This is a genomic window from Antrihabitans cavernicola, assembly GCF_008297975.1.
Lineage (GTDB): Bacteria > Actinomycetota > Actinomycetes > Mycobacteriales > Mycobacteriaceae > Antrihabitans > Antrihabitans cavernicola.
This window is the reverse complement of the sequence record NZ_VLNY01000001.1, coordinates 400,087-455,857: the sequence shown is the minus strand read 5'-3', so window position 1 is coordinate 455,857 and position 55,771 is coordinate 400,087. Positions and strand designations below refer to the sequence as shown.

Below are 55,771 nucleotides of genomic sequence, written 5' to 3'. Positions count from 1 at the left end.
GAGATGGCAAAGCGGTTCGACCTCGTCTTGCTGCGAAGCCAGCTCGCAGTACTGAACGATTCCGAAAGTCTGGCCAGATACCGATCCAAGATTCGAGAGATCGCCGACGGGCTTCTGGAACAGTTGACGATTCCCAAGGTGCGAGAGAAAGAGAATTTGCTACGCGAGGTCGCGAGCGAAGAGTGGTGGCAGGACGTGACGTTACCGATGTTGGAGCAGGCTCGACGCGAATTGCGTTCGATCGCAGGGCTTCTGGAACGACGCAGGCGTGCGGTGATCTACACGGATTTCGAGGACACGCTGGGCGAGGTCGAAGAGGTCGACATGCCGTTGATCCAGACCGGCACGGACGTCGAACGGTTCACCTCGAAGGTCCGGGACTACCTGCGTCGCCAACCGGACAACCTCGCTCTGCAAAAGGTGAAAACCGGAAAGCCCCTGGCGCCAGGAGATTTGGAATCGCTAGAAGCGTTGCTGGCCGAGAGTGGCGCGGGCAAGCCAGAAGACCTGCAGAAGGCCGTCGAGAATGCGCGCGGCCTAGCGAGATTCATTCGATCGTTGGTGGGACTGGATCGACATGCCGCCAACGAGGCCTTCGCAGAATTTCTCGACGGCAAGACGGCGTCCGCCAACCAGATCGACTTCGTGGAGATGATCATCGGGCACCTGACCCGCCACGGTGAGATGGATCCGAGTCTGCTGTTCGAACCACCGTTCACCGACAACGCCCCAGCAGGGCCGACCGGTCTGTTCGACGACACACAGGTGCGGCAACTTGTCGACGTCATCGAACGAATCAACAACACCGTCGAGCCGGCGAGCGCTTAGCTGCCAGTCAGGAGGGGTCGGGGGCCTCTTCTACTGGTCGACCTTGTCGCCCACGACCTGCGGCCGCGCGATCGCCCAGCCACCGAAGGCCAGGGCGATCGCCAGCATGACCAGGCCGACCCACAGGTTGGCGCTGGTTCCGACACTCATGTCGACGACGTTGTTGGACGGCGACGAGTGCGTCTTGTTGCCGAAGATCGACGGGAACAGGCCGGCAAGGGTCAGCAGGATTCCGTAGATTCCCAGCAGTGCGCCGATGACGGACCTGATGTCGAACAGTCTCGCTGCGAGCCCCGGAGTCTTTTGGGGAGTTGTCATGACAGTTCCTTAGCTCAGTGGAACACGATGTTCAGGATGATGACGAGACCTAATGCGAAGCCCGCCAACGGAACCGGGCGCCGATACCACGGGTTGGTGGCATCTTCCGGATCGGTGAACAGCTCGCGCGGCGTTTCGGAATAGACGAACCCGACGAGTTCCTTCGCCGGCTTGGGTTGCGTCACCATGCTGACGCCGACGCTGACCGCGATATCGATGACGAAGGCCGCCGATGCCGCGACGAACGGCATGCCCTGACCTGGTAGGTCGATCACACCTACCTTCGACAGCACGAATACCAGTACAGCAGAGGCGGTTCCGGAAACCAGGCCGATCCAGCCTGCCGCCGGGGTCATGCGCTTCCAGAACATGCCGAGAATGAACGTCGCGAACAGGGGAGCGTTGAAGAACCCGAACAACGTCTGCAGATAGTCCATCAAGTTCGAGTAGCCCGACGCAATGAGTGCTGTGAAAATCGCCAGCAACGTCGCGACCACGGTAGCGATTCGGCCGACGCGAATGTAATAGCCGTCCTCGCGATCCTTGACGATGTACTGCTCCCACAGGTCGTAGGTGAAGACCGTGTTGAACGCGGAGATGTTGGCTGCCATGCCCGCCATGAACGCCGCCATCAGGCCGGCGACGGCGACGCCGAGCAAGCCGTTCGGCAAGATGTCGCGCATCATCAACAGCATCGCGTCGTTGTAGGTGATGTCGCCGCTGCCGGTCTTCTTGAGGTTGATCATGTCGCCGATGGCCGCGGCGGCGATCATGCCGGGAACCACAACGACAAAGGGCACCAACATCTTCGGGATCGCACCGATGATCGGGGCGCGTCGCGCAGCCGACATCGAACTCGACGCCATCGCTCGTTGAACTTCGACGAAGTTGGTGGTCCAGTAGCCGAACGACAGCACGAAGCCGAGTCCGAACACGATGCCGATCACCGACAGGACGGGAGATTCGAAGCCGCTGAGTGCTTGGCCTGGCCAGGACGTGAGTTGCTCGCCCGTCGACGCCGTCACGGACCCGTCGGTGACGGTCGGGACCACCTTGTCTTTGAGGCCGGACCAGCCGCCGACTTTCACCAGTCCGATGATCGTCAACGGAACGAGTGCGGCGAGGATGACGAAGAACTGCAGAACCTCGTTGTAGATGGCCGCGGACAATCCGCCGAGCACGGTGTAGGTCAGCACGATAGCGGCCGCAACGATCAGCGACACCCAAAGCGACCAGCCCAGTAGGACTTTGACGACGGTCGCAAGCAGGAACAGGTTGACGCCAGCGATCAGGATCTGCGCCACGGCGAAGCTGATCGCGTTGACAAGGTGCGCTTTGGTGTCGAAGCGTTTGCGCATGAATTCCGGAACGCTACGAACCGTCGAGCCGTAGTAGAACGGCATCATCACGATGCCCAGGAACAGCATTGCCGGGATCGCGCCGATCCAGTAGTAGTGCATGGTGGCGAGTCCGAGCTGCGCCCCGTTCGCGGACATACCCATGATCTCGACGGCGCCCAGGTTCGCGGAGACGAAGGCGATGCCGGTGACCCATGCGGGTAGTCGGCGCCCGGAGAGGAAGAAGTCGAGGCTGGTCGACAGCTGTCGACGCGCCACGTATCCGATCCCGAGAACGAACACGAAATACACAGCGATGATTACGTAGTCCAGCGCGTTCGTGTTGAACGAGAGCACGCCTTCGGCCGCAAGGTTCGACGTCACGCGCCAACCTCCCTGTTGAGTGATTCAGCTCACTAGTCAGAGCAATGTGAACATAAAGTAACAGACTCGAACAGATACGTACATAGATTCACATGTTTTCAGACGTGAATGTTTGATAATGTGCGATCCATGCTTCCTGCTGAACGCCACGCCAAGATCGTGGATGCCCTACGCAGCGACGGTGCGGTCAAGGTGGTCGAGCTGGCCGAACTGCTCGGAGTCTCCGAGATGACCATCAGGCGGGACCTCGATGTCCTCGACGAGCAAGAGGTGCTCCGCAAGGTGCACGGCGGCGCGATCGAACGCGGAAAGCGCGGCGTCGAACCGCCGTCGACAGCCAAGGCGGCCCGCCAGCGTGCAGAGAAAGTCGCCATCGGGCGCGCGGCGTTGGCAGCGGTTGACGACGGCATGACGATTGCCATCAGTGCAGGCACCACCACCCTCGAACTCGCTCGGCTGCTTCGAGGACGAGGGGCGATCACCGTTGTCACGAACTCGATTTCGATCTTTCAGGAACTGACCGGGCACGCATCAGAGCCCAACCCCACCGTCTACCTCACCGGTGGTTCGCGGACCCCGTCGGACGCGCTGGTCGGTCCGGTAGCGAACGCCGCACTGGATGGGTTTCGCGTCGACTCGGTGTTTCTCGGTGTCCACGGTTTCGACATCGAGTCGGGGCTGACGACGCCGAATATCGCTGAGGCAGAAACCAATCGCCGCCTGATCGCGACCGGCCGACGGCTGTTCGTGCTCGCCGACAACACGAAATATCGCGAGGTGGGCACCAACGTCTTCGCTCCGATATCGGCAATCGACACGCTTGTCGTCGACGACGGACTCGACGTCTCGGATCGTGACGATCTAGCTGGGCACGTGAAGAACATCCTGGTAGCAGACACGGAGAAGTTATGACGGACACCCCGACTCCGGTTCGCAGCGAGCTCGCTGACGGGCGAGAGATCTTGTTCTTTCCGTTGCCGGGCAACGTATCTCGCCCCGTGCAGGATGTGCGGCCGTTGGGACCGCGTCCGCAGTCTGCTCAGTCCGAGATTCGGTACGACGTGCAGACCGGGGACTGGGTCGCGATCGCCGCGCACCGGCAGGATCGGACGTACAAGCCACCCGCCGATCAATGCCCACTCTGCCCGTCACCGCAAGGGGATTCGAGTGAAGTGCCCGCAGCCGACTACGACGTCGTGGTGTTCGAGAACAGGTTTCCGAGCCTGTCGCACGCCGGTGCCGATGCGACCACATTACCTGCCGGCGTGCTGTCGGCCCCCGGGGTCGGACGATGCGAGGTCATCTGCTTCTCCAGCGACCACACCACTTCCTTTGCGGAACTGAGTCATCAGCAAGCGCGACTCGTCGTCGACGTGTGGCGGGAGCGTACCGAGGCGCTGCTCGGGATGTCCGGCGTGGAGCAGGTGTTCTGCTTCGAGAACCGAGGCGAAGAAATCGGGGTCACGCTCTCGCACCCGCACGGTCAGATCTACGGCTACCCGTATCTGACTCCGCGAACGACGTCGATGCTGCGACAGGCGCGCTCGTTCGCCGACGAGCACGACGGTGCAAATCTGTTCGCGGACTTGCTTGCTCGCGAGATCGATGCCGGGGTTCGGATAGTCGCGACCAACGAGCACTGCACGGCCTTCGTACCGTTCGCAGCGCGCTGGCCCGTCGAGGTGCACATCTATCCGAACCGGCAGGTGCACAATCTCATCGAACTGTCCGATGCCGAACTCGACAGCCTCACCGCCATCTATCTCGACGTGCTCGAGCGCTTCGATCGGATGTATCCAACTGCACTGCCCTATATTTCGGCTCTTCACCAGTATCGGCCGGACCGCGGGCAAGAGTTGGGCTACTTTCACATCGAGCTGATGTCGGTGCGGCGATCGGCAACCAAGCTGAAGTTCCTTGCAGGCTCGGAGTCGGGTATGGACGCATTCGTCACCGACGTCACGCCCGAGAAGATGGCTGCGCGGTTGAAGGTGCTGGGGTCATGAATACTGTTGTGGCGCAAGCGCCAGGCCGCATCAATCTGATCGGCGAACACACTGACTACAACCAGGGCTACGCGATGCCGATCGCACTGGAAGAGCGCACGACGGTGCGATTCGAACCTGACGGATCGGACACAGTCAGGCTGACGAGTGAGCAGGACGGTGTCGACGCTGCGTTCGCATTGCCCGTGCGGCCAGGCGAGGTCGATGGCTGGGCCGCCTACCCCGCCGGCGTGCTCTGGGCGCTGGCTGCTGCCGGGCACCGAGTGGTCGGTGGAACGATCCGGGTGACCAGCGACGTGCCGATCGGAGCCGGCCTGTCATCGTCTGCGGCGTTGGAATGCGCTGTGCTGCTTGCGATGAACGCGGCTGCCGGGACTGAATTGGAGCTACTGGAAGTCGCTCGGATTGCGCAGCGCGGCGAGAACGACTTCGTCGGTGCGCCGACGGGTTTGATGGATCAGTTGGCGTCGCTGCACGGAGCCGTCGACCGAGCATTGCTGATCGACTTCGACGATCTCTCGGTGCAGCCTGTCGTTTTCGACCTCGAACTGAACGGCTTGCGCTTGTTGGTGATCAACTCCAATGCGGCGCATCATCATTCGTCCGGAGAGTACGCGTCGCGTAGGGAGTCGTGCGCGCGGGTGGCGCTCGCTTTGGGAGTCGAATCGCTGCGGCAAGTTCAAGGAGTCGACGGTGTGTTGGACCGCATCGATGACGAGGTGGATCGTCGCCGCGCGCGGCACATCCTGGGTGAGAATCAGAGAGTTCTGGACTGTGCAGAGGCTCTCGGTGCGTCGGACTTCAGACGAGTGGGCGAATTGATGAACCAATCGCATGCGTCGATGCGCGACGACTTCGAAATCACCACTCCGCACATCGATCTCATCGCCGACTCGGCGGTTCGGCATGGGGCGCTCGGGGCGCGCATGACCGGCGGCGGATTCGGTGGCTGCGTCATTGCGCTGGTGCCGGAGGGCGAGTTGGGTCGGATCGGCGAGGCGATCGAGGCGGACATCGCGGAAGGCGGATTTCCTGCCCCGACGCTATTTGTAGCGCGAGCGGGTCAGGGTGCGTCGATCGTTTCCGTCGGAGCTACTTTCGTCGGCGATGGGGGGGATCCTCGAATACTCCGGTAAAGCGCAAGTCTTCTTCTTCCTCGTGATGACTTGCGCTTGTTGGCCTGCGCGGAGTCTGTATCGCCCTTTGGATTGTCTCGATGGCGTCCGCGATCCGCGGATCGGACCTGAATTCGGTGACAGTCTCGTGAATTGCTGTCAACGCGTAGTCGTGAGCCTCTCCGATCAGGGCCAGCAGAATACTTGCCAACTGGTCACCACTCGTTTGCATTGCCTGATCGTCGATGGTGATCGAAACAACGCGCCCATTGCCGTTGACTTCGACTGTGACTGCACCCGTCGCAGTTTGGGCCTTCCCTCGCTGGTGGACGATCGAGGAATTGAGCCGACCGACCATAGCGCTGATCGGGTCGATGTCATCGTGAACCGGCATGGATCCTTCCATCGCTAGATTGTTTGCAATAGTCGATCTCTACAGCACAATCGCCGACAATGATCGTTCAGTGGGCGAAGGTCTAGGCCCATCTACGTCCTGACGTTGAGACCGGTAAGTTGGTCGTCGTTAATAATCGTGCTGTCTGGGGGGACTGCAATGCCTGAGGATCTGAAAATCGATCCAGGACGTGTGCGCGGTCTCGTTGCCGGCTTGAAACAGGCCGGGACAGCGATCGGGGCAATCAAGACTGACACATCGTCCCCGGCGGTAGTTGCTGGGCTAGCTTCGTCAAAAGTGGGGGCCGCATGCAGTAATGCTGGCCAACTCGCGGCGACTGCGGTGAAAGATCTAGGCGTGCGGTACGGCAGTCTAGCTGCTGGTTCGGTCTCAGCGCTGGAGCAGATCGAGGGTACGGACGCAACTAGTCGGGACCGGCTTACCGACATCAAGAAGAGGCTCTGATGGCTCGCCCAACAGTGAGTCAAGCGCGATCGTGGAAACCAGATGCACTCACAGCGCAGGCAACGGAGTGGTCAACCGGATCAAAAGATCTTAACGGGAAGATCAATGTCGTTGTCAGGAGTATCGACGGGTCGCACGACTACTGGACCGGGACATCTGGTGACTCGATGCGACGCAGCGCAGACGAGATCCACGGCGATGCGCGGAAGGTAGCCGCTGCCCTAGAGCAGGGGGCGACGGCGGCTACCAACGGCGCTGCTTCGATCGGATCGGCGAAAGAGGCTGCAATCAAGTTGATCGATGCTGCTATTGATGACGGCTTCAAGGTCAATGACGACGGTTCGGTCGTAGCGCCGCAGGTATTCAGTTGGCTCGCCTTGTATGGCATCGACGTTCTGGCAGCTCAAGCCGCACGCGATGAGATGGCCAAATCTCTTTCTGTGTTGATATGTAGCGCGCTCGATGCGATCGGCCGCGAAGACGACGCGGCCGGAAAGGCGATTGCTGACGCATTCTCGACACTGCCCACCGCAGGCAAGCCTGGCGAAACGGAAGTATTCATCGGAAGTCCGCCGGGCGGCGGTGACAACGCTGAACGGACGAATGCTGCTTCTACCGCATTCGAGAAGGTATTTGGGCGAGCACCTGCGTCTCCGACGGATTGGCAGACTGCTTCGGCCTTGAATCCGAACAGTTATCTCGATAAGAATCAGGGCGTCCCGCCCGAGATCGTTGTGAGCCGCATCAAGCCAGTACCAGGACAGGGAGTCGTGCGAGCCGGGTTGTTCATTCCTGCGGCTGAGGTCTTCAACATTCCGCATGATGACCTTGGCGACAATCGCGATGAGAATCCGCACTTCGACCCCGAAAGCAGCCGGGTATCGATGCTTGTGGACTACGAGAACGGGCTGGTTATCGCGCGCCAAAATCCTTCCGTCGGTGACACCGGCGCTGTGAACGTCGAAGCACCAGATGTCGACGTCACCCAGCTGGACGACGGAACCGTGCGGTTGCAATACCACGCAGTAAATGCGCTGCCCCCGTTTAAGTCTGAGTATGTTCCGGAGGTCCTGCCCAACAGCTTGGCGGAGGTTTCGGGTGCAACGGTGAACGGTGATTTGATACTCACACCCGGTGACAAGGGGGTCGTGGCGGCGGGGAACATCGGAAACTATCCGTCATTGGAGGTCTATCAAGATGATCCGTCAGGTTCAACCCGAACGGTTTTGCAAGATGCCGCCAATAGCGGAAGCCCGGTCGGACCAATGATGAATCTGCCCTTTCACCATATCGTCGGTGACTACACGAAGTCTCTGGAAGATTTTCAATTCTATGACCCATACCTCGGGAAGCCGCTCGATATCTGGCAATCGACGCCATTGGGCAGCGTAGACAACCCGCCGGTTGCGAGGAGGTACTGATGCGAACTGTTGATGATGGAGGATCGGAATCTCGAGCCGAATTCTGGAAGGCCGCCTCGTGGACGGTCTCCTATTCCCTGGCTGTGGGGATCGGACTTGTGGCTTGCATTGCCGCAGTGATCGCGTCTCGCGACTATTATGCGAGTCCGTCGTTGCGGGTTATCGGTCCCGTGGTTGCACTGCTGATGGCTGGAGTCGCGGCCCTATTATCGTGCGCCGAATCAGCCCCGAAGCGGGGAATTTCGCTGGGCCTTGCGGTCTCTGCGATCCTGCTAGGTGTGGGTAGCATCGTGTTCGCCCTGGAGCACTGATGTCGAGCGAACTGCATCAGACTCCGACGAGGGCCAGCGCCTACGGACCAGAAACATTTCTCGCGGCTATCTGTAGCCTCGTCTTGCAAGGGCTCGCAACAATGGATTTGGTGCCGATTGGACTCGGCGCGTTCATACTTCCGCTCGTCGTCGGCCTTGTTCTGGTGGCGATAGCGGGAAGAAGCAGACGAATCGGTGCTGGTCTGCTCGTTTCGTTGATCACATTGCCGTTCGCAGTGATTGGCGTTTTGATCAGCGGAGGACTCTTTACGCTGATCCATGGGAACTGAGAATCTCACGCAATTGCGTTGTCCGGTCCGATCATCCTCGGTGTGGGGCGTGCGCCATCCCCAAATAAGCAGCACCTGAATACTTCGGCGAGCCAGCAAGATAGAACCTGTCGAGCTCCGCAATCTCGAAGCCCGCATCACGAACCAGCTTGTCGATCTTGCGATTCACATGACATCCGCCGAATAGCGTTTTCTGCACCGGATTCAACCGGTGCTGCCAACTCTGCACACCGGCATCCGGTGCCAGGCCGTGCTCCAGGAAGTGAAAAGTGCCGCCCGGCTTCAAGACTCGTCGTACCTCGGTCAATGCTGCAGCGACGTCGGGAATCGTGCACAGCGTCCACGTCGACAATGCGGAGTCGAAGCTGTTGTCCTCGAAAGGAAGTCGCTGGCCGTCGAGGCCGGACTGAATTACTTCGACCGAGGACGCGGCCAGGCGCTCGCGCGCCAACTTCCACCCCAGCGAGGCCGGCTCGACGGCACTGACGGAAACCAGGTCGGTCGGATAGAACGGGACGTTGAGCCCCGACCCGAACCCGATCTCCACGACGCGACCGGTCAAGCCTGCACACGTGCGATCCCGCAACGGTTCGATCTCCTGTAAACCGCAGGCGACATTGACGATTCGCGGTAGCACATGGTCCCGATAGATACCCATGGTCGTCCTCCATGCTCGTGCGCCCTCTTATCGACAGAAAGCGCACGAGCGGCGGAGCTACTTAGCGCGGTGCCATCCGGAGAGCGCCGTCCATGCGGATGGTCTCGCCGTTGAGGTAGTCGTGCTCGACGATCGTCTGCGCAAGCTGCGCGTACTCGTCGGGACGGCCAAGGCGAGCGGGGAACGGCACGCCTGCCTCGAGGGTCTTCTGGAACTCGGGGGTGATGCCGGCGAGCATCGGGGTCTCGATAACGCCGGGGGCGATCGTGACGACGCGGATGCCGAACTGCGCGAGGTCCCGTGCTGCCGAAATCGTCATCGCGTGCACGCCACCCTTGGATGCTGCGTACGCGATCTGGCCGACCTGGCCCTCGAAGGCCGCGACGGATGCGGTGTTGATGACGACGCCGCGCTGGCCTGCCTCGTCGACGGTCTCGGACTTCGCCATCACGTCGGCGGCCAGACGCATCACATTGAACGTGCCGAGCAGGTTGATGGTGATGACCTTGCGGAACAGCTCCAGATCGTGTGGGCCGTTCTTCGACAGGATGCGGCTGGCCCAGCCGACGCCCGCACAGTTGACGACGATGCGCAGCGGCACGCCCGACTCGCCGATGGTCGCGAGCGCGGCCTTGACCTCGTCCTCGCTGGTCACGTCGGTAGCGATCAGGGTGAGGCCTGCGGGGACCTTGTCGCCAGCGCGCTCGATCGAATCTGCCAGATCGAGGCCGAAGACGGTGGCGCCTGCGTCGATCAGGCGCTTAGCGGTCGCAGCGCCGAGTCCGGATGCAGCACCGGTGACGAGTGCCGCGGTTCCCGAGATTTCCACAGTTGTAACCCCTGTTCCGGCGGCCACCGTCGGCCGCGCAAGTTGGTGCCTGCACCATAACTTCCGAAGCTGGACGTCAGGTACCAGAGCAGACCAACCGAACTCGGGCTTTACGCGGTCAACTGCAGCGGAGCGCGAACCGGCGGTTCCGCCGTCAGCGCCGCGCGACCGATGTTGGCCCGCAGCTGCGCGATCGGCAACGCGCCCGAGGCAAGTGCGCGACGCATCCGTGCGACACCACGCAGGTCAGCGAGTGCGGTCGCAACGATGTCGACACTGCTGTCCGGATCGTCGACCCAGTCCACCGGCACTTCGTGGATCCGCAGGCCGGACCGCTCGGCGAGCACCAGCAACTCGGTGTCGAAAAACCAGGCGGTGTCCTCGACCAGCGGCAACAGGTGCCGCGCGACATCGGTGCGCATCGCCTTGAAGCCGCACTGCGCGTCGGAGAACTTGGCGTGCATCGTGGTTCGCAGGATCAGGTTGTAGCTGCGGGAGATGAACTCGCGCTTGGGACCGCGGACCACCCGCGACGCACGCTGCAGTCGCGAACCGATCGCCACATCCGAATGGCCGGACACCAGTGGTGCGATCAAGGGCAGCAGCCCGTTGAGGTCGGTGGACAGGTCGACGTCCATGTACGCGACGACGGCAGCGTCGGAGGCGCTCCACACCGATCGCAGCGCGCGGCCACGGCCCTTCTGGTCGAGGTGGACAACGCGGACGTCGTCGAACTCGGCGGTGAGACGATGTGCAACCGCGAGAGTGGAGTCGGTACTTGCGTTGTCCGCGATGGTGATTCGGCTCGAAAACGGGATCTCGCTGTGCAGATGGGCGCGGAGGCGACGGACGCACCGATCCAGCGCGGCTTCCTCGTTGTAGACGGGGATGACGACGTCGATGGTGGGGGCGGAGACGGTCGTGTCACGGCCGACTCGGGAATTCGCGAGGACGGTGATGTTCATGAGGCAATGCTCGAACTCGTCGCTGTGGCGGCGCTGCCGGAAAGCTGTGAACCCGCCATGAGCGCGATCTTCAGACAATCTGCATGAATTGCTCAGGGCGGCCTCACAATCGATTCGTACCTTCATCGGCATGAGCGAAAACCACCCCACCGAGCAGTACCCGATCCAGCCGCAGCCTGCTCCCAAACCTGCGTTGTACAAGCGCAAGGCAGTTCTGATTCCGGCGGTAGTCGTGGCGTTGGCCGCGATCGGCGGCGTCACCTGGGCCGCGACCAGCTCCTCGACCGACGGCAGTCCGACCCCGGTCGCAGCCGGCTCGACATCGGTCAGCTCGGAGCCCTCGAACCCAGCGACCTCGAACCCGGCGACCTCGCCCGCGAACCCAGCGCCTGCCAAGCCAGGCCACGGCGGCAAACACGGCGTCGTCGGAACGATCGCGTCGGAGAACGGCGACACCTGGACGATCACGACGCGAAACGGTGCCACCGACACCGTCACCATCACCCCGACCACCGAATTCGGGACGAAGAAGACGCCTCAGCAGCAGTCGCAATTTGCGGTCGGTGATGCCGTGGTGGTCCGCGGCACGACGTCGAACGGAACCACGACGGCCACCGCGATCGCGGAACGGCCGAAGGCAAAGGAAGCCCAGACCGGCTGATTGCTCAGCGTTCCCGTTTCGCGAAGTTGGCCGCACACCTAACATTGGTGCGTAGTCCACACGTCCAGAGAGCGGGAGACACGGTTGAACGCCGCAATTCTGGTTGCCTTGATACTGAACCTTGTGCTGGTCGGCGGGGTATTGCTGCTGGTGCGGCGCATCCACCGGCACAGTACGGCGCTGTCGGAGAAGGTTTCCTCGACGACGGCGCTGGTCGGGATACCTCCGCAGGTCGACTCGGGGTTCAGCGCAGGCAAACCTCGGTTGATCACTGTCGAGATCCTGAATCCGCTGGAACTCGCGGCAACCCAGAACCGATTCGCCGGGATTGCCGGAGCGGTTGCACCGGAGCGAATCCGCAAGATCGTCTACGAGCGCGCTGCCCTGCAGATGACCGAACAGTTGATCGAGCAGGGGATCGACGTGGACGTGCAGGTCCACGTCGGTGCGTGATCTGGTGGCCGTACTCGAGCTGCTGGTGGCGATCGTGTCCATCGCGGGCACGATCACGGCTGCGCTCTGGCTGCACCGGACCGGCCTCCAGCTCAAAGCGACCGGGCTGGCAACTCAGCGGCTGGGCCACATCGCCGAGGAACGGCAACGTCGGATCGAGCGCGCGCGAGAGATAGCTCAAGCCGTCGGCAACACGTCGTCGGCGGTAGGTCTCGGCACCGACGTGGTGCAGGCGAGCCATTCCGCCATCGCGTCGATCCCGTTCGACGTCTTGGAATCGTTCCCCGCAACACGAGCGACCAGTCGGGTGATCCGCGGGATTCACGACGAGACGACTGCCGGCGTGTACCGCGCCATCAACGGTGTGAACAAGGCGATAGGCGACGCGTTCCGCGCACAGAGCCAGCGCGCGCAAGCGCAACTCTCGCCGGAGCCCACTCGCTCCGTCGAGTCGGAGCGGGTGTCCGAAGAACCGCGAAAACCGCACATCGAGCCTGCCCAACCGCTGGCGATCGAGGCCGCCGAGGACGATCCGCGTGGTTGAGCCAACCGAGAACTTCGACGTCATCGACCACGTGGACGACATGGTGGAGGCGCCGGAAGACACAGCGTTGCCACGACGTAATCCGACGTTGGCGCTGCAGCAGCTGGAGTCCGCACTCGTCCGCGCGGACCTCGAGCATCCGGAAGTGTTGACCCGCCAGGAGTTTCGACGTCTGCGCTACCTGTTGACGTTCGCACGAATCACCGACTTCGAGCCCGGTGCTGCCGGTCCCGGCGGTGTGCGCGGACGTGGTGACGTCTCGGTCGGCGAAGAACTCGATGCATTTCGCGCCCTCGTGCTCGACGCACTGCACGATCCGCTGCGTCGAACCACGGATACTCGCACCCGACTGACGCTGTCGAAAGCTGCGCTGACCGAGCTGACCGAACCGCTGGAACTCGAGCGGGAACAGTTGGCGCAGCGCCACTCCGACGATTTCTCGCTCGCCGAACTCGACGCCGAGGTCTGCTACAAGTCGCTGGTGTGCGTGCTGGGCGGCGGTGGTGGAGCCGGCTACGTATATCTCGGCGCAATGGAGCGCCTCATCGAAGAGGACATGCAGCCGTCCTACATGCTGACCGCGTCCTTCGGTGCGATCGTCGGCAGCGTGGTTGCGCGCACCTTGCCCGTCCCGATTCGCGAGTACGTCGATTGGGCGAAGACCGTGAATTTCCGCGGCGTGCTCGGGCCGGAACAACTCCGCCGCAGGCACGGGCTGACCGGGCTGTTCACCCTCCGCTTCGACACCTTCGCCGACGCGTTGTTCCGTCGCGAAGACGGTGAACGAATGCGGTTGAAAGACTTGGCAATTCCGTACGAGACGGTGGTCGCCGGGGTGCGCCGCCAATCGTTCGACCGGCTGCCCGGCAGGTTCCGGCGCTCCGAACTGTCCGCGCTGGGGTTGCGCGCGCTCCCGCTGACCAAGTTCGGCACCGGCCCGGTACTTGCCGCGCGGATGTGGCAGGCGGCGGCGTTCATCGACTCACGGGTGGTCAAGCCGATCGTCCTCGGTGGCGACGACCTGACGGCCGACCTGAACGTAGTCGATGCCGCGAGCTTCTCTTCCGCTATTCCCGGTGTGCTGCATCACGAGTCGCACGATCCGGCGATGGCACCGCTGCTCGATCAACTGATGCTCGACAAGGACATCGCCGCGATCGTCGACGGTGGCGCCGCAAGCAACGTGCCCGTCGAGCTCGCCTGGAAGCGGATTCAGGACGGCAAGCTCGGCACCCGCAACGCGTGCTACTTCGCATGGGATTGCTTTCACCCGCAATGGAATCCGCGGCATCTGTGGTTGCAGCCGATCACGCAGGCTGTGCAACTGCAGATGGTGCGCAACGCGCCGTATGCGGACCGGATCGTACGGTTCAGCCCCACCTTGTCGCCGATCAACCTGGCCCCACCGACGCGGTCGATCGACGACGCCATCGAATGGGGCCGGGCGTCTGTCGAGGCGTCGTTGCCCACGATGCGACACCTGCTCGAGCCGATCTGGTGGGACGGCGACGGTCCGCCCGCGGTCGGCGAACCGGCACCGAAGACGACGTTTGTCATTCCGCAGTCGATGGGTTCGGTGATCGCTGCGGCGCGGGCGGCCGCCGAGCGTGCGACGGGCTGGCAGCGGGTGACCGAACGCCTGCGCAAGTAGTGCGGGGGTCCCTTTTCCGGCCGCTACGCCCATGTCGGAAACTGGTGGAATGCCACAGCAGCCGCTAGCACTCGACGAGCTCGAGAACGGCGCGATAGACGACCCGGATCTGGACGGCGACATCGTCGAAGCCCCCGAGGACGTCGGCCTCACGCATCGAAATCCGCCCCTCGCTCTGCAGCACATGGAGGCCGCGCTCACCCGCGCCGACGTGGAGTATCCCGGAATTCTCGACCGCCAGGAGTTTCGCAGGCTGCGCTACCTGATCGCATTCGCCCGCCTGGACACCTTCGAGCCGGGCGCAGCGGGACCGGGTGGCACTCGCGGGCGCGGCGACGTGTCCGTCGGCGACGAGTTGGTCGAATTTCGCGACCGTGTGCTGAAGACACTGCACGATCCGTTGCGCGCCGAACCCGACCTACGCAAGCGCCTACGCGCGGCGAAAGCTGCCCTCGTCGAACTGATCGAGCCGCTGGAAACCGCTCGACGCCAACTCGCCGAACACCACGCCGACACGTTCTCGCTCGCCGAGTTGGACGCCGAGGTTGGCTACAAATCGCTGGTCTGCGTACTGGGCGGCGGTGGCGGATCCGGGTACGTGTTCTTCGGGGCGATGGATCGAATGGTGGAATCGGGGCTCACGCCGTCGTACATGCTGGGTGCGTCGTTCGGCTCGGTGGTCGGCAGCGTGACCGCCAGGACCCGTCCGGTACCCACCGCCGACTACATCGACTGGGCCAAGACGGTGACGTGGCGCGGCACCATCAGCGCCGGCTGGCAGCCGCGTCGCCACGGCCTGACCGGGCTCGGTTCGCTGACGTTCGACACCTTCGCCGACGACATGTTCCGCCGCACCGATGGCGCGCCGATGCGGATGAAGGATCTCGAAATCCCGTACGAGACTGTGGTTGCCGGTGTCCGTCGCCAGTCGTTCGATCGGCTGCCCGGCCGTTTTCGGCGATCGGAACTGTCGTCGCTCGGTCTGCGGCAGCTGCCGTTCGTGCGCTACGGCGGCAGCGCGATGATGGCCAGTCGCATGTGGCAAGCCGCGGCGTTCATCGACTCCCGCGTGGTCAAGCCGATCGTGCTCGGCGGCGACGAGCTCACCGAGAATCTGAACGTCGTCGACGCCGTCAGCTACTCGGCCGCCATTCCGACGGTGTTGCAGCACGAGTCGAAGGATCCGGCGATGTTCCCGATCCTCGACGAGTTGCTGAAGCAGAAGGACGTCGGCGCGCTTGTCGACGGTGGCGCTGCCAGCAACGTGCCGGTCGAATTGGCGTGGAAGCGAATTCAGGACGGCAAGCTGGGCACTCGCAACGCCTGCTACGTGGCGTGGGACAGCTTCCATCCGCAGTGGAACCCGTCGAATCTGTGGCTGCAGCCCGTCGCGCATGCGCTTCAGGTACAGATGGTGCGCAACGCGCCGTACGCGGACCGCATCGTTCGGTTTCGACCGACCCTGTCGCCGGTATCGCTTGCACCACCCAGCCGGGCCGTCGATCGCGCTGCGGGGTGGGGACGGGCGACCGTCGATGCGTCGCTGCCGATGGTCGAGCACCTGATGGAACCGGTGTGGTGGGACGGCGAGGGGCCGCCGAAGCCGCCACGGTCGCGGAAGAAGGCGAAACCGTCGGTGGCGCGACCTGTCGAAGAGGTGTTGGCCAAGCGCGCCAAGGATGGATCGGGTCTGTTGGCGCGGTTCGCACGCCGGGGCACCAAGCACTCGTAAAACCGCCACCAACCGCTGGTCAATGTAGTTTGACGGGCTCACTATCCGCGTCGGATAGTGAGCGGGTGAGTACTGCAGTGGCAGCCGACGGCAGGTCTCGATCGGCCTCGTCGGCAGCACTGCCGACCGAGGGTCGACGCCCGTGGGTGCCCATTGCGCTCATCGTGATCATGGCGGTGGCCGCGGCGTCGTACTCATGGGGAATCGCGTCGCAGACGCCCGAGCTGTACTACGCGGCAGCTGTGCGGTCGATGTCGATGAGTTGGCACAACTTCTTCTTCGCCGCCTTCGATCCCGCCGCCACCGTGTCGATCGACAAACTGCCCGGCGCGTTCTGGTTGCAGGCGCTATCGGTCAAGCTGTTCGGCGCGCATTTCTGGGCCTTGATCCTGCCGCAGGTGATCGAGGGTGTGCTGACGATCTTCCTGCTGTTTCGGGTGGTTCGTCGGTTGTCGGGTACGACGACGGCGGTGCTCGCCGCAGCGGTCGCAGCCTGCATGCCTGCGACGGTGGCGCTGAATCGCGGCAACATCTCCGACACCCTGCTGATTCTGCTGTTGGTGTTGGCAGTCGACCTCGCGGCGTCGGCAGCGATAGACGACAAGCCCCGCAATCTGATGTTCGCGGGATTCGTTGTGGGCGTGGCATTCCAGGCCAAGATGGTGCAAGCGTGGCTGTTGCTGCCCATCTTGGCGCTGATGTGGCTGTGCACCACACCCAAAGGGGCACTGCGGATTCGGCTTGCCTGGACCGCGGGAATGGGCGCGATTGCCGCAGTGGTATCACTGAGCTGGTTGGCGGTGGTTACCGTCGTTCCCGTCGCGAACCGACCGTACGTCGATGGCAGCCAGCACAATTCGCTGTTCGAACAAGTCTTTCAGTACAACGCATCGAGTCGCGGTGCCGGCGCGTTCGATGTGGGCGCCGCCAACATCGACGTCGGGAACGGGCGCACTCTGCGCGATCTCCTGGTGCTCGGACCTGACAGCCGGTTCGACCACGTGCTCGGCGGTGGTGGCGGGCGGATGATCGGCTGGCTGGTCCCGTTGGCACTGATCTGCCTGGTGTGGCTGTCTGTCATCGCATGGCGGCAGGGGCGGCGAGACGGTCGGGTTGTCGCACTGGTCGCGTGGGGTTCGTGGCTGTCGATCCATTTGATCGTGTTCTTGGCCGTCGGCACCGTGAACGGGTATTACCTAGCGGCACTGACGCCGCCGATCGCGGCCCTGATAGCAATGGGCGCAGTGGAGTTGGGCCGCGTCACCGATCGTCGGGTGCTCGCGATCGGCGCTGGGTTGGCGTTGGCCACCGTCGTCTACGGCTGGTGGCTCCTCGATTCCGCGCCCAGCGCGATCCGCTGGATAACCGCAGCCGTCGGTGTCGTGTTGTGTACGGCCGCTGTGCTGTTGCGCGGTCCTCGATCGGCGGGCCTACTGTTGCTCGGCGCCTTGGTCGCACCGGCAGTCGCATCGGCGTCGGTGGTGTGGGACAACTTCGGTCCGCTCGATACACCCTTCGAATCCAGTGCCGCCCGCGACGTCACGCAGAAGTTCCTCGGCGACGCATCGCGTTCTGCCGCACCGCTTGTGGACAAGATGCAAAGCAGCCAAGGGCCTGGCGTTTACCCATTCGCGACCTACTCGTCGACCATTGCGTCGCCGTTCATCTTCGCGACCGGCGCCGAGATCCTGCCGATCGGTGGCTTCACCGGGACGGTGCCGTCACCGACGGTGGATCAGCTCACCCGCATCGTCGCCGCGGGCCGAGTGCACCTGGTGCTGGTCACCGCGACCACGGACGATCGCGTTGCCTGGGTGCGCGCTAACTGCAAGGCACTCGATCCCGCCGATTCCGTTGCCGGTGTTCTGCCGTACTACTGCGGCAAGCCGACGCCACAGAAGTAGCGTCAGCCGGAGGAGATGTCGGACGGGTGTTTCGCCAACGCGGTGACCCGAATGTCCATGTAGGGGAACAGCGGTAGTCCGGACAGCACCGTGTGCAGCTCGTCGTTGTCGGCGACGTCGAAGATCGAGAAGTTGGAGTACTCGCCGACGATGCGCCAGATGTGCGGCCACTTGCCTGCGCGCTGTAACTCCTGCGAGTACGCCTTCTCCCGCGCGACGATCTCGGACCGAGTGTCCGGGGCGAGATCGTGCGGGATGTTCACATCCATCCGAACATGGAAGAGCATGATCAGCTCTGCGCCGGGTCGAGGACGAAGTCGTAGCGCATGGTGAAGCCGCCGTCGGGATTTGTCTGCGGGTCCAGCACCAGATCCGGCTTCACGGCGTCGGCGACGTCGTCGTCGTTGTGCGGGTCACCAGGGAAATACAGCTGCGCAGTGAGCAATTCGTGGCCGGGAGCCGACACCTTCACGTGAATGTGGGCCGGGCGCCACGGGTGCCAGCCCGCCGCGTCGATCAGCTTGCCGCAGGAGCCATCGGTCGGAATCTGGTACGGGGCAGGACGAATCGTGGTGATGGTGAAGGAGCCGTCGTCGTTCGTGGTGACGCTGCCACGCAGGTTCCACTCCGGGATGCCGGGCGCGAACTGTGAGTAGAAACCATCGGCGTCGGCGTGCCACAACTCGACTTTGCCTGCCAGCGGTGTCCCGTCGGTCGAGGTGATCTGCCCGTTCCACACCAGCGGGTCACCGCTCTCGCCGTCGCGCATGGGAACGGTTGCTGTGGAACCTAATTCGGGTGCATCGGGAACGTAGTACGGGCCCTCGATGCTGCCCTTGTTGCCCTTGCGGTGCGCGGTGTTGACGTCTTCGACCACGTGCTCCACCCACACGTCGAGGAACAGCGGCCATTCGCCGTCCTTGCCGACCTGGATCAGCCATGCTTTGAGGGCGTTGTACTCGTCGTACGTGACGTGATTGCGGCGCACCACGTCGTGAATTCCGCTGAGCAGCTCGCGGGCGAGGGTGTCGACACGCTCCTTCGGGGTGTCCTTGACCGCCGCGAACGGCGACTTGTCGTGCTCGAAGCGTTCGGTGGCCGACGCGCCCGATGCGGCGGCACTTGCTGCAGTGCTTGGGTTTTCGATGGTGGTCATGTCGATCTCCTTGTGTGTTGCGTTCCTTCTTCGCAGGGCTGTGCGAAGCGAAATGATTCAGTGGTCCGTGCGGTAGCGGGACAGTTTGTCGGGGTCGATCGCGACGCCGAGTCCGGTGCCTGGCAGCCGATGCAGGCACCCGTCGGTGATCTGCAACGGAGTGGTCAGCAGGTCGTCGGTCATGTCGAGGAAGTTGGACAGCTCGCCCGCCTGCCGCGAGGTTCGGGCGTATGCGGCGCCGAACGCGAGCGTTGCCGCGGTGCCCACCTGGCCGTCGATCTGGTTGCCCATCACCACATCCAGACCGAGCCCCTCGGCAAGGTGATGGACGCGCTGCGAAACGGTGAAGCCGGTCCTGGCGGTCTTGATACTGATCGCGGTGGCCGCGCCTGCGAGCACCTCACGGGTGACGTCGGCCGGTGTCGGCACGGATTCGTCTGCAATGAAAGGGATATCGAGCTGCTGCACCAGCCAGCGCCTGCCGAGTACGTCGTCGGCCGGGCACAGCTCCTCGGCGTAGAGCAGGCCCAGGTCGGCCATCTGACGCATCGCGCGAGCGGATTCGGCCGCGGTCCAGCCGCGATTGCCGTCGATGTAGAGGTCGATGTCGGCACCGAAACTCTCGCGCAAGGCGCGGACGACGGCGATGTCGAGATCGACGGGCCGGCGCCCGACCTTCACCTTGAAGGTGCTGATGCCGTAGCTTTCGCGCATGCGCTCGGCTTCGGCGACCATCTCGGCGGGGCCTGCGAATCCGAGCATGTGGGAGACCCGCATCCGATCGGTGTAGCCACCGAGCAACTCTGTCACCGAGAAGCCGAGCGTCTGACCCAGCGCATCCCAGATGGCCATGTCGACAGCCGATTTGGCGGTCGGGTTGCCCACGGTCCGGTCCAGTCGTGCGTGGACGACTTCACGCTCGAGCAGGGTGAGGCCGACGATCTGCGGTGTGAACACCTCGTCGATCACGGCGACGATGCCTCTTTGCGTCTCGCCGTAGGTGAAGGGACGCGGCGGCGCCTCGGCGACGCCGATGATGCCGTCGTCGGTGTGGACTCGGACCAGCACGTGCTCTGCGACACGGACCTCGCCCGACGCAAATTTCAGGGGTTTGCGGTAGGGGATGGCGAACGGAATAGCGTCGATCTGGGTGATCTTCATCGGATGCCTTCAGAGGTCAGTGGCGTGAACGCGGTCTTGACGAGGTGCGTGACCGCGTCGACCAGTGGGTTGTCGGTGCCATTGCGCCAGGCGAGGGCGAGTTCGACGTCGCCGGCATCGGGCAATTCGCGGATCACCAAGCCGTCGAGCGGCAGCGAGCGAACCGATCCGGGCACTACGGCGACGCCGAGGCCGGCGGCCACCAGAGCCAACAGCACCGCTGTGCCCGGTGCCTCGTGCTCGCGCTGCGGCGCGAAACCGGCGTGCCTGCATCCGCGCAGTACCGCGGAGTTCACCGCAGAATCACGATTGCTGTACATGACGAAAGGTTCGTTGCGGAGATCGGCAAGGGAGACAACAGGTTCGGCGGCGAGGCGATGATCGACCGACACGGCCAACACCAGCGGCTCGCGGTCGATCGTGAACAACGAGATGTCGTCACCGACGGCAGGTGGTCGCAGTAGACCGAGCTCCAGCGTGCCCTCGCGTAGGCCCGCGCACTGATCGGGTGTGAGCATGTCGGCCTGGATCTGCAGCGCCACGTCGGGCAGCTCCTGCTTGATCAGCCGCGCGATGCGTGGCAGGTGCGAAAACGCGGCAGTGCCGGTGAGTCCGAGCCGGACCAGTCCACGTTGACCCTGCCCGATCCGACGGACGCCCTCGACAGCGTCGTCCACCGACATCAGAATTCGGTCGACCTCGGCGCGGAGGTACTCGCCTGCGACGGTCAACGTCACCTGGCGGGTGGTTCGTGTGAACAGCGAGACGTCGAGTTCGGCTTCGAGTTGGCGAATGGCATACGACAGTGCAGGTTGCGCGACGTGCAATCGCTGCGCGGCCCGGCCGAAATGGCAGGTGTCGGCAACGGCCGCGAAGTACCTGAGGTGTCGAAGTTCCATCTGCTTCTCTCGTTCTCGAATGTGACGGCTGCCACTGACGACCACGTTACGACGCAGATAAATCGAGGGCAAGAACTCGTTTTGCAGTTATTGAGAAGGACTGTTTATCAATAACTGCTGGCGCGACCTTAGGGTTTTACCTGGTGTGACGGAAACCACTCACTGGCACTCTCCAAGTATCAGCTCATCTGGAGGGACCACCATGACCACCTCTCTTCCCACCACGCCGCTCCCCACGCACCTGGGACATGTCGCGTCGGTGCTCAGCGACGCCGTCGTCGACGACCACGATGCCGGCGTGTTCCGCGCGAACCGCCGCATCTTCACCGACAGCGAGATCTTCGAACTCGAGATGAAGCACATCTTCGAGGGCAACTGGCTTTACCTGGCGCACGAGAGCCAGCTGGAGAAGCCGGGCGACTACTTCACCACCTACATGGGACGGCAACCGGTCGTGATCACCCGCGACAAAGACGGCGACTTGCACTGCCTGATCAACGCCTGCGCACACCGCGGCGCGATGATCTGCCGCCGTAAAACCGACAACCGCACCACGCTCACCTGCCCCTTCCACGGCTGGACGTTCCGCAACGACGGCACGTTGCTGAAGGTGAAGGACCCGGAGGGAGCCGGCTACCCGCAGACGTTCGACAAGAACGGCTCGCACAACATGACGAAGGTCGCGAAGTTCGACAGCTACCGCGGCTTCTTGTTCGCCAGCCTCAACCCCGACGTCGTGGATCTGACGGAGCATCTGGGTGACACCACCAAGGTGATCGACATGCTGGTCGACCAGTCACCCGATGGACTCGAGGTCCTGCGCGGCGCCTCCACCTACACCTACGACGGCAACTGGAAGGTGCAGGCGGAGAACGGAGCCGACGGCTACCACGTCACCGCCACCCACTGGAACTACGCCGCAACCACCTCCCGCCGCAACACCGGCGAATCGAAGAACGAGACCAAGGCGCTCGACGCGGGCGGCTGGGGCAAGTCGGGTGGCGGCTACTGGTCGTACCCCAACGGCCACCTCTGCCTGTGGACCTGGGCGGCGAACCCGGAGGACCGACCGCTGTGGGATCGACTGGATCAACTGAAGGACGAGTTCGGAGATGCCAAGGGCGAGTTCATGGTCAAGGGTTCGCGCAACCTGTGCCTCTACCCGAACGTGTACCTGATGGACCAGTTCTCCACCCAGATCCGGCACTTCCGGCCGATCGCGCCCGATCAGACCGAGGTAACCATCTACTGCATCGCACCGAAGGGTGAGAGCGACGAAGCGCGGTCGTCTCGAATCCGGCAGTACGAGGACTTCTTCAACGCATCGGGCATGGCGACGCCGGACGATCTCGAGGAATTCCGTTCCTGCCAGCTGACTTTCCGCGGCGAAGCGGCGCCGTGGAACGACATGAGCCGTGGCGCCGAGCATTGGCTGACCGGGCCGGACGACGTCGCGAAGTCGCTCGGCATGGACGGCGTGGTCTCCGCAGGCGTGAAGAACGAGGACGAGGGGCTCTATCCGGTGCAGCACGGGTACTGGCTCGATTCGATGCGAGCGGCGTTGTCCGCCGAGCAGTCCGCAACAACCGCGGCGCAGGAGTGAGGACGATGACCACATCGCAAGCAAGCCCGAAGTTGATCACGCAGAACGTGATCGAACAGTTTCTCTACCGCGAGGCGCGTTACCTCGACGACCGTGAGTTCGAGAAGTGGCTGGAGTGCTACGCCGACGACGTCGTCTATTGGATGCCGTCGTGGGACGACGCCGACCTGCTCGTCGAGAACCCGCAGCGCGACGTCTCGTTGATCTACTACGCAAACAAGGGCGGTCTGGAAGATCGGGTGTTCCGCATCCGCACCGAGCGATCGTCGGCAACGTCCATCCCGGAACCGCGGACCAGCCACAACATCTCCAACGTGGAGGTGATCGAGCGCACCGGGGACCTGGTCGACATCCGATTCAACTGGCACACAATGTATTTCCGGTACAAGACCATCGATGCGTACTACGGAACGTCGTTCTACACGATCGACTTCTCCGGTGATCAGCCACTGATCCGTCGCAAGACAGTAGTGCTCAAGAACGACTACATCCACCACGTCGTGGACATCTACCACTTCTGACAGGGATTCTCCGATGACAGTCACGAACGAACGAACCGCGGGCGCAACCACTTCCGCGGGTGCGACCCACCAGGTGGCGTTGGCCTTCGAGGACGGCGTAACCCGTTTCATCACCTGCCGCGAAGACCAGACCGTCGCCGACGCGTCGTATCGGCAACGGATCAACATTCCGCTCGACTGTCGTGACGGTGCGTGCGGGACCTGCAAGGCGCTCTGCGAAAGTGGCGACTACGACGGCGGCACCTACATCGACGATGCGTTGTCGCCCAGCGAATCCGACGACGGCTACGCGTTGCCCTGCTGCATGAAGCCGCGCTCCGATCTGGTGTTGCAGATCGCCGCGACGTCGGACATCGCCAAGACGCAGGCAGCCACCTTCAGCGCCACGGTCGTGGAGTTGGTTCGTCTGTCCGGCACCACGATGAAGATCGCGGTGACCATCCCCAACCGCGGTGAATTGGCTTTTCTGCCAGGTCAATACGTCAACATCGCAGTACCGGGAACCGACGACGGGTCGGGGGCGCCGGTGACGAGGTCGTACTCGTTCTCCAACGCGCCGCACGAGGAGCGGCTGACCTTCCTGATCAAGCTGACTCAGGGCGGCGCGATGTCAACCTACCTCGCCGATCGAGCCGCGGTGGGCGACGCGATCACCTTTACCGGTCCGCACGGCTCGTTCTTCCTCCGTGAGTCGGCACGGCCGGTGGTGCTCCTTGCCGGTGGCACCGGGCTCGCTCCGATCCTGTCGATGCTTTCGAAGATGCACGACGACAACAGTCCTCGCAAGGCACACCTGATCTACGGTGTCTCGACGGACGAAGATCTGGTGGCACTGGACGAGATCGCATACTTCGAGTCAGCGCTGCCCGGATTCAGTTGGGACCATTGCGTCTCGTCGAATACCAGCACCGCCGCGAACAAGGGCTACGTGACGAGCCTGCTCGAACCGCGACACCTCTACAACGGCGACGTCGCGATCTACCTGTGCGGCCCACCGCCGATGGTGGAATCGGTGCGTACCCATATTTCGGAGTCCGGGGTGGAGCCGACCGGCTTCTACTACGAGAAGTTCGCGCTGGCCGCAAGGCCGGCTGCTGTCGCCGAGCGCCCCGCGCAGTTGTCGGTCGACGTCGTGTCCGAGGAGTTGATCATTGCAACCGATGCCAGAACCGTTGCACGCCAGCAGATTCTGCCTGCCGCTGCCATGACACCATGGGACGGCGCGATGCCGAGCACCGACGACGCCGATTCACGCAGACAGATCGCGGGTCAATCGATTTGGCCTGCCAGGGCAGGCGAATCGACGCCGCTGGACGCGGACAGCGGGATGTTGCTTTCCGGTGGCGGTCGGTCGATCGCGGGGCAGGAGATGTTCGCCGCGCCTTCTTCTTCGCCTTCGCCTACCCCCGCGCCCGTTCCCGTCACTGTCGGTTCGGCCGGCTACCAGATCGGTGAGGAGCATCCTGGAATCCACGAGTCCGACGCGGTCTTCGAGGCTCGAGCTGCGTTGGAACTCGGCGCGCTGGAGCTGACGTTCGGGCGGATGACCAGTCGACAGTTATCCGGCTATCGCCTGCTAGCCGACGCAACTATGCCCTATGTGTCGGGCGATCACTTCGTCGACGCAACCGAATACACCGAGACCAACGCCGCATTCCACGACTACCTGTTCACGCAGACCGGCAACACCCACCTGCTGGAGGCATACAAGGCTCTCGACGTGAAGGGCCGGATGAGTGAGGCGCTGCGCGACGCGACCTGGTGCCATCCGCTGTGCTCGCAGGACCACGTGGACATCGTCGACGCGTTCGAATCCGGCGACCGTGACAAGGCCCGCGCGCTGGTCAGCGCGCATGCCGATCGGTCGAAGCAGACGATGCGGCGTGCCATGGCGGACCGCTCGACTGCGCGACGGCCGAAGTTCGTCACGCCCGGTCGTTTCGCGGACAAGGTGGTGGTCATCACCGGTGCCGCACAAGGGATCGGCGAGCAGACTGCCCGCCGAATCGGCGCCGAGGGCGGACGGCTGGTCCTTGCAGATCGTTCGGAGTTGGTGCGCGAGTTGGCAACCGACCTCGCCACCGACGGTGAGGCATCTGCGGTCACCGCAGACCTCGAATCGTCCGCAGGCGCGGTCGCGGTCGTGCGGCACGCACTCGCCACCTACGGGCGCATCGACGTGCTGATCAACAACGTCGGCGGTGCCATCAACTTCAAACCGTTCATCGAGTTCACCGACTCCGAGATTCGCGCCGAGATCGAGCGATCGCTGATGACGACGCTGTACATGGCGCGAGCTGTGCTTCCGGAGATGGTGGGGCGCCGCAGCGGAGTGATCGTGAACGTGTCATCGGCGGCGACGCGCGGCATCAACCGGATTCCCTATTCGGCTGCGAAGGGCGGGATCAACGCCCTCACCGCGTCGTTGGCGCTCGAGTACGCCGACGATGGAATCAGGGTGGTAGCAACCGCTCCCGGTGGAACCGAGGCTCCGCCGCGCCGCATCTCGCGCGGTACACCGGAGCAGAAGACCGACGTCGAGCGCGACTGGTTCCAGGCGCATATCGATCAGACCATCGGGTCGTCCTTGCTCAAGCGTTACGGCACCCTCGACGAGCAGGCGGCGGCTATCTGCTTCCTCGCCTCCGACGAGGCGTCCTACATCACCGGAACCGTGCTTCCGGTGGCGGGCGGGGACCTGGGGTGACCGGCATACGATGATGCGGTGACCGCTTCGACGGACTGTGTCGGCCGCGACGCCGTCGTGGCCGATCTTGTCGAGCGGGTTGCAGCTACCTCGACCGACGGGGCGGCGTTCGTCACCCTGTTCGGCCCACCGGGGATCGGTAAGAGCACAGTGCTGCGCACACTCTACGAACGGACCAGCGGCGGTGTGCATCCCGCGCTGTGGGCGCAGGCTGTCGAATGGGAAGCGCAGCGGCCGTTCGCAGTGCTCGGGCAACTGTTGCAGGCTGAATTCACCAGTGCTGCGGAGTATTCGGATGCGCTGACGCGGTGGCAGCACGACGGGCCGGGGCTCATCGTCATCGACGACGCCCACTACGCCGACCGCGAATCGATGCAGATTCTGATCAGCATCACCGCGCACCACCGAGCTACGGCGACCCTGGTGGTGTTGGCATCGCGTGACACCGACGCACTGGTGGACACCCGCACGTCGACACGCATTCGACTCGACGGACTCGGCGGTGCTGCCGTGATGCGACTCGCCCAGCGAGCGGGTCTGGTGATGCACCCCGCCACGGTCGAGCGGCTCACCGGCCACACATGCGGCAACCCGCGTGCTGTGCTTGCTCTCCTTGGCGAGGTGCCCGCCGCTGCGTGGGCGAAGCCGGACACCGAGATACCGGCACCGCGATTCGTCGTCGACGACGTGCGTGAACGCCTGGACGCCTGCACCGCTCACGGGCGGTCACTGGTGCAGGCCCTCGCGATTCTCGACGATCGCGAGAACTTCGCCACCGCAACAGAACTGGCGGGTCTGCAAGACCCGTTCACCGCCATCGACGATGCTGCCCGGGTCGGACTGCTTGCGGCGCCTGGCGATCTGCGTCCGGCCGCCGAGTTGCCGAAGCTGCGCAACCCGCTGTTCGCCGCGGCGGTCACAACGCTGATGGGCGTGCGAGCCACCGCCGATGCCCATCGCCGTGCGGCGGCGATCGTGACCGATCCAGCGCGGACGCTGCATCACCGGGTGGCGGCGACCTCGGCCGCGGATCCCGCGCTGGCGTATCGGCTCGACGCGCTGGGCCGCGAACGCGCCACCGACGGTGGCTGGAGCGATGCGGCTGGATTGTTCAGGCAAGCAGCGCAATTGAGTGCGGATCCTCTCGTTCGCGACGACCGCTTGATCCGCGCGGTGGACGCGCTGCTCGCGGCCGGTGACTGCCTCGGTGCAGCCGCCCTTGTGCCTGCGGTGGAGAGCTTGCGGGAAACACCCTTGCGCAACGCAACTCTCGCGTATCTGGCGATACTGCGGGGACGGGCCAACGAGGCGGGCATGAGACTGAGTCGAGCGTGGAACATCGTGGTGGTCGAGCGTGAACCCGACGTTGCCGCAGTGATCGCGCAGCGATACGTCCTCGACTCGCTGGCGCGCTGTCAGGGCTCGACGCTGGTCGAATGGGCCGACAGGGCAATCGAACTCGACGGACCGGACACACCGACGGGTGTCGAGGCGTCGGCAATTCGCGGTCTCGGTCTGGCGTGGTCCGGGCAGACCGGCGAGGCGCGAGCGATGTACGACCGGCTATCCGGAACCATTCGACACGGCGCGCAGTCGCAGCGGGTGACGATGGCACGAGGCTGGTTGGAATTCGGTCTCGACGACCCGGTGGCCGCACGGAGCAGTTTGGAAGCCGCCGAATCGATGGCCGCACTCGGCGGATCGACGCGAATCACACTGTGGTCCCTGGGTTGGTTGGCGCGCGTCGAGTTCGTCACCGGCGATTGGGATGCGGCGCTGCAGACCGTCGCCCGCGGCCGAATCTTGGCGCGCAACAGCGGGATCGTGCTCGCGACACCGTTGTTGGAGTGGACCGCGACGCAGATTCATTCTCTGCGCGGCGACTGGGACGGCGCGCAAGAAGCGGTCGAGGAGGCGATCGCGACCGACGGGTCGTACCAGATAATGGCGGTACCGACGCTGCTCGCACGAGCTCAATTGGCGGAGTCCGCAGCCGATTACGCTCGGGTGCGCCAGGTGCTCCATCCGATGGTTCGGCTGTCGGAGACGACGCCGGCGCTTGTCGAGCCCGGCTTCTGGCCGTGGGTGGACGTGCTAGCCAACGCGCTGGTGCTGGAGGGGCAGCTCAACGAAGCCGACGAGTTGCTTCGCCCGCACGAGGAATGCGCGCGCGACCGAGGGCAGCGGTCGGCGACGGCTCGCCTGGCCTACGCGCGTGGACGTCTGCTGGGGGCGGCGGGTGAGCTGCCTGCTGCCAGAAGAACGTTCGAGTCGGCATTGGCCGCGTTGGAAGGCTTGCCACTGCGCTACGACCAGGCCCGAGTCAACTTCGCGTACGGTCAAACCCTGCGCAGGGCGGGTAAACGCCGCGCGGCCGATGCGATCATGTCCAATGCGAGAGACCTCTACCGGTCGCTCGGGGCAACCACTTATGTCGCGCGCTGCGACAGGGAACTGCGTGCCGGTGGCTTCAACGCGCCGCGCGGTCGTACCGTGGACATCGACCTCACTCCGCAGGAGGAAGCAGTCTCTTCGCTTGTCGCGCAAGGGATGTCGAATCGCGAGGTGGCCGCTGAGTTGTACATCTCGCAGAAGACGGTGCAGTACCACCTCACTCGGGTCTACGCGAAGCTCGGTGTGCGGTCGAGGTCGGAGCTCGCAGCGTCCCTACGCTGAGGCCACGCTCGTCTTGTCGATCACCGGTGCGCCGGTCTTCGCCACCACGTCGTCGTAGGTGACGCCAGGGGCAAGCTCGATCAGGTCGAAGCCGGCACCCGTGGTGTCGAAAACGCCGAGGTCGGTGATGATCCGCTGCACCACCGCCTTGCCGGTCAGCGGAAGACTGCACGCAGCAACCAGTTTGGGTTCACCACGTTTCGTCGAATGTTCCATCAATACGATCACCACACCCGCGCCGTTGACCAGATCCATGGCGCCGCCGATGCCCTTGACCATTGCGCCGGGAACCATCCAGTTGGCGAGGTCGCCGTTGGCAGCCACCTGCATGCCGCCCAGCACCGCAACGTCGACGTGCCCGCCTCGAATCATCGAGAAGCTGGTCGCGGAGTCGAAGAAAGACGCACCCGGCTGCACGGACACCGTCTGCTTGCCCGCATTGACCAGGTCGGGGTCGACGTCTTCTTCGTAGGGAAACGGGCCGACACCGAGGATGCCGTTCTCCGCGTGCAGGGTGATGTTCGCATCCTCGGCCATGTGGTCGGGAATCAGTGTGGGCAAACCGATTCCGAGGTTCACATAGTCGCCTTCGGAGAGTTCCGCGGCAGCACGAGCTGCCATCTCGTCGCGTGTCCAGCTCATCGGATCCTCTTTCGGGTTGTGCGCTGCTCGATCGACTTGCGTGCCGCCTGTTCCGGAGTGAGTTCGACGATTCGCTGAACGAAGATTCCCGGCAGGTGGACGTCGTCGGGCGCCAGTCCGCCGACCTCGACTATCCGCTCGGCCTCGACGATGGTGATGCGGCCTGCCATCGCGGCAGGGGGATTGAAATTTCTTGCAGCCGAGTGGAATCGGCAGTTGCCCGCCTTGTCGACCACAGCGGCTCGGATCAGTGCGTAGTCGGTGACGATCGACTCCTCCAGCACCATCTCCTTGCCCGCGATGGTGCGGACATCTTTGGGGGACGACGTCAGTGCGACGGTGCCGTCGGCGTTGTAACGCCATGGCAGTCCGCCTTCGGCGACCAGGGTGCCGATCCCTGTGGGTGTGAAGAACGCGCCGATGCCACTGCCGCCCGATCGCATGCGCTCGGCCAGGGTGCCTTGCGGGGTGAGTTCGACGGTCACTTCACCGGCGAGGAATTGGCGTCCGAACTCCTTGTTCTCGCCGATGTAGGAGGCGATCACCTTGCTGATTCGCCTGGCTTCCAACAGTAGTCCGAGGCCTGCGCCGTCGACTCCGCAGTTGTTGGAGACGATCTCGAGGTCGTCGGCGCCCTGCTCCAGCAAGGCTTCGATCAGGAACCACGGGATGCCCGCGAGTCCGAAGCCGCCGACCGCGAGGCTTGCGCCGCTGGGGATGTCGGCTACTGCCGCGGCCGCCGACGGCGAGACCTTGTCGAGACTCATGATTGCTCCAAGTGTTTGACGATGGCGGGCGTAATAGTTTGTGGCTGTTCAGCGTTGGCGAGGTGGCAGCTGTCTGGGACTACTAACAGGGTGCCGTCGGCGACGCGACCGGCGATCTCTGCCAGCTTGGCAGGCGGACTTGCAACGTCGTCGGCGCCGGCGATCGCAAGGGTCGGTGCGACGATGCGCGGCAGGTCGTCGCGGAGGTCCAGTCGTGCCAGCGCGTCACAGCAGCCTGCATATCCCTCGGCTGGTGTGTCGGCGACCATGCGCTGGTAGAACTCTCGGCGATCCGGATTGGCTTCGAGATAGTCGGGTGTGAACCACCGCGCCACCACCGAGGCGGCAATGGCCGCGCTACCCGAGCTACGCACGAGCGCTGCGCGGTCCAGCCAGTTGCTCGCCGGTGGCAGCTGGGCGCCGGTGCACAGCACCACCAAACGATTGACCCGATCCGGATTTCGTGCGGCAACCCGCATCATCGTCATGCCGCCGAGCGACAGTCCGACCAGGTGCGCCTGCTCAACGCCGACGCGATCGAGCAGTGCGACGACGTCGTCGGCGAGATCGTCGAGTGTGTACGGCCCGGCAGGCACCGGCGAGCGGCCGTGTCCGCGGGTGTCGTAGTGGATCACTCGGAATCGTTCCTCCAGTGCTGTGAGCTGGGGATCCCACATCCGGTGGTCGGAGCCGAGCGAATTCGACAGCACGACAGTCGGTCCCGTCGCCTGACCGCTCTCGACGGCGAAGACCTCGACGGCGCTCATCGGATCGCCTCGAAGACTGCCGCAATGCCCTGACCGCCGCCGATGCACATGGTCTCCAACACGTAGCGCGCATCGCGACGCTTCGCTTCGTACGCCGCGGTGGCGAGGATGCGGGCGCCGGTCGCACCGACCGGATGGCCCAGCGAAATGCCGGAACCGTTCGGGTTGAGTCGAGGGTCCCCGGCTGCGATACCCCACTCGGCGAGGACGGCGAGCACCTGTGCTGCAAAGGCTTCGTTCAGCTCGATGAGGTCCATATCGGCCAGGCTCAGCCCGGAGCGCGACAACGCCGCGGCGGTCGCGGCAACTGGGCCGAGGCCCATCGCCTCCGGTTCGCAACCGGTGACAGCCCACGAACGCAACGTCAGCAGGGGAGTAAGGCCCAGATCGAGAGCACGCCGTCGGGTGGTGACGACGCACATCGCCGCGCCGTCGTTCTGCCCGGACGCGTTGCCTGCGGTCACTGTGGCGTCGGGATCGGCGCGACGGCGTACCGCCTTCCGTGCGGCAAGGCTTTCCGGGGAAATATCGGCGCGTGGATGTTCGTCGCGGTCGACGACGGTGTCCGGGGCACCCCGACGCCCTGGAATCGTCACCGCTACCAGCTCGTCGGCGAAGTGTCCTGCGTGGTGTGCGGCAACGGCGCGTCGATGTGACTGTGCGGCAAGGGCATCCTGATCAGCTCGGGAGATCGAGTAGCGGGCGCGCAGCGTCTCCGCCGTCTCGATCATCCCGCCGTCGATCGGATGGGACTGCCCGCCTGCGGTGGCCCGGGCTCGGTCTAGCCGATCCATGAGTTCGACACCGCCGCTGCGTATTCCGGTTCGCAGGCCCAGCGCATAGTGTTCGACGTTCGACATCGATTCCACGCCGCCCGCCACGACCAGCTGGGCGCCACCGGTCGCCACAGCCGCAGCACCGAACAGCACGGCCTGCAGACCGGAACCGCAGCGCCGGTCGACCTGCATCCCGGGAACTCCGATACCGAGCCCGGCGTCGAGTGCGGCGGTTCGTCCGATCGCGGGCGCTTCGCCGTTGGGCGAGCCTTGGCCCAGGATCACGTCGTCGACGTCGCCCTCGGCGAGCCCGGTGCGGACGACCAGTTCGCGCAGCGTGGTGGTGGCCAGATCCGATGCGGTGAGTGTGGCGAGCGCGCCGCCCATGCGGCCCACCGGGGTGCGGAGCGGGTTGCAGATCACCACGTCGGAATCGGAAGTCATGCTTCGACGGTAGGCCGATCGGTCGATATTCTGAAATACCTAAAACATGTCTATTGATATCTCATTAGTATGGATTGAATGGAGCTTCGTCACCTGCGCTACTTCCGAGCCGTGGCCGAGGAACTGCACTTCGGCCGGGCCGCGCAACGGCTGCACATCGCCCAGCCGCCGCTGTCGCAGCAGATCCGCCAACTTGAACGGGAGTTGGGCGTCGCGCTTCTCGTGCGCTCTACCCGACGGGTCGAGCTCACCTCGGCGGGCGAGGACTTCCTGCGCCGCACAGTCGACATCCTCGGTGCGGTGGACGTTGCAGAACTGCACGCACGGCGAATCGCAGACGGCGTCGAAGGCCATCTCACGATCGGGTGCGTCGGGTCGGCGACCTACTCCCTGCTGCCGCGGTTGGTTCGGGTGCTGCGGGAGGAACTGCCAGGACTGGACGTCGATCTGCGGGGCGAAATGCTTGCGCCCGCACAGGTCGCGGCGTTGCGTGCGGGCGAGATCGACCTGGCTATACTGCGTCCGCCACGCGATGCAGGCGATCTCCGTCTCGAGGTGATCCGTCGTGACCGGCTGATCGTCGCGCTGCCCGACAGTCATCGTCTTGCATCTCACGACAGGATCGATATCGCCGATCTGCGTGACGACAACTTCATTGCCCATCTCGGACAGGGGCGCTCGGTGATGAGCGATGCCCTGACGGAGTTGTGTGCGACTGCCGGATTCGCTCCGAACGTCCGACACGAAGTGGCGGAGACATCGACACTCATCACGTTCGTCGCGGCCGGTCTCGGTGTCGCCGTGGTGCCGGACCCGACGTCGGCTCTCGACCTCGCCGGTGTCACCTACGTGCCGCTGTCGGCCGATGCGGGCATGGATCTTGCTGCTGCCCAGTCGAATCCCGCCGATTCAGCGATGATCGGGCAGGTGCTCGAGATCTTGCGTCGTATCGCGTGAGTCAGTCGGATTGCGCGTGATCGCGCGGAAGCGGCTTCGGAACAGCCACAGGATTGCAGCGAGTACGACTGTCCCCGCCGTGCTGATCAGAATCGCTGTACCGGTCGAGACATCCAGTGCCCCTTCGGAAATCAGCCAGACTCCGAAGAAGAGGAACAGCCCGGCCGCGGCAATGGTGATCTGGCGTTCCGGCAGATGCTTGCCGGCGACCGCGCCGACGATGATCGCGAGTGCGTCGGCGGCAACCATGCCGATCGTCGAGCCGATCCAGACGCCGACCCAATCGTTGTCCGCGGCAAGGGTGATGGTCGCGAGCATCGTCTTGTCACCGAGTTCGGCGAGCAGGAATGCCGACGCAACGGCGAATATCGCGGGGGCGGTGGTGCGCTGGGCTTTGGTGGCGTCGTCGTCCTCGAGTGTGTCACCGCGCAACGTCCACACCCCGAAGGTGAGGAACGCGACGCCACCGATGATCGCGATCAGGTTGGTAGGCAGCGCTGCGCCCAGGAAGTGGCCGATAGCGACCGAGAGCAGGTGGACGACGGTGGTCGCAACGATGATGCCGCTCAACACCACCCACCACTTGTAGCGGAGGGCGAAGGTCATGGCCATCAGTTGTGACCTGTCGCCGAGTTCGGCAACGAAGATCACGCCGAAGCTGAGGAGCAGGGCAGCAAGCATGATCGAAACTGTACGGAAGGCGGAAAGTGTGCGCAAAACGTGGAACTACGAAAAGGCAATGCGCACAATAAGTTTGGGTGAACCGGTGGTGCGATTCAGGGTGACCCGCCGTTCGGTTTCGGTGACCCTTACGAGGCGAGGAGCATAGCCAAAACCGCGGTGTCGGGATCGCTGATCGGGTCGATGCCGATTCGGCTGACCATGGAGGTGACGGTTCCGTCGGACTCGGTCTCCACCCATGCCGCACGATGCTCGAGACCCAGATGCGGAATGCCCGGCAGCAGAAGGCAACCCGATGCGGCGCCCTCACACTCGGGCAGGGACGGACGGGTTTCCGACGGCGGATGCAACATCAGCAGCGCGGGCGGGAGGTGCGCTGCGAACCGTCCGGGGGTGACGGCGGACTCGCCGATCACCGGCCCCTCGGAGAGCACCAAGCCCACCGTTCCCGGCTGCGGATTGTCGGGAAGTTCCTCACGGGCACCGAACACCGTCGTGGTGGACAGCAAACCGGGGAGGGTGGCGACCCGAACGGCGAGCACGAGAATCTGTGCCCACTCCTTGGTCGTGTAGGGCCACCGACCGGAGATGACGAAGCCGCGAAGCGTGCCGGCGGCGTGAAAGGGCGATACGCCCACAAAATCGTTTTCGTTCACGTGTGCCTCCTCGGTGCATCCCGACCAGCTTTTTCGAAAACCGTTCCGGGGCCACCTTGCCCAGCTACACAAAGATTGCGGCACAACTGGGCTGGCACACAAGAGAGGGGGAGTGCCAGAAAAGTGCGCTACGCGCAGGTGAGCGGAAAGTTGGTCCAGGGACCAACTAAACGCTCACCTGCGACGAAGTCGCATTACGCCGTGACGATGCCCGTCAGCGAGGTTGCGTTGGTGAAGCGTGCCTGGACGTCGGCCCAGTTGACGACGTTCCAGAACGCCTTCACGTAATCGGCCTTCACGTTCTTGTACTGCAGGTAGAAGGCGTGCTCCCACATGTCGACCTGGAGCAGCGGGATGATGCCGAGCGGCACGTTGGCCTGCTGGTCGTAGAGCTGGAAGGTGAGCAGCTTCTTGCCGAGCGTGTCGTAGCCGAGGACTGCCCAGCCGGAGCCCTGCAGGCCGTTGGCCGCAGCGGTGAACTGCGCGCGGAACTTGTCGAACGAGCCGAACTGGTCGTCGATCGCGGCCGCGAGGTCGCCCTCGGGCTTGTCGCCACCGTTCGGGGAAAGGTTCTTCCACCAGATGGAGTGGTTCACGTGACCACCGAGGTGGAATGCGAGGTTCTTCTCGAAGAGGAAGATCGAACCGTGATCGTCGGCGTCACGGGCAGCGGCGAGCTTCTCCAGCGCGGTGTTGGCGCCTGCCACGTAGGCGGCGTGGTGCTTGGAATGGTGAAGCTCGTTGATCTCGCCCGAGATGTGGGGCTCCAACGCGGAGTAGTCCCAGTCGAGATCCGGCAAGGTGTAGTCAGACACGAGCGTCCCTTCGTAGTTTTGTATTGCGACCCAGTTGGTGCGGTACTACCCAGTGCAATAGATGACGTCAGGTGGGTATTCCCACCCTTTCTCATTCGTACACCCATGGCAACCGTCAAGATCACCGAGTGCACGAACTGTGCACCGCGCCTACCAGCAGTGCAGCTCTTCGATTGGCGGGTCCGGTGAACGCGCGCTTAATATGAGATGTCGTGACCAGTGTCGTACCCCGTTCGTCGGTGCCGCAGGTGGCGTCGGAGCAGGGTGAGACGCCATCGGTTCCTCCTCGCCGGATGCAGCTCCCCGGTATAGATCTGATCCGCGCGATCGCCGTCCTCACGGTCATCTACTCGCACATTTCGTACTACCTCATCGACGATCTGCACACCGGTTGGTGGCTGATCGACTGGGTCTATGCGGTGTTCGTCAACGCCATCGGACTGAACCAGCACCTGTCGTTCCTGGGTGTCGCGTTCTTCATGGTCGTCACCGGATTTCTCCTGACCGGCTCCGCGACGCGGCAGAAGCCCATGCAGTTCATGGTCAATCGCATCGCCCGGCTGGTGCCGTCGCTGTGGCTGACGTTGGTCGTGGCGATCGTGCTGGTACGGCTGGGCATCAACAGCCTCTTCAGCGGCCAGCCGACCATCACCAACGGCCAGGCGCTGCTGAGCTTCGTCTTCGGCGGGTTCTTCCTCGATCACCAGGCTGTCGTTCTCGGCGTGACCTGGACGTTGCTGGTGCAGATCTTCTTCTACGTCTACTGCATTTCCGCACGACGGGTGCTGCAGACCAAGCCGATCCTGGTGCCCCTGGCAGGCGGACTGTTCTCCGGTGCCGTGCTGATCGCGTACCACTTCCTCGTCCACAACCCGGCCGAGGTGCCGATCCTCTTCAAGGTGGCAGGCACACTGCCCGCTATCTTCGTCGGCCAGATCATCTACCTGGCCTGGACCGGTATCGCCGACTGGCGTTGGGTGGTCGCCGCCACGTTGGTGCAGGTGGAGGTGGTGCGCCTGGCAAGCGGCTGGGACGCCTACGGAGCGGGCGTCGAGCATTACCTCTGGACGATGGCCGTCGTCTCCGCCGTCGTGCTGCTGCTCGCCACCCACGGTGGACCGCTCGCGCAGGCCCGGGTGGTCAAGTGGCTCGCCACTCGCAGTTATGCGATCTACCTGGTGCACACCCTCGTGCTGTACCGCGCCTACGACATGACCGTCGGCTTCTTCGGCAAGACCGGTGCGATCGTGGTCTTCCTGGTGATCGCCGGTCTGTGTTCCGAAGCGCTGTACCGCTGGGTGGAAGTGCCGTGCGCCAAATGGATCACCGGCAGATATCGCGCCAGGACCGAGCGCATCGCCGCGCGTAGCATCGAACCATGTCTTGGTACGACGAACTCCTCGGAAAAGTTGGCGCAAAGTCGGTAATGGTCTCGCCCGATCAGGCGCTGCCCGGTCGAGCTGATCCGATAGCGGTTCCGAACACGCATTACGTGAACGGACATACCTTGCAGCCGCCGTTTCCGGAGGGCATGGAAACCGCGATCGTCGCGATGGGATGTTTCTGGGGCGCCGAAAAGGAGTTCTGGGAGCTCGACGGTGTGTATTCGACCGCCGTCGGATACGCCGGTGGTGTGACGCCGAACCCGACGTACGAGGAGACCTGCTCCGGTCGCACCGGCCACACCGAATCGGTGTTGGTGGTGTTCGATACCAAGGTGATCGGATACGACGGCATTCTCAAGCAGTTCTGGGAGAACCACGACCCGACGCAGGGCATGCGGCAAGGCAACGATCAAGGCACGCAATACCGTTCGGCGATCTATACGGCCAACGACGAGCAAGCCGAGATTGCCCGCAGCACCGCGGAGGCGTACGGCAAGCGCTTGGCCGATGCCGGCTACGGAGCCATCACCACCGAGATCGCGCCGCTACAGCACTTCTATTACGCCGAGGGCTACCACCAGCAGTACCTGGCCAAGAACCCCGGCGGCTACTGCCCGATCCACGCGACCGGCGTCAGCTGCCCGGTCGGCTTGGGGGCCTAGGAACTCGACTACAGCGGCGGTGCCACCTCTGCGGTCACTGCGCGCGGATCGTTGTGATCGTGTGCGTCCCACCAGCGGGCGCCGCCGTCGATGAAGTCCTGCAGGGGAATATCGGCGTCACCGTCGTTGCGGATGGACACGTCGGTGAACCAGATCCGCATGTCCAGCTCGCGTGGGCCGACACCGTCCTGCTGATACAGCTCGACCACGTGGTCGGCGGGCTGGTCGGAGACCTTCGTGTCGAGGCTCAGCAACTCACGCCACTGCGTCCAGCTGCTGTCCGGTAGATCGAAGAATTCCCAGCCGTGCAGAGCACCGCCGCCGAAGCTACGAACGGCGGCATCGATACCCGCCAGGTCCAGCGGCTCGACGATCGGATCCTCGTCGTACCAGTCCTTCTTGCGCAACGACGCGGCAATCCGTCCGACGCCGGTCAGCGCAAGGATGACGGTCCGATTCTCGGTTGCGGGACCCTCTGCCGGAAGGGCGAGTACCTGTAGTTCGACCCGCACGGTGGCAGCCGCTTCATCGATCGTCAGCCCCACGTAGGTGGCCTCGGAGAGGGCGGTATTGAGTCCGTGGCGTTGCTCGTCGCTCAGTTCCACGCGCTCAGGCTAACCGATCCGAGCGAACCGGGAGTGGCGAAAATGTTTGTTGCTCACCTGGCCGACCGGCGATTCGGCATGGCCGCACGAATATTCGTCACCGCGTGGAACCGAACGGCCCCCACGTCCGTCTCAATATATGTGGGGGAGGAGTGGCCTCGCACAGGTGGACGCGGCCGGCCCGAGGTCTTGGAGGGGGAATCTCGGCCCGGTCGTGGTCCGCGCAAGGGTCCTTCTTCCTGAGCGTGTTGTTAGCTCTGATAGGCGCAACCTGTGGAACACGGGCGCCCCGATAGCCAATTTCTGTGGATCAGCCTGTGGAAACTGTGGATAAGGTACCCAGGGGCAGTGGCGTGGCTCACATTTCCAGCCCGACTGTGGCGATAATCCACAGAAACAAACCGGCTGTCCAAGTTCGCTGGAAGTTATCCACATCCTGGATCAGGGGCAGTGTGCAGGGTATGCGGGGCGTGACAGTATCGAAGATGTGACTTTCCCCCACGTTCCGTCGATTTCGGCCACCGAGGTGCCTGCGGAGTTGTCCGAGTCGGTGGTGCTGCTCGACGTCCGCGAAGACGACGAGTGGGCGCTGGGCCACGCCCCGGGTGCCGTCCATATTCCGTTGGCGGAGATCCCCGGGCGGTTCGGCGAAGTCGACATGGATGCCGACCTCTACGTGGTGTGCAGACAGGGCGGCCGTTCCGTGCACGCCGTCGAGTTTCTGAACAACGTGGGATTCGACGCCGTCAACGTGCGTGACGGTATGGTCGCGTGGCAGAAGGCGGGACGTCCGCTGACCAACGAGGACGGTCAGGCGAAGATCTACTGATGAACGCGAACTCGGTGCAACTGTGCGCGCGATGCGGCGCGCAGTGGCCGGTCCAGGGCCAGCCGATCCAGTGGTGTCCGCGTTGCCAGGGTGTGTTGTTCGCACCTGCGCCTATCGATGCTCCTGCGCGCCGACGCAACTACCGCTGGGTGGTCCGTCGGCCCGACGGTCCGACCACGCAACCGCGGCGCAGGCCCGCCCGACTCGGTCCGACGCCCGCCTACCGCGAGACACCGCGCTGGGGTCTGCTCGATCCACCGCCCGCGCTGCCGAGCACACGTCGTCGACGCGGATTCGCCGGACTGGCCGATCGCGCGCCCTACTTCACGACCGTCGCCGCCGTGCTGTTCGCCGTTGCAGGCGCTGCGGAGATCGGTCGCTACATCGTGCTGCTGTACAACCGGACACGGCTGATCGATCCGTTGGTGCTCGCGCTGTCCGACACCGCCGTCTGGATGATGTCGATCCTGGCTCTGCTTGCCGCGGTGGTCGCCGCGGTCGCCGCGGTCGGGTGGCTTGCCGCAGCGCGTCGACGCACCTTCGACAACGCCGGACGTCGAGATCCGCGGTCGTTGCGAACGCTGGCGCTCGGCTGTCTGATCCCTGTCGTGAACCTGGCGATGCCGGGCGTCTTCCTCACCGAGCTCACGGCGGACGCAACGCCCAAGCGCAAGAAACTGATCCGAACCTGGTGGTGCGCCTGGGTTTTCGGTGGAGCGATGACGATCGCAGCCCTGGCGTGGCGCTTCGCGGATTCGTTGCAGGCCAAGGTGGACGGCGTGTTCTTCACCGCGCTCACCGACCTGGTTGCGATGGGCGTCGCGGTGCTGACAATCATGGTGATGCGAGATATCGACGGCCAGGACGCGGTGGGTCGGGCACTGGTCCCGAAGCGGTGGCTGCCTGCCACCGGTCCCGCACACCCGGTGATCGAGCCGATCCGGCCGGTCGCGAAGACTGCTCAGCAGGAGGTCGTTGCGAAGTGACCCCGGACGCTCGCGAGCCTTTCGTCGTCGCACATCGCGGAGCATCGGCCGAGCGGATGGAACACACCCTCGCCGCCTACGAACTCGCGCTCGAACAGGGTGCCGACGGCGTCGAATGCGACGTGCGGCTGACCCGCGACGGACACCTCGTCTGTGTGCACGACCGGACCGTCGAGCGCACCTCCAACGGCACCGGCCTGGTCAGCGAGATGACGCTGGAACAGCTACGCGAACTCGACTTCGGCGGCCCCGGCAGGCCTGCGACGGTGCTGACGCTCGGCGAACTGATCACGCTGGTGCTCGACTGGCGCGCGCGGCCCACAAAGTTGTTCGTCGAGACCAAGCATCCGGTTCGCTACGGCGGGCTGGTGGAGAACAAGGTGCTCGCCGAGTTGCAGCGATTCGGCATCGCCTCGCCACCGTCGGCCGATCATTCGCGCGCCGTCGTCATGTCCTTCTCGGCCACCGCTGTGTGGCGGATTCGTCGATCGGCGCCGTTGTTGCCGACCGTGCTGCTTGGCGACTCGTCGGTGTACCTGGGAGGCGGTGCGGCCACGACCGTCGGCGCCACGGCCGTCGGCCCGTCGGTCAAGACGCTGCGCGAGCATCCTGAGCTGGTCGATCGTGCTGCCGCGGCAGGCCGGGCCACCTACTGCTGGACCGTGGACGATCAAGAGGATGTCGCCCTGTGCCGTGATCTCGGCGTCAGCTGGCTGGCCACCAACCACCCCGGCAGAACCAAGGGCTGGCTTGCTGCCGTGTAGGTTTTGCCTTCGTGGGTAAGAAGAGCAAACGCAACACTCCGAAGCCGAACAGCAATCGAGCCGAGAAGCTCGCCGAGCGCAGGGCCGCGCAGGAACAGGCGTCGACCGCCGTGGTCCGGCCGTTCGAGGGTCTTGCCGCCGAATGCGATCTCGTCGCGATGCGCGAATTCGTCCCGACGGCGACCGCCCCGCTGACACTTCGCGACGGCAACCGTCTCCTGAATCTGGCGACCGTGCTGCCCGGAGCGGTGGCAGCTCTGGTTCGCTCCGAGGACGACGTGCCCACCGGCTACATCGCCGTCCAGGTGCAGGCCGAGCCTGCCGATCCTGCGGTCGGCTTCGGATTCTCAGCGCAGTGGGCGACGACGGTCGAGCCCGGTGAGTCGCTGAACTCGGCACCGCTCGATGCGGTCACGCCCACCTTCGCGGACATCGTCGACGCCGACGCGGTCCTCGACATCACGGTCCACAAGGACTTCAACTGGTGGATCCCAGAGGGCGTTGCGCCCGATGCCGAGGTGGCGGCCACCGTAGAGCGCGCCAACCAGGCGATCATGCCGTCGGCACGCCTGGACGGGCTGAACGCCGCGTGGTGGGTCGACGCCGGCGACAAGGCGCACCTGCGCTGGGTGCGACCGGAAGGCGAAGACGACCTGATGCTCGCCCTCGCCCGCCTGCACGCAGCGGGCAAACTGAACCTGGGCGAGGGTTCGCGATTTGCGGGATCGTTCCGCACGCACGGCCTGCTTGTTCCGGTGTTCGATCTGGACAACGAGCGCCATGCGAGCGAATGGACCCCTGCGGCAACAGAATTGGGCGAGCGCCTGGTGGAGGCTCTCGCCATCGATACACCGCTGACGTCGGAGGAACGGCGTTCGCGTGACGGCATCCGCAGCAGGCAGGTCACGCTGCGGTAAGGCAACGAGGGGGGATCTGTGCTCGAGATCGACAGGCTCACAAGACGATTCGGTGACAGCGTTGCGGTCGACGCCATTTCGTTCGGCGTTCCCGGCGGGCAGCTGACCGGCTTCGTCGGTGGCAACGGTGCGGGCAAGACCACAACGATGCGCATGATCATGGGCGTTCTTGCGTCGCACGGTGGCGAAATTCGTTGGCAGGGAAGGCCGGTGACGGCCGTGGACCGCCGTGGCTTCGGTTACATGCCGGAAGAACGTGGTCTCTACCCCAAGCAGCCGGTGCTGGACCAGCTGATCTACCTAGCGCGCTTGCAGGGCCGGGATGCCGCGTCCGCGAAGACGGCGGCAGCCGGCTTGCTCGAACGGTTCTCGCTCGCCGATCGCAGTTCCGACAAGCTGGAGTCGCTGTCCCTCGGCAATCAGCAGCGCGTCCAGATCGCGGCCGCGGTGATCGCCGAGCCCGACGTGCTGATCCTCGACGAGCCGTTCTCCGGCTTGGATCCGATCGCCGTCGACTCGATGGTCGACCTGCTTCGCGAGTACACGAATCGTGGTGTACCCGTGTTGTTCTCGTCGCATCAGCTCGATCTGGTGGAGCGGCTGTGCGATCAATTGATCATTCTCAACCGTGGTCGCATCGTGGCGCAGGGCACCGCCGACGATCTCCGCAACACCGGAACGACGCGCCACCGCCTCGTCCTCGACGGTGACGCGTCGTGGTTGCGTGAGGTACCCGGGCTCACCGTCGTCGAGCACAACGGCTCGTCGGCGCTGCTGGAACTGACCGGCGCAACCACCGACCAGGTGCTGGCCGAGGCGTTGCGCCGCGGCGGAGTTCGGGAACTCTCCGAAGTGGCGCCGTCGATATCCGACATCTACCGAGAGGTCTCGGCGTGAGTAGCAGTGTGTCCGAAAGCTCAGCCACCGCCGCACGGCAACCGGTCAGCGGCGCTTGGCGAATCGTCGCTGCCCGCGAGATGTCCGTGAAGCTGCACGACCGCAACTTTCTGGTCTCGACCGTGGTGACCCTGGTCATCATCGTCGCCTCGATCCTGTTCAGCGGCTGGATCAGTGGCCGCGCCACCACGATCGACGTCGCGGTGACCGGCCAGGATGCCGCGACCGTGCTGCAGACCGGTCAGAAGATCGCGGACAGCCAAGATGCGAACGTGAAGTTGAACACGCACGACTCCCCGGATCTCGCAGGCCTCGAGCAGCAGGTGCGTGACGGCAAGGTGGACGTCGGTCTGATTCCCGTCGACGGTGGTTGGCGGCTGATCGGCAAGTCGAACGAGAACACCGATGCCACCAAATACATCACCGCGGCAGCACAGCAGATATCGGTGGAGCGCAACGCGAAGGCCGCGGGTACCTCGGTGCAGCAACTGCAGAGCGGCAGCTCCGTCACCTACGACCTGCTCGACCCCGACGGCGCCGACGCAGGCACCGCCAAGGTGGTCGGTTTCGTGTTCGCCTTCCTCTTCTATCTGTCGTCGATTGTGTTCGGCATGGTGATCGCGCAGAGCGTGGTGGAGGAGAAGCAGAATCGGATCGTCGAGATCCTGGCGAGCGCAATTCCGTTGCGGCAGTTGCTGGTCGGGAAGGTGCTCGGGAGCACGGCCATGGCTCTCGGACAGCTGGTGCTGTTCGTCGCCGCGGGTTTGATCGGGATGGCGGCGACGGGCCGAGGTAGTCAGATCGGGCAGGTTGCCGGAGCGGCGGGCTGGTTCGTGGTCTTCTTCGTTGTCGGGTTCTTGGCGCTGGCAGCGCTGTGGGCGGTGGCGGGTTCCCTGTCGACGCGAAGCGAAGATCTGCAGTCGACGGCGACGCCGCTGTCGGTGATGATCATGGCGGTGCTGTTCATCGGCATCTTCGTGTCCGGCGTCGGCCAGGTGGTGGCGTCGTATGTGCCACTGGTGTCGATCGTGGCGATGCCCAGCCGAGTCGTGGCAGGCACAGCGTCGTGGTGGGAGCCGCTGCTCTCACTCGCGATCATGGCGGCGACCGCCTACGGCGTGGTGGTGATCGCGGAAAAGATCTATCGACGCTCGCTCATGCAAACGCAGGGCCGACTGAGTTTCCGTCAGGCCCTGCGCGTCGAGGATTAGAGCGTCGAGGATTAGAGCGTCGACGACTGGAGATCGAGGTCGAACCACACCTGGTCTCGGAGGGGAATGCCGTCGACGTCGATCGGTTCGTTGTAGCCGGTGTGCGGGCCGAACGCGTCACGCACGATCGAGCGCATTCGAAATCCGCATCGCTGATAGAACCGGAGATTGCCGATATCGGCAGTCGCCGTGGCCAATTCGATGCGGTGCGCCCCCGCTCGACGAGCCTCGTCCACGGCTGTGTCGAGCAGGCGGCGACCGACGCCCGACCCGCGCCGACGTTCGACGACGGCGGTGTTCACCACTTCCCAACTGGTGCCATCCGGGCTGGCGATGACGTGGAGATGGCCGATCACCTCGTTCTCCGCGGTGACCGCCACCCACACCCGTCCGTCGTCGATGTAGCTGTCGAGCTTCGACTGGGAGTCTTCGGCTTCGCGAAACGACCATTCGAGGCTGCGATGATCGCCCTCGAACGCTTCGATCCGCACGTCGTCGCTGTCCATCGAAGTGGACGTCAGATAGCTCCGCCTGCCGCTGCCGGAGCACCGGAAGTGTCTGCCGCAGCGCCCATTTCGCGGGCGACGAACTCCTCCAGGTCGAACAGGTTGGCACCGGCGCGATCGGCGATGGTGAGCAGCGTCGTCATGGTGGCGACCTCCTCGACCTGCTCCTTGAGGAACCACTGCATGAACTGTTCACCCAGGTAGTCGCCCTCTTCGCGCGCGGTGGACGCGAGCTGGACGATCTGATCGGTGACGGTCTTCTCCTGCGTCAGCGCCAGGGCGATCGGTTCGCGGGCGTCGTCGAAGTGCGACTTCGATGCGTCGACACCGGTGAGGTCGACATTCATGTCACGGTCCAGGAAGTACTGGACGATCATCATCGCGTGGTTGCGCTCTTCGACGGCCTGAGAATAGAAATGTTTGGCCAACTGCGGCAGATCGGCATTGTCGAACCAAATTGCCGTCGCAATGTATTGCTGCGAGGCGTTGAATTCGTTGCGAATCTGATCGTGGAGCAGGGCGTGGAATTTGCTTCGCGGGGTGTCGGCTGGTGCGCTCATGTCGACAAAGATATAGCTGGTCAGAAGGCCTTGTCATCCAAGTCCAGCCTTATTGAGGGCAGTGTTCCCTAAATTAGGAAGAGCTAATTCGCTGCGATTGTCGAAGCCACTTCACATCGCTTTCAGAGAGATTTCCCAGCATGCGGCGACACGATGGTCCTCACAGAGTCAGCCGATGTCGATGATGACTCCGCTGGATGGAGGAGCACATGGCTACGGTCGAATCGAATCGTCGGTTGGTGCGGCGAGCAGCGGGCGTGCTGGTTTCGCTCGGCGTCGCAGGCGCCATCGCGGGATCCGTCACGGCCTATGCGGAGTCGTCACAACCGCATGGGCCGACGTCCGCCACCATGGTGCCTGCGACGGATAGCGCGCCGTCGAGTTCGCCGTCCGCCCCTGTCAACGGATTCGCGACGGCACCGTAGTCGCTACTCAAACATAGTCGCTACTCAGACGCCGCCGCCTGCGGCTTTCGGGGCGGCTGCGCCGGCGCTGGTCGTCGTGCTCGATTCGCGGGCGACGTACTCTTCGATGTCGAATGTGTTGCCTGCTGCGCGGTCGATCACCGTCAGCAACGTGGTCATGCTCGCGATTTCCTCTACCTGCTCCTGCAGGAACCACTGCATGAATCGCTCGCCCAGATAGTCGCCGGTTTCCCGAGCGCTGCGCGATAGCGCGGTGATCTTCGCGGTGACGTCCTTCTCCATGTTCAGAGCGAGTTCGACTGCGCCGGAGACGGAATCGAAGGTCGACGTCACCTCGTCCATGCCGGATACCTCGACGGGCAGATCGCGGTCGAGCAGGTATTGCACCATCATCAGCGCGTGCCCGCGCTCCTCGCTCGCCTGCGTGTAGAAGCGGCGCGCCAGTTGCGGCAGCCTGCTCGAATCGAAGTACACGGCAATCGCGATGTATTGCTGGGACGCGGTGAACTCGTGCCGGATCTGCTCGCGAAGCAAAGTGTGGAATGCACTGTCACTCTTGGTGAACGGATTCGACATGCATCGAAGGCTACTAGAGGGCGTGGAATCCATCCTCGCTGCGGAGATTCGAACAATCGTCAGGGAACCATCGGGCGCTCTTCTGCATCTAACTCTGTGACAGGAATTCGAAGCGGGCTCCAGCAAGCGGTTAGTGCCGGAGTCTCGACCAGAGGGGGCAAGGATGTTGACGAAGGTTGGTGTCACCGTTGTTACCGGGGTGGGCTTGATCCTCGGCGGTATTGGATCTGCGGCGGCGGGGGTGCCGTCTATTGCTGCCTCGACGGTGCAGGCGCGAGTGGGTCACTCGTCCGCGCCGATGGAGTGCGTGCCTGTTGGCGTCACCAGGGATGCAGATGGAACTGTGTGGGCCGTCGAAGATTGCGGCGGCGGAATCATCAGTTACCGGCTCAACTGAAAGAGGACTCCTGTGAAGGAACGAGTTCGGATTGCAGCGGAACCCTCTGCGATCGATTATGCGGCCCGGTTCGGCTACAAGGGGCGAACGCTCGCCAGCTACATCGAGGAATTCGGTGGATGGGAAGGCGAGGTCGGTGACCCCTACGGCAGTAGGCAGGTGGTGTCGCTGGAGCCGCTACGTGGTGTCGATCCAAACCTGTTCCTGAAGATGATGTTCATCGTTCCGAAAGTTCAGGGCGACGATTTTCCGATTCTCTATGGCGATGCTGTGGTGCTGAAGGAGTACGAACTCCCGGAGGGCACTGTGGTGCCCCGCTGATTCGTCAGCCCACGGTGAGCAACGAGTCCGGTATCTGTTGGTCCTTCGCGAGAGCCCCGAAGAACTGGTCGGCCTTGTCGTGGTCCCACAGGGCGACGTTGCCGGAGCCGTCCTCGTCTTCGAATCCACCGATCGGCACCGTGGTGGTGACCATGTCGCCCTTCATCGCCCACGCCAATCCCGCGAGGTTCCAGAGGTGGTCGCCATTGTCGACCGTCAACGACTTGGCGGTCCCGTCGATCAGCGGCAACAACCGGAACGGGTTCAGGAACGTGCTTGCGCTGGTCGCCTTCTTCATCAACGACGACATGAACTGGCGCTGATTGTTCATCCGGTCCAGATCGGCCAGGGCCGTCGCGCGGCTGCGGACGAAGCCGAGCGCCTGCGGACCCTTCAGCTTTTGGCAACCTGCGGGCAGGTTCACGCCGGCCAGCGGATCGTTCATGGGTTGTTTGAGGCACACGTCGATGCCGCCGACCGCGTCGACCATGCCGGAGAACCCATCGAAGCCGATCTCGACGTAGTGGTCGATGTGAATGCCGGTCGCCCCTTCGACCGTCTGCACCAGCAACGGTGCGCCACCGAACGCGAACGCGGCGTTGATCTTGTCTTTGCCGTTGCCCGGAATGTCGACGTAGGAATCGCGCGGAATGCTCACCATCGTCGAACGCCCGGACTTCGGAATGTGGATCAAGATGATGGAATCGGTGCGGCCCGCGCCGGTGTCACCGCCGGTCGCGAGAGCCTGCTCTTGGTCGGGCGTCAACCCGCTACGACTGTCCGAACCGACCAACAGCCAATTGGTTCCCGGTGTATCGCCGACGCGATCCGGGTAGTCGGCAAGCGCATCGATTCGGGTCAGAGCCCGATCCAGATAGATGATGCTGCCTACGAACGCGATCAGCAGAACCAGTAGAAGCAGACCGATGCGGCGACCCCAACGACGTTTGCGTCGTGGCTTCGGTGTTTTGGGATTACGTGGCGGCTTCGGCTCGCGTGGTGGTTTCGAGGCGAGCGGCTTCGGTGGCTTGCGCGGCGGTACCGCAGCGCGGCCCGGCCGACGCGGTGGTGGCGGCTCGGCAAACGGTTGCGGCTGCTGGGTCGGTGCGTGGCTGCGCGCCGGCGGTGGCTGTTGCGGGCGGGGCGCCTCGCGTCGTTGCAGGATCGGCGGTTCCGGGACCTGCGACCAGGCCTGACCGCCTGCGGGCGGCGGCGACGGACGATTGGGCCTGATGACATGCGTAGCGTCGGGATCGGGCCTGCGCGGGGGCTGTTGTTGCGGGGGTTGTTGTTGCGGTGGCGGCGGTTGGTACTGCGGACGCTGTGGAGGCGGACCCTGCTGCGGCGGCCCTTGTGGGGGCGGGCCCTGACGCGCCGAACCCTGCTGCGGCGGGCCGAAACGCCCAGGCTGGGGGTTTCGAGGCGGCGGCGGAGCCTGATGGCGAGGCGGTGGCTGGCGCGGAGGTTGCTGCTGTTGCGGCGGTCCCTGTTGCGGCGGGGGACCCTGCCTGCGCGCAATGCGCGGTGGGTTCTCGTCGTCGCGGGGGTTGCCGGTCATGTTCTCCGACATTACGGGTAGCGGCGGCCCCAGGTCAGGGGAGCCACGACACGTGTCCGTGTAGCGCCGAATATCCGATGTAAGCGACGACGTCTATCAGCGCATGTGCGATGAACAGCGGCCACAGTCGGTTCGTTCGCTGCCACACCCTTCCGAAGATCAGTCCCATCACCACGTTGCCGAGGCCACCACCGATGCCCTGGTAGAGGTGGTAGCTGCCGCGCAACAGGGCCGACGCGAGCAGCGATCGGTTCTCGGACCAGCCGAGTCGTCGTAGTCGGGTGAGTAGATAGCCGACCACCAGCACCTCTTCGGCGGCGGCATTGGCGATGGCGGACAGACACAGCACGGGCAGTCGCCACCAATGTTCGTGCAGTGAACTGGGGATGACCGTCAGACTCGCGCCGAGTGCGTGCGCGATCAGATACAGCCCGAGGCCGGGAATACCGATCAGTGCGGCCAACCCGAGGCCGGGAAGTATGTCGCGTCGTAGATGTGATTTCGCGAGGCCGACCAGCCGCGGTGGCACGCCGCTGCGCCACAACAGATACAGCCCGAGCGCCGACCAGGCGCACAGCTTCAGCACGCCGAGAAGTTGCCACAGCAGGTCGAACATCGAATTGTTCGACCGCGACGGATTGAGAGCGACGGTTTGGCCGGCAAGGGCACCGTTGCTGAGCGACTCGGTGAGCGAGACCAGCGAACTCAGTCCGCTCAATCCGAACGTGACGAGCAGGACGACGACGATCTCGACCTTGATGCCTGTGCGCTCGTCCGGCGCGGTCGACTGCTCACTCACGGGTCCGATTGTGCCTGCCGCAACTGTGAGTGAGCCTTCAGATTCGATGCTGACCGGTGTGGATGTCGTCGATGGTGATGTCGATGGTGCGTCCTGCAGCCGCGGGGCCGAGTATGTCGTCGAGTGCGCCTGCCGCGGTGCGTGCCAACTCGGCACCGACAGCTCGAAGGTCGTCACCGTAGATCCCGGTGACGGTGACGGATGCGCCGGTACAGGTGTGGTCGTCGAGGTAGAGGTCGACGGCCGTCACTTCGCAGCGGTGCACGCCATCGACGGCACGCCGTAATGCTGTGCGTACCAATCGATCACCGATGCGGAGAGTGTCGTCCGAACGGTCGGGCGCGCCGGCCGTGAAGGTTGCGTCGATGGGCCAGCTTCGTCGACCGGTCTTCGAAATCTTGGAGATGATGGAACTGCTGATGTCGATCCAGTTCGATTCCTCTGGGGCGGAACGGATTTCGCGCACAGCTCGCGCAATCGCGTCGTCGGCGTCGCTGTCCGTCATGTCCACCTCACCATCCTCGTCCTGAGCGCCTTCTGCGCTCGATCGATCTGGCCGCGCACCGCATCCGGACTCAGCGACAAGATCGTGCCGATCTCCGTCAGTCGCATCCCTTCGATCTCTCGAAGCCACCAGCACGCGCGCTGCCGGTACGGCAGATCCGCCAGCGCGGCAGTGAGTGCGTCGAACAATTGCGCGTTGCTCGCGCGTGCCTCGGGATCGAAACTTGCGTCGGCGGGCCGAGTGTCGGGCACCTCGCCGCCGATCGTGGTGACACTACGCTTTCTGCGTCGATCGATGACCTTGTGCGCGGTAAGCGTGAACAACCAGGTGCGCAGGCTGGACTCGAAACGGAAGTCGTCCAACCCTTTCCATGCGGCGGTCAACGCATCCTGGACCGCTTCTTCGGCGTCCGCGGAATCGTGCAGCAGGGTGCGCGAGTAACGCAGCATCTGCGGGCCGTACCGGTTGACGATCGTCACGAACGCCGCTTGCTCGCCGATGACCGCGGCACGCACCAGTGACTCGTCGGACTTGTCTTCCCACCTCTCGGGAGACTGCGGCATACAGGCCTCCCAGTAAGTGTGATGCAGGTCACAGGAGATCGGCATTCGGTTTCCCGCACTACCTACGACTCACTGTCTGTCAGAAAGAATCTACGGGAAAGGTAACCCATGACCAGTTCGACGACCACCGCTCCTTCCGCCACGCAGAGCGCGACGACGACCGGGTCCAACGTTGCGACCCGCGGCGACTCCGCCTTGGTCAGTTCCACCGGCCGCACCACGATCGCCGACACCGTCGTATCGAAGATTGCCGGCATCGCGACCCGCGAGCTGCAGGGCGTCCACGCCGTCGGGGGCGGTGCATCCCGCGCTATCGGCGCACTGCGTGAGCGCATCCCCGGTGCCAGCGTCAATCACTCGCAGGGCGTGTCGGTCGAGGTCGGCGAACGTCAGGCAGCCGTCGACATCGACATCGTCGCCGACTACGGCGTGTCGATCGCCGACCTGGCAGTTGGCATCCGCCGCAACGTGATTGCTGCAGTGGAGCGCATGACCGGGTTGGATGTCACCGAAGTGAACATCACGGTGCACGACGTCTACCTCGACGAGGGCGGCGACGACGAGCAGGCTCCCGCGCAGACCGCGCGAGTGCAGTGACAGACGACGACAAGGCCGACGCGATCGCTGCGGCGGTGACCGCCGTTCCCGGCGTGGCACAGTTGCACGCCGGGATGTTCGGCGAGGTTGCCACTTATCTACCGGGGCGCAAGGTGTCAGGAATTCGGTTCGCGGACAACGGAACCGAAGTGCACGTTTCGCTCGAGTTCGGCGCGCCGGTTCGAGAAACCGCATCCGTCGTGCGCAACGCGGTTGCCCCGATAGTGAGCGGTCCGATCCATGTGACGATCGAAGACGTCGTCACGCCATGAGCAGGAGTTGACGTTATGCGTACCCCCTATATCGGCTTGATCGTCGGGCTGTTGCTTGCGATCGCAGGTGCCGCAGGCGGTTTCACCGGTTTCTTGTTCGCAGTTGTGCTGGGCGCCGTCGGTTACGGCGTCGGCAGTTACCTCGACGGCGACCTGGATCTGAGCGGTGTGCTGCGGGGGCGCGGCCGTGACTAGTCCAACCACGCCGACGCTGACGGACGATCGTGGGACGCTCACCGTCCACGACCGCGCAGTGTCGACCATCGCATCGGCGGCAGCAGCGGCTGTCGACGGCACGTCGTCGCAGGCGTCGTCCGGTCTCGCGAAGCTTGCGGGCCGCACGTTGCCGCGCGTCGACGTGCACAACCGAGGCGGGCTGGTGCGGGCGAATGTTGCCGTCGCCGCGTACTGGCCGCAATCGATAGACAAGGTCGCCGCGGCGGCGCGCGATCGTGTTGCTTCCGACATTGCCGAAATGTCCGGCCAGACAGTCGAGAAGGTCGACGTGACGGTGCAGGCATTGGTGGCAGGAGATGTCGCGGCGGAAGAGGACGCGGCTCCGGAACTTCCGGGCGGCCTCGTTCCCAGGGCTACGCCTGCAGCGGCATCCGTCGGCGTGCTCGCGTCCTTGCTGCTGATCGCGGGTGGTGTGGTCGCGATACGTGAGGTCCTGATCGGGGCCGGAGCCATCGGTGGTGCGCGCTGGTCGCCGCCGGTCGTCGACTGGATCGACGGGCTGCAGGCGCAGTCATGGATGGTGCCCGCCGGCGTCGGTGCTGCCCTGCTGGGCGTGATCCTGGTGTTGCTCGCGATCAAGCCGCGGCGTCGTACCCATCGCGCACTGCTGCTGGAGGGAGTGTTCTTGCGCCGCAACGATCTCGGTGACCTGCTGGAAACGGCAGTCGGGCGCGTCGAAGGCGCAGTCGCAGGTCGCGCGACGTCGTCGAAGCGCAGCGCCAAGATTACGGTCACCGCGTTGCCCGATGCCGACACGAAAACGGTCCACCGTGATGTGACCGACGCAGTGGCGAGGGAAGTCGCCATCCTGACGCCCGTGCCGAACATCAAGGTCAAGGTCGCTGCGGCGGTGCAGCCGTGAACAGAGTCGTAGATCGTTGTGTCGCTGCGCTTCTGGGGCTGTTGCTGATCGCGGTGGGTTTGGGTGCCTTTGCCTGGCAACGCGGATACCTGCCCGACGACCGCGAGCGCATCGCGGCGCCCGCGTTACTCGACGCCAGCGAATCGTCATGGTGGTTGTGGGCCGTCGGAGCCGCCGGGGTGGTGCTCGTCCTGGTCGGGTTGCGCTGGTTGCTGGGTCACTTGCCCGGCAGATCCGTTGGTGCGCAACCGCTGCCGAGCTCCAACCCGACCGGCGCATTGAAGGTCGACGCATCGGCGATCGCCTCCGTGGCAGCGAGCGATCTGGCCGGCAGACCCAACATAGTCAGCGCCAAGGGGCGAGCGGTGCGTGAGCGCGGCACAGTGATCCTCGAGATCGCCGCCGTGATCGACCCCGCCGCGGACCTCAACAGCGTCGCGGACGACGCCGTTGCCACCCGCCGCCAATTAGACCGTGCCGCAGCCGGAATGACTGTTGCCTCGAGAATTCTGTTGCACACCGTGCGGCAGTCACAGAATTCGCCCGCGACCGCGGGCGATCACTGAAAGGAACAACCCATGGGATTCATCGACAAGGCGAAGAACGCTGCAGAGGACGCCGTCGGTAAGGCCAAGGAAGTTGTCGGAGATGTCACCAACAACGACGACCTGAAGGCCGAAGGCAAGGGCGACCAGGGCGTCGCCGGCGTCAAGAAGGTCGGCGAGAGCGTCAAGGACGTCTTCAAGAAGTAACCAGCACCACGCACTGAGGGGACCACTTGCTTCCGTCGGGGGAGCGGGTGGTCCCCTCGTTCGCGTTCAGGCGCGCTTGCGGATGCCGTTCATGAATGGGCAGCCGATCAAGATGCGCACAGCCTTGCCGAGAGCGTCGACGTCGTCGACCGGCTGGTTGAACGGCAGCCGGACATCGCTGTCCTCGTGATCGCCTTCGACGCGCAACGTAATGCCGTACCGATCGAGCGCGAGCGGCCGAATTCGGCCGCGCCGCAACGACGGTGGCACGCGGCGGGCCAGCTGATCGATCACGTCGCCGTGATCCTCGTCGAGGTGTTGGAGCCACTCGGTCTCCATTTCCCAGAACGGATCCGGGGTCGCGCCGCGGAGATCCTCGACGTCCACCGAATCGGCACCGGTCGCATCGGCGACCACCGCGGAACCCAGCTGCAGCCACAGCAACGACGTCGTATGCCCGACGTCGAGCAGCGCCGGGTGTGGGTGCTCCTCGGCAACCTCGGTGAGCATCACACGCTCGACATGCGGCGCCAACGGGCGAACCGTGCCGCGTAGCCAGACCAACGATCGGACCGGCTCGCGCAACGCCAACGGCGTCCGATCGGTGAGCTCGAGGACGCCGGGCAGTCCGCTGTTGCCCGACTGCCAGGCCAACGCTGTGGCAACCGAATCCGTGTGCACGGCCACGATCGCGTCGCCGCACGGGCGGAGATGGTGGACGGCGGTGGGAACGGGATCGCAGCCCGGGATGGCGAGCATCGAGTCGGACGCACGCGCGCAGGCACTGCGGATGCGTTCTGCTGTCGAAGGCGCAACGGTCGAGATGACGGCCACGGTGTCACCCTCACTGTCGGAGTATTAGGTAAACCTAAGCTAAGTGAGCCGGATCGTGAGCGCAAGTCTTTCGTTGGATTACGGTGATCGGGTGTCCATACCGTTGACCCTCGGAATGCCGGAACCGCGAGATCGCGCAGGTCTCACCGATCGGCTGCTCTTGCCCAGGTCAGGGCGGCCTCGCGGTGCGCACATCGGGCCGCGGATCGTGCGGGCGTCGGAGTTCGAGAGCTCCGATGGCGAGGTGATCGTGGCGGTGGATCAAGAGCCGACTCGCAGCGATCGGATCGTGCGCTATCACCTCGATGTGCCCGCCGATCAGCTCGGCGAGGCGCTGGCGTTGCCGGGCCCGCTCGCGATCTTCGTCGCCGATCCGGATGGGGAGTCGACGCGCGCGATCGCCGCGGCGGGGCACAGCGCGGGAATCGCGGTATCCGAACCGGTGGGGCGGATCGCCGACTTTCTCGCCGTCATCGCCCATACCGACGTCGGCTTCGTTGCTCGCGCGGCGGACGGCGCCGCCGTCGTACGGATCCTTGCCGCCACCGTTGCGGCACTGCGGGGCGACGATATTCGGACGGCCCTCGCGGCTCCGAACGTCCCTGCGCTGAACGCGCTGCACCCGGATGCCGGCGCGGCCGTCCGGGAAGTGTTGCTGGGCATCGAGATCGGCGATGTGGACGAAGCGACCGCGTACCTCGTCGCCGCAGGTTTGCTCGACTGAGCCGAAACGAGTACCGCGCTACTCACGCTTCCATTTCGCGCCGGAGATAGCGTTCGATGGGTAGACAAGCCACAGAGTCTCGCGGGGGTCGTGATGCCTGAACAGCCGAAACAATCTGTCGATCTGGTGCTCGAAGGTGGCGGGGTGAAGGGAATCGCGCTGCTGGGCGCGGTGCTGGGACTATCCGACGCCGGTTACCGTTTCGAGCGAATCGCGGGGACCAGCGCCGGCGCGATCGTCGGCGCACTTGTCGCCGCTTACCAGCGGGCGGGCCGCGACTTACAGGACCTGGTCCCCGTGATGCGAGAAGTGAACTATCGCCGCTTCGAGGACGGAAATCGGCTACAGAAGGCCGTCGGTCAGGTTGGTGACGGATGGGAAGTGTTGCTGCACAAGGGTGCGCACACGGGCGACTATCTGATCCAGTGGCTCGGTCCGTTGTTGGCGGACGTCGACGTCCGTACGTTCAGGGATCTACGGTTGCCACCCGACGAGGGCAGCAGTCTCGCAGCGCACCAGCGCTATTCGCTGGTGGTTCATACCAGCGACCTGACTCGGAAGGCGTTGGTGCGGTTGCCGTGGGACTACCACCACTACACCAAAGTGGCCGACGACCAGTCTGTGGTGCACGCCGTGCGCGCGTCGATGTCGGTCCCGTTCTTCTTTCGGCCCGTCACCGTCGACTCGGGGAACGGTTCGTGCACCTGGGTGGACGGTGGGTTGCTCTCGAACTTCCCGATCACGGTCTTCGATCGCACCGACGACAAACCCGAGCGCTGGCCCACCTTCGGCATCAAGCTCTCTGCCAAGCCGACGATCACGGCAGAAGACGAACCGTTGAACTCCGCCGCCAAGATCGCATTGGCTTGCTTGCACACGATGACGTCCGACGACACCAATCGCTACAGTCTCGACACCGACGACGGCATCAACAAGCGCACCATCTACGTCGACACCAGCGGATTCCAATCGCTCGACTTCGGCATCCAACCGCAGGCGCAGGAGACGCTCTACGAAGCCGGTCGGTCGGCTGCGGCAACCTTTCTCGCGCGCCGCCGCGGTGTCAGGCACCTCGCGGAGGCGTAGGGTATTCGTTGGCACGGGCTACTTCCCCAGCTTGCTCCAACGCTCAGACCAGTTCCACAGTGGTTCGAGCGCAACGCCGAGTTCGACGCCCTTCGGCGTGAGTTCGTACTGTGCGTTCGCATCCTTCTCGATGATCCACGCCGTCTGAAGTTGTTGCAGCCGTTCGGAAAGCACGCTGGACGAGCAATTGCCGACGCGGCGTCGTAGCTCGAGAAAACCCAGCGGACCGGGCTCCAACTCCCACAGCAAACGCAGGATCCAGCGCTGGCCCACCAGATCCATGGCGGCCAGCATCGGCGACAGATCATTTGCGCTTCTCATTCCGAACTACCATAGTGATTCTAAATTAGAAGCACTCAGGGGAGGGAGTCGGATGGACAAGCGGGTCGTATTGATCACCGGCGCGTCGAGGGGGATCGGCGCGGAGGCTGCTCGGCAGATCGCGGC

At 64.2% G+C, this 55,771-nt stretch carries 63 protein-coding genes and 1 pseudogene (2 of these 64 running past the window's edge); 37 read left to right on the top strand and 27 right to left on the bottom strand.

Translation table 11 applies throughout. From position 1 onward, the window contains the following. Positions 1-828 carry the final stretch of a DEAD/DEAH box helicase family protein gene (locus FOY51_RS02250; RefSeq protein WP_149428552.1) on the top strand. It extends 2,607 nt beyond the left edge of the window, so the window shows 828 of its 3,435 coding nt (coding positions 2,608-3,435); its start codon lies beyond the left edge, outside the window; it ends in the stop codon at positions 826-828. A gap of 30 nt (positions 829-858) precedes the next feature. Here FOY51_RS02250 and FOY51_RS02245 read toward each other — a convergent pair whose 3' ends face one another. Both FOY51_RS02245 and FOY51_RS02240 read right to left on the bottom strand, forming a co-directional pair. Next, positions 859-1,146, bottom strand: coding sequence for a hypothetical protein (locus tag FOY51_RS02245; protein ID WP_149428551.1), 288 nt, complete (start codon positions 1,144-1,146; stop codon positions 859-861). Between the two features lie 14 nt (positions 1,147-1,160). After that, positions 1,161-2,867, bottom strand: a complete 1,707-nt coding sequence (locus tag FOY51_RS02240; protein WP_371830393.1) for a sodium:solute symporter family protein — start codon at positions 2,865-2,867, stop codon at positions 1,161-1,163. 129 nt (positions 2,868-2,996) lie between these two features. Here FOY51_RS02240 and FOY51_RS02235 point away from each other — a divergent pair, with 129 nt between their 5' ends. From FOY51_RS02235 to FOY51_RS02225, 3 genes are read left to right on the top strand one after another with little or no spacing between them, the layout of a single operon-like run. After that, on the top strand, positions 2,997-3,779 hold the full coding sequence (locus tag FOY51_RS02235; protein WP_149428550.1) for a DeoR/GlpR family DNA-binding transcription regulator: 783 nt from the start codon (positions 2,997-2,999) through the stop codon (positions 3,777-3,779). Continuing rightward, positions 3,776-4,873: a galactose-1-phosphate uridylyltransferase gene (galT, locus tag FOY51_RS02230; protein WP_149428549.1), complete on the top strand. Its 1,098-nt coding sequence runs from the start codon at positions 3,776-3,778 to the stop codon at positions 4,871-4,873. Before FOY51_RS02235 ends, galT begins: the two co-directional genes overlap by 4 nt. Further along, on the top strand, positions 4,870-6,009 hold the full coding sequence (locus tag FOY51_RS02225) for a galactokinase (RefSeq protein ID WP_149428548.1): 1,140 nt from the start codon (positions 4,870-4,872) through the stop codon (positions 6,007-6,009). Before galT ends, FOY51_RS02225 begins: the two co-directional genes overlap by 4 nt. Here the strand turns inward: FOY51_RS02225 and FOY51_RS02220 are convergent. Beyond that, a complete protein-coding gene (locus FOY51_RS02220) occupies positions 5,966-6,382 on the bottom strand; it encodes a YbaB/EbfC family nucleoid-associated protein (RefSeq protein ID WP_187776137.1) in 417 nt (138 codons plus the stop codon). The two genes, FOY51_RS02225 and FOY51_RS02220, sit on opposite strands and share 44 nt — an antisense overlap. A 632-nt stretch (positions 6,383-7,014) precedes the next feature. On the opposite strand from FOY51_RS02220, the gene FOY51_RS02215 reads away from it, so the two are divergent. Together FOY51_RS02215 and FOY51_RS02210 are read left to right on the top strand one after the other, a co-directional pair. Beyond that, positions 7,015-8,268, top strand: coding sequence for a hypothetical protein (locus FOY51_RS02215; RefSeq protein WP_149428546.1), 1,254 nt, complete (start codon positions 7,015-7,017; stop codon positions 8,266-8,268). Positions 8,269-8,578: 310 nt separating this feature from the next. Next, positions 8,579-8,869, top strand: a complete 291-nt coding sequence (locus FOY51_RS02210; protein WP_149428545.1) for a hypothetical protein — start codon at positions 8,579-8,581, stop codon at positions 8,867-8,869. 31 nt (positions 8,870-8,900) lie between these two features. Here FOY51_RS02210 and FOY51_RS02205 read toward each other — a convergent pair whose 3' ends face one another. The 3 genes and pseudogenes from FOY51_RS02205 to FOY51_RS02195 form a co-directional block, all read right to left on the bottom strand. Further along, positions 8,901-9,527: a class I SAM-dependent methyltransferase gene (locus tag FOY51_RS02205; RefSeq protein WP_149428544.1), complete on the bottom strand. Its 627-nt coding sequence runs from the start codon at positions 9,525-9,527 to the stop codon at positions 8,901-8,903. Between the two features lie 61 nt (positions 9,528-9,588). Further along, complete coding sequence (locus FOY51_RS02200; protein ID WP_149428543.1) at positions 9,589-10,356, bottom strand: SDR family NAD(P)-dependent oxidoreductase; 768 nt, start codon at positions 10,354-10,356, stop codon at positions 9,589-9,591. Between the two features lie 140 nt (positions 10,357-10,496). Next, positions 10,497-11,321, bottom strand: a pseudogene (locus tag FOY51_RS02195) (dolichyl-phosphate beta-glucosyltransferase); the annotation flags it as partial. Positions 11,322-11,451: 130 nt separating this feature from the next. Here FOY51_RS02195 and FOY51_RS02190 point away from each other — a divergent pair. The 6 genes from FOY51_RS02190 to FOY51_RS02165 all read left to right on the top strand — a co-directional run bounded on the left by FOY51_RS02190 (position 11,452) and on the right by FOY51_RS02165 (position 18,266). After that, positions 11,452-11,982: a hypothetical protein gene (locus FOY51_RS02190; RefSeq protein ID WP_149428541.1), complete on the top strand. Its 531-nt coding sequence runs from the start codon at positions 11,452-11,454 to the stop codon at positions 11,980-11,982. Positions 11,983-12,066: 84 nt separating this feature from the next. After that, on the top strand, positions 12,067-12,435 hold the full coding sequence (locus FOY51_RS02185; RefSeq protein ID WP_149428540.1) for a hypothetical protein: 369 nt from the start codon (positions 12,067-12,069) through the stop codon (positions 12,433-12,435). Further along, positions 12,428-12,979, top strand: coding sequence for a hypothetical protein (locus FOY51_RS02180; protein ID WP_149428539.1), 552 nt, complete (start codon positions 12,428-12,430; stop codon positions 12,977-12,979). The genes FOY51_RS02185 and FOY51_RS02180 overlap by 8 nt, the downstream gene beginning before the upstream one ends. A 40-nt stretch (positions 12,980-13,019) precedes the next feature. Next, complete coding sequence (locus FOY51_RS02175; protein WP_149428847.1) at positions 13,020-14,630, top strand: patatin-like phospholipase family protein; 1,611 nt, start codon at positions 13,020-13,022, stop codon at positions 14,628-14,630. Positions 14,631-14,679: 49 nt separating this feature from the next. Next, positions 14,680-16,362, top strand: coding sequence for a patatin-like phospholipase family protein (locus FOY51_RS02170; protein WP_149428538.1), 1,683 nt, complete (start codon positions 14,680-14,682; stop codon positions 16,360-16,362). A 65-nt stretch (positions 16,363-16,427) separates the two neighbouring features. Next, entirely contained in the window at positions 16,428-18,266 is a 1,839-nt protein-coding gene (locus tag FOY51_RS02165) for an ArnT family glycosyltransferase (protein WP_149428537.1), read from the top strand. 2 nt (positions 18,267-18,268) lie between these two features. Here FOY51_RS02165 and catC read toward each other — a convergent pair whose 3' ends face one another. From catC to FOY51_RS02145, 4 genes are read right to left on the bottom strand one after another with little or no spacing between them, the layout of a single operon-like run. Beyond that, complete coding sequence (gene catC, locus FOY51_RS02160; protein WP_149428536.1) at positions 18,269-18,553, bottom strand: muconolactone Delta-isomerase; 285 nt, start codon at positions 18,551-18,553, stop codon at positions 18,269-18,271. 2 nt (positions 18,554-18,555) lie between these two features. Next, a complete protein-coding gene (gene catA, locus FOY51_RS02155; RefSeq protein ID WP_149428535.1) occupies positions 18,556-19,422 on the bottom strand; it encodes a catechol 1,2-dioxygenase in 867 nt (288 codons plus the stop codon). Positions 19,423-19,479: 57 nt separating this feature from the next. After that, positions 19,480-20,583, bottom strand: a complete 1,104-nt coding sequence (locus tag FOY51_RS02150) for a mandelate racemase/muconate lactonizing enzyme family protein (protein ID WP_149428534.1) — start codon at positions 20,581-20,583, stop codon at positions 19,480-19,482. Next, entirely contained in the window at positions 20,580-21,482 is a 903-nt protein-coding gene (locus FOY51_RS02145; protein WP_149428533.1) for a LysR substrate-binding domain-containing protein, read from the bottom strand. The genes FOY51_RS02150 and FOY51_RS02145 overlap by 4 nt, the downstream gene beginning before the upstream one ends. A gap of 202 nt (positions 21,483-21,684) precedes the next feature. Between FOY51_RS02145 and benA the strand changes: the two genes are divergently transcribed. Genes benA through FOY51_RS02125 form a run of 4 tightly spaced genes read left to right on the top strand, consistent with a single transcriptional unit; the run spans position 21,685 to position 28,989 of the window. Further along, positions 21,685-23,085: a benzoate 1,2-dioxygenase large subunit gene (gene benA / locus FOY51_RS02140; RefSeq protein WP_149428532.1), complete on the top strand. Its 1,401-nt coding sequence runs from the start codon at positions 21,685-21,687 to the stop codon at positions 23,083-23,085. Positions 23,086-23,090: 5 nt separating this feature from the next. Further along, on the top strand, positions 23,091-23,606 hold the full coding sequence (gene benB / locus FOY51_RS02135; RefSeq protein WP_149428531.1) for a benzoate 1,2-dioxygenase small subunit: 516 nt from the start codon (positions 23,091-23,093) through the stop codon (positions 23,604-23,606). A gap of 13 nt (positions 23,607-23,619) precedes the next feature. Beyond that, positions 23,620-26,313: a benzoate 1,2-dioxygenase electron transfer component BenC gene (benC, locus tag FOY51_RS02130; RefSeq protein ID WP_149428530.1), complete on the top strand. Its 2,694-nt coding sequence runs from the start codon at positions 23,620-23,622 to the stop codon at positions 26,311-26,313. Positions 26,314-26,331: 18 nt separating this feature from the next. After that, positions 26,332-28,989: a helix-turn-helix transcriptional regulator gene (locus FOY51_RS02125; RefSeq protein WP_149428529.1), complete on the top strand. Its 2,658-nt coding sequence runs from the start codon at positions 26,332-26,334 to the stop codon at positions 28,987-28,989. On the opposite strand, the gene FOY51_RS02120 is transcribed toward FOY51_RS02125, so the two are convergent. Genes FOY51_RS02120 through FOY51_RS02105 form a run of 4 tightly spaced genes read right to left on the bottom strand, consistent with a single transcriptional unit; the run spans position 28,981 to position 32,385 of the window. Next, positions 28,981-29,631: a 3-oxoacid CoA-transferase subunit B gene (locus tag FOY51_RS02120; protein WP_149428528.1), complete on the bottom strand. Its 651-nt coding sequence runs from the start codon at positions 29,629-29,631 to the stop codon at positions 28,981-28,983. The genes FOY51_RS02125 and FOY51_RS02120 overlap by 9 nt on opposite strands. Then, on the bottom strand, positions 29,628-30,398 hold the full coding sequence (locus FOY51_RS02115; RefSeq protein ID WP_149428527.1) for a CoA transferase subunit A: 771 nt from the start codon (positions 30,396-30,398) through the stop codon (positions 29,628-29,630). The genes FOY51_RS02120 and FOY51_RS02115 overlap by 4 nt, the downstream gene beginning before the upstream one ends. Continuing rightward, entirely contained in the window at positions 30,395-31,165 is a 771-nt protein-coding gene (gene pcaD, locus FOY51_RS02110; protein WP_149428526.1) for a 3-oxoadipate enol-lactonase, read from the bottom strand. The genes FOY51_RS02115 and pcaD overlap by 4 nt, the downstream gene beginning before the upstream one ends. Continuing rightward, positions 31,162-32,385 (bottom strand): acetyl-CoA C-acetyltransferase, encoded by a 1,224-nt coding sequence (locus FOY51_RS02105; protein ID WP_149428525.1) that lies wholly within the window; start codon positions 32,383-32,385, stop codon positions 31,162-31,164. The genes pcaD and FOY51_RS02105 overlap by 4 nt, the downstream gene beginning before the upstream one ends. Before the next feature lie 78 nt (positions 32,386-32,463). Between FOY51_RS02105 and FOY51_RS02100 the strand changes: the two genes are divergently transcribed. After that, a complete protein-coding gene (locus tag FOY51_RS02100) occupies positions 32,464-33,342 on the top strand; it encodes a LysR substrate-binding domain-containing protein (protein WP_149428524.1) in 879 nt (292 codons plus the stop codon). Here FOY51_RS02100 and FOY51_RS02095 read toward each other — a convergent pair. The 3 genes from FOY51_RS02095 to FOY51_RS02085 form a co-directional block, all read right to left on the bottom strand. Then, entirely contained in the window at positions 33,295-34,023 is a 729-nt protein-coding gene (locus FOY51_RS02095) for a TMEM165/GDT1 family protein (RefSeq protein WP_149428523.1), read from the bottom strand. The genes FOY51_RS02100 and FOY51_RS02095 overlap by 48 nt on opposite strands. Before the next feature lie 128 nt (positions 34,024-34,151). Further along, positions 34,152-34,679: a peptidase gene (locus FOY51_RS02090; RefSeq protein ID WP_149428522.1), complete on the bottom strand. Its 528-nt coding sequence runs from the start codon at positions 34,677-34,679 to the stop codon at positions 34,152-34,154. 194 nt (positions 34,680-34,873) lie between these two features. After that, entirely contained in the window at positions 34,874-35,494 is a 621-nt protein-coding gene (locus FOY51_RS02085) for a superoxide dismutase (RefSeq protein ID WP_149428521.1), read from the bottom strand. A 212-nt stretch (positions 35,495-35,706) separates the two neighbouring features. Here FOY51_RS02085 and FOY51_RS02080 point away from each other — a divergent pair, with 212 nt between their 5' ends. Together FOY51_RS02080 and msrA are read left to right on the top strand one after the other, a co-directional pair. Then, on the top strand, positions 35,707-36,921 hold the full coding sequence (locus tag FOY51_RS02080; RefSeq protein ID WP_235916051.1) for an acyltransferase family protein: 1,215 nt from the start codon (positions 35,707-35,709) through the stop codon (positions 36,919-36,921). Next, on the top strand, positions 36,873-37,541 hold the full coding sequence (msrA, locus tag FOY51_RS02075) for a peptide-methionine (S)-S-oxide reductase MsrA (RefSeq protein WP_149428520.1): 669 nt from the start codon (positions 36,873-36,875) through the stop codon (positions 37,539-37,541). Before FOY51_RS02080 ends, msrA begins: the two co-directional genes overlap by 49 nt. Before the next feature lie 8 nt (positions 37,542-37,549). Here msrA and FOY51_RS02070 read toward each other — a convergent pair whose 3' ends face one another. Then, the gene (locus tag FOY51_RS02070; protein ID WP_149428519.1) at positions 37,550-38,146 is read right to left on the bottom strand and encodes a hypothetical protein; all 597 of its coding nucleotides are present in this window, start codon (positions 38,144-38,146) and stop codon (positions 37,550-37,552) included. 487 nt (positions 38,147-38,633) lie between these two features. On the opposite strand from FOY51_RS02070, the gene FOY51_RS02065 reads away from it, so the two are divergent. Genes FOY51_RS02065 through FOY51_RS02040 form a run of 6 tightly spaced genes read left to right on the top strand, consistent with a single transcriptional unit; the run spans position 38,634 to position 43,750 of the window. Then, entirely contained in the window at positions 38,634-38,975 is a 342-nt protein-coding gene (locus FOY51_RS02065; protein ID WP_187776136.1) for a rhodanese-like domain-containing protein, read from the top strand. Further along, positions 38,975-39,961, top strand: a complete 987-nt coding sequence (locus FOY51_RS02060) for a DUF4328 domain-containing protein (protein ID WP_149428518.1) — start codon at positions 38,975-38,977, stop codon at positions 39,959-39,961. Before FOY51_RS02065 ends, FOY51_RS02060 begins: the two co-directional genes overlap by 1 nt. Continuing rightward, on the top strand, positions 39,958-40,725 hold the full coding sequence (locus FOY51_RS02055) for a glycerophosphodiester phosphodiesterase (protein WP_149428517.1): 768 nt from the start codon (positions 39,958-39,960) through the stop codon (positions 40,723-40,725). Before FOY51_RS02060 ends, FOY51_RS02055 begins: the two co-directional genes overlap by 4 nt. Positions 40,726-40,736: 11 nt before the next feature. After that, complete coding sequence (locus FOY51_RS02050) at positions 40,737-41,642, top strand: DUF5926 family protein (protein WP_149428516.1); 906 nt, start codon at positions 40,737-40,739, stop codon at positions 41,640-41,642. An 18-nt stretch (positions 41,643-41,660) separates the two neighbouring features. Further along, positions 41,661-42,539, top strand: a complete 879-nt coding sequence (locus tag FOY51_RS02045; protein ID WP_149428515.1) for an ABC transporter ATP-binding protein — start codon at positions 41,661-41,663, stop codon at positions 42,537-42,539. After that, positions 42,536-43,750, top strand: a complete 1,215-nt coding sequence (locus tag FOY51_RS02040; protein ID WP_235916049.1) for an ABC transporter permease — start codon at positions 42,536-42,538, stop codon at positions 43,748-43,750. The genes FOY51_RS02045 and FOY51_RS02040 overlap by 4 nt, the downstream gene beginning before the upstream one ends. A gap of 11 nt (positions 43,751-43,761) precedes the next feature. On the opposite strand, the gene FOY51_RS02035 is transcribed toward FOY51_RS02040, so the two are convergent. Continuing rightward, a complete protein-coding gene (locus tag FOY51_RS02035; protein ID WP_149428514.1) occupies positions 43,762-44,256 on the bottom strand; it encodes a GNAT family N-acetyltransferase in 495 nt (164 codons plus the stop codon). Between the two features lie 11 nt (positions 44,257-44,267). Next, on the bottom strand, positions 44,268-44,816 hold the full coding sequence (locus tag FOY51_RS02030) for a ferritin (protein WP_149428513.1): 549 nt from the start codon (positions 44,814-44,816) through the stop codon (positions 44,268-44,270). Between the two features lie 209 nt (positions 44,817-45,025). On the opposite strand from FOY51_RS02030, the gene FOY51_RS02025 reads away from it, so the two are divergent. After that, positions 45,026-45,241, top strand: a complete 216-nt coding sequence (locus FOY51_RS02025) for a hypothetical protein (protein WP_149428512.1) — start codon at positions 45,026-45,028, stop codon at positions 45,239-45,241. Positions 45,242-45,265: 24 nt separating this feature from the next. Here the strand turns inward: FOY51_RS02025 and FOY51_RS02020 are convergent, their stop codons facing one another. Then, positions 45,266-45,817 carry a ferritin gene (locus tag FOY51_RS02020; RefSeq protein ID WP_149428511.1) on the bottom strand — a complete coding sequence of 184 codons (552 nt, stop codon included), beginning with the start codon at positions 45,815-45,817 and terminating at the stop codon, positions 45,266-45,268. A gap of 163 nt (positions 45,818-45,980) precedes the next feature. Between FOY51_RS02020 and FOY51_RS02015 the strand changes: the two genes are divergently transcribed. After that, on the top strand, positions 45,981-46,214 hold the full coding sequence (locus tag FOY51_RS02015) for a hypothetical protein (protein ID WP_149428510.1): 234 nt from the start codon (positions 45,981-45,983) through the stop codon (positions 46,212-46,214). A gap of 12 nt (positions 46,215-46,226) precedes the next feature. Beyond that, positions 46,227-46,535 carry a hypothetical protein gene (locus tag FOY51_RS02010; RefSeq protein WP_149428509.1) on the top strand — a complete coding sequence of 103 codons (309 nt, stop codon included), beginning with the start codon at positions 46,227-46,229 and terminating at the stop codon, positions 46,533-46,535. A gap of 4 nt (positions 46,536-46,539) precedes the next feature. Here the strand turns inward: FOY51_RS02010 and FOY51_RS02005 are convergent, their stop codons facing one another. From FOY51_RS02005 to FOY51_RS01990, 4 genes are all read right to left on the bottom strand, one after another. Next, positions 46,540-47,769, bottom strand: coding sequence for an LCP family protein (locus FOY51_RS02005; RefSeq protein WP_235916092.1), 1,230 nt, complete (start codon positions 47,767-47,769; stop codon positions 46,540-46,542). Positions 47,770-48,127: 358 nt separating this feature from the next. Beyond that, a complete protein-coding gene (locus tag FOY51_RS02000) occupies positions 48,128-48,901 on the bottom strand; it encodes a CPBP family intramembrane glutamic endopeptidase (RefSeq protein ID WP_187776162.1) in 774 nt (257 codons plus the stop codon). Positions 48,902-48,929: 28 nt separating this feature from the next. After that, positions 48,930-49,397, bottom strand: coding sequence for a hypothetical protein (locus tag FOY51_RS01995; RefSeq protein WP_149428507.1), 468 nt, complete (start codon positions 49,395-49,397; stop codon positions 48,930-48,932). After that, a complete protein-coding gene (locus FOY51_RS01990; protein WP_149428506.1) occupies positions 49,394-49,960 on the bottom strand; it encodes an RNA polymerase sigma factor in 567 nt (188 codons plus the stop codon). The genes FOY51_RS01995 and FOY51_RS01990 overlap by 4 nt, the downstream gene beginning before the upstream one ends. 108 nt (positions 49,961-50,068) lie before the next feature. On the opposite strand from FOY51_RS01990, the gene FOY51_RS01985 reads away from it, so the two are divergent. The 6 genes from FOY51_RS01985 to FOY51_RS01960 are packed head-to-tail and all read left to right on the top strand — an operon-like array spanning position 50,069 to position 52,680. Then, a complete protein-coding gene (locus FOY51_RS01985) occupies positions 50,069-50,557 on the top strand; it encodes an Asp23/Gls24 family envelope stress response protein (RefSeq protein ID WP_149428505.1) in 489 nt (162 codons plus the stop codon). Beyond that, positions 50,554-50,829 (top strand): Asp23/Gls24 family envelope stress response protein, encoded by a 276-nt coding sequence (locus FOY51_RS01980; protein ID WP_149428504.1) that lies wholly within the window; start codon positions 50,554-50,556, stop codon positions 50,827-50,829. The genes FOY51_RS01985 and FOY51_RS01980 overlap by 4 nt, the downstream gene beginning before the upstream one ends. Positions 50,830-50,844: 15 nt before the next feature. Beyond that, positions 50,845-51,024 carry a DUF2273 domain-containing protein gene (locus FOY51_RS01975; protein WP_149428503.1) on the top strand — a complete coding sequence of 60 codons (180 nt, stop codon included), beginning with the start codon at positions 50,845-50,847 and terminating at the stop codon, positions 51,022-51,024. After that, on the top strand, positions 51,017-51,928 hold the full coding sequence (locus tag FOY51_RS01970; protein ID WP_187776135.1) for a DUF6286 domain-containing protein: 912 nt from the start codon (positions 51,017-51,019) through the stop codon (positions 51,926-51,928). The genes FOY51_RS01975 and FOY51_RS01970 overlap by 8 nt, the downstream gene beginning before the upstream one ends. Further along, positions 51,925-52,494 carry a hypothetical protein gene (locus FOY51_RS01965; RefSeq protein ID WP_149428501.1) on the top strand — a complete coding sequence of 190 codons (570 nt, stop codon included), beginning with the start codon at positions 51,925-51,927 and terminating at the stop codon, positions 52,492-52,494. Before FOY51_RS01970 ends, FOY51_RS01965 begins: the two co-directional genes overlap by 4 nt. Positions 52,495-52,506: 12 nt before the next feature. After that, a complete protein-coding gene (locus tag FOY51_RS01960; protein WP_149428500.1) occupies positions 52,507-52,680 on the top strand; it encodes a CsbD family protein in 174 nt (57 codons plus the stop codon). Positions 52,681-52,746: 66 nt separating this feature from the next. On the opposite strand, the gene FOY51_RS01955 is transcribed toward FOY51_RS01960, so the two are convergent. Then, a complete protein-coding gene (locus FOY51_RS01955) occupies positions 52,747-53,514 on the bottom strand; it encodes a DUF2470 domain-containing protein (RefSeq protein ID WP_149428499.1) in 768 nt (255 codons plus the stop codon). 91 nt (positions 53,515-53,605) lie between these two features. Between FOY51_RS01955 and FOY51_RS01950 the strand changes: the two genes are divergently transcribed. Beyond that, positions 53,606-54,238 (top strand): hypothetical protein, encoded by a 633-nt coding sequence (locus FOY51_RS01950; protein WP_149428498.1) that lies wholly within the window; start codon positions 53,606-53,608, stop codon positions 54,236-54,238. A 93-nt stretch (positions 54,239-54,331) separates the two neighbouring features. Further along, complete coding sequence (locus FOY51_RS01945) at positions 54,332-55,324, top strand: patatin-like phospholipase family protein (protein ID WP_149428497.1); 993 nt, start codon at positions 54,332-54,334, stop codon at positions 55,322-55,324. A gap of 18 nt (positions 55,325-55,342) precedes the next feature. Here FOY51_RS01945 and FOY51_RS01940 read toward each other — a convergent pair whose 3' ends face one another. Next, positions 55,343-55,645: a winged helix-turn-helix transcriptional regulator gene (locus tag FOY51_RS01940; RefSeq protein ID WP_235916044.1), complete on the bottom strand. Its 303-nt coding sequence runs from the start codon at positions 55,643-55,645 to the stop codon at positions 55,343-55,345. A gap of 52 nt (positions 55,646-55,697) precedes the next feature. On the opposite strand from FOY51_RS01940, the gene FOY51_RS01935 reads away from it, so the two are divergent. After that, positions 55,698-55,771 carry the start of an SDR family oxidoreductase gene (locus FOY51_RS01935; RefSeq protein WP_149428496.1) on the top strand. 643 nt of this gene lie beyond the right edge of the window, so the window shows 74 of its 717 coding nt (coding positions 1-74); it begins with the start codon at positions 55,698-55,700; the stop codon falls past the right edge of the window.

Bases quoted from the DNA above. Each gene is read 5' to 3' on its own strand.
- FOY51_RS02245 (WP_149428551.1), bottom strand. From the start codon at position 1,146: ATGACAACTCCCCAAAAGACTCCGGGGCTCGCAGCGAGACTGTTCGAC.
- FOY51_RS02235 (WP_149428550.1), top strand. From the start codon at position 2,997: ATGCTTCCTGCTGAACGCCACGCCAAGATCGTGGATGCCCTACGCAGC.
- galT (WP_149428549.1), top strand. From the start codon at position 3,776: ATGACGGACACCCCGACTCCGGTTCGCAGCGAGCTCGCTGACGGGCGA.
- FOY51_RS02225 (WP_149428548.1), top strand. From the start codon at position 4,870: ATGAATACTGTTGTGGCGCAAGCGCCAGGCCGCATCAATCTGATCGGC.
- FOY51_RS02220 (WP_187776137.1), bottom strand. From the start codon at position 6,382: ATGCCGGTTCACGATGACATCGACCCGATCAGCGCTATGGTCGGTCGG.
- FOY51_RS02215 (WP_149428546.1), top strand. From the start codon at position 7,015: ATGCGACGCAGCGCAGACGAGATCCACGGCGATGCGCGGAAGGTAGCC.
- FOY51_RS02210 (WP_149428545.1), top strand. From the start codon at position 8,579: ATGTCGAGCGAACTGCATCAGACTCCGACGAGGGCCAGCGCCTACGGA.
- FOY51_RS02205 (WP_149428544.1), bottom strand. From the start codon at position 9,527: ATGGGTATCTATCGGGACCATGTGCTACCGCGAATCGTCAATGTCGCC.
- FOY51_RS02190 (WP_149428541.1), top strand. From the start codon at position 11,452: ATGAGCGAAAACCACCCCACCGAGCAGTACCCGATCCAGCCGCAGCCT.
- FOY51_RS02175 (WP_149428847.1), top strand. From the start codon at position 13,020: ATGGTGGAGGCGCCGGAAGACACAGCGTTGCCACGACGTAATCCGACG.
- FOY51_RS02170 (WP_149428538.1), top strand. From the start codon at position 14,680: ATGCCACAGCAGCCGCTAGCACTCGACGAGCTCGAGAACGGCGCGATA.
- catC (WP_149428536.1), bottom strand. From the start codon at position 18,553: ATGCTCTTCCATGTTCGGATGGATGTGAACATCCCGCACGATCTCGCC.
- catA (WP_149428535.1), bottom strand. From the start codon at position 19,422: ATGACCACCATCGAAAACCCAAGCACTGCAGCAAGTGCCGCCGCATCG.
- FOY51_RS02150 (WP_149428534.1), bottom strand. From the start codon at position 20,583: ATGAAGATCACCCAGATCGACGCTATTCCGTTCGCCATCCCCTACCGC.
- FOY51_RS02145 (WP_149428533.1), bottom strand. From the start codon at position 21,482: ATGGAACTTCGACACCTCAGGTACTTCGCGGCCGTTGCCGACACCTGC.
- benA (WP_149428532.1), top strand. From the start codon at position 21,685: ATGACCACCTCTCTTCCCACCACGCCGCTCCCCACGCACCTGGGACAT.
- benB (WP_149428531.1), top strand. From the start codon at position 23,091: ATGACCACATCGCAAGCAAGCCCGAAGTTGATCACGCAGAACGTGATC.
- benC (WP_149428530.1), top strand. From the start codon at position 23,620: ATGACAGTCACGAACGAACGAACCGCGGGCGCAACCACTTCCGCGGGT.
- FOY51_RS02120 (WP_149428528.1), bottom strand. From the start codon at position 29,631: ATGAGCTGGACACGCGACGAGATGGCAGCTCGTGCTGCCGCGGAACTC.
- FOY51_RS02115 (WP_149428527.1), bottom strand. From the start codon at position 30,398: ATGAGTCTCGACAAGGTCTCGCCGTCGGCGGCCGCGGCAGTAGCCGAC.
- pcaD (WP_149428526.1), bottom strand. From the start codon at position 31,165: ATGAGCGCCGTCGAGGTCTTCGCCGTCGAGAGCGGTCAGGCGACGGGA.
- FOY51_RS02105 (WP_149428525.1), bottom strand. From the start codon at position 32,385: ATGACTTCCGATTCCGACGTGGTGATCTGCAACCCGCTCCGCACCCCG.
- FOY51_RS02100 (WP_149428524.1), top strand. From the start codon at position 32,464: ATGGAGCTTCGTCACCTGCGCTACTTCCGAGCCGTGGCCGAGGAACTG.
- FOY51_RS02095 (WP_149428523.1), bottom strand. From the start codon at position 34,023: ATGCTTGCTGCCCTGCTCCTCAGCTTCGGCGTGATCTTCGTTGCCGAA.
- msrA (WP_149428520.1), top strand. From the start codon at position 36,873: ATGTCTTGGTACGACGAACTCCTCGGAAAAGTTGGCGCAAAGTCGGTA.
- FOY51_RS02060 (WP_149428518.1), top strand. From the start codon at position 38,975: ATGAACGCGAACTCGGTGCAACTGTGCGCGCGATGCGGCGCGCAGTGG.
- FOY51_RS02035 (WP_149428514.1), bottom strand. From the start codon at position 44,256: ATGGACAGCGACGACGTGCGGATCGAAGCGTTCGAGGGCGATCATCGC.
- FOY51_RS02030 (WP_149428513.1), bottom strand. From the start codon at position 44,816: ATGAGCGCACCAGCCGACACCCCGCGAAGCAAATTCCACGCCCTGCTC.
- FOY51_RS02025 (WP_149428512.1), top strand. From the start codon at position 45,026: ATGGCTACGGTCGAATCGAATCGTCGGTTGGTGCGGCGAGCAGCGGGC.
- FOY51_RS02020 (WP_149428511.1), bottom strand. From the start codon at position 45,817: ATGTCGAATCCGTTCACCAAGAGTGACAGTGCATTCCACACTTTGCTT.
- FOY51_RS02015 (WP_149428510.1), top strand. From the start codon at position 45,981: ATGTTGACGAAGGTTGGTGTCACCGTTGTTACCGGGGTGGGCTTGATC.
- FOY51_RS01995 (WP_149428507.1), bottom strand. From the start codon at position 49,397: ATGACGGACAGCGACGCCGACGACGCGATTGCGCGAGCTGTGCGCGAA.
- FOY51_RS01990 (WP_149428506.1), bottom strand. From the start codon at position 49,960: ATGCCGCAGTCTCCCGAGAGGTGGGAAGACAAGTCCGACGAGTCACTG.
- FOY51_RS01985 (WP_149428505.1), top strand. From the start codon at position 50,069: ATGACCAGTTCGACGACCACCGCTCCTTCCGCCACGCAGAGCGCGACG.
- FOY51_RS01975 (WP_149428503.1), top strand. From the start codon at position 50,845: ATGCGTACCCCCTATATCGGCTTGATCGTCGGGCTGTTGCTTGCGATC.
- FOY51_RS01960 (WP_149428500.1), top strand. From the start codon at position 52,507: ATGGGATTCATCGACAAGGCGAAGAACGCTGCAGAGGACGCCGTCGGT.
- FOY51_RS01945 (WP_149428497.1), top strand. From the start codon at position 54,332: ATGCCTGAACAGCCGAAACAATCTGTCGATCTGGTGCTCGAAGGTGGC.
- FOY51_RS01940 (WP_235916044.1), bottom strand. From the start codon at position 55,645: ATGAGAAGCGCAAATGATCTGTCGCCGATGCTGGCCGCCATGGATCTG.